Here is a 54,993-nt window from a genome sequence, read left to right as displayed (position 1 = left end):
CGGCGTCCAGACCGTCTTCAACGACATCATGGCGTTGCCGGCGATGGCCAATCGTGGCGGCGGCGGGGGTGACGACGCGGCGTCCATCAAGGCCGCCGCCCGCGCCAAGGGCCCGCGTGGGAAGTTCGCCTGGCTCGACTCGTTGTTCGAGTTTCTCTCCGACTCGTTCCGGCCGATCCTGGGTGCACTGCTGGGTGCGTCGCTGTTCATCACGTTCATGTCGCTGATGAGCACATTGGGCGTCATCCCGAACTGGGCCGACCCGCGCGTCGAACTGTCGCCGTCCTGGCAGTTCATCAACCTGTGCTGGCAGTCCGTGTTCGTATTCCTGCCGTTGATGGTCGCCTACAACGCCGCGAAGAAGCTGAACGCGGACCCCTGGGTCGGGTTCGCGATCATGGCCGTCGTCATGCTGCCAGGGTTCGCCGCGCTTGAGGACGTCTCGCACAAGGTCGTGGTCTTCAGCTCCGAAGTCGACATCGTGCAAATTTTCGGTCTGCCGCTCACGGTGTTCAACTACAGCTCACAGGTGTTTCCGCCGCTGCTGATGGCCGCGGTGCTTGGCCTGTTGTACAAGACCCTGAAGAAGATCATCCCGGAAAACATTCAGCTCATCTTCGTACCGTTCTTGTCGATGCTGATCATGATCCCGCTGACGGCCTTCCTGATCGGGCCGATTGGCGTCTACGCCGGTGCCGGCCTGGCCAACGTGCTGAAGTCGATCAACGACATATCCCCGTTCATCTTCGCCATCGTCATCCCGCTGGCCTACCCGTTCATGGTGCCGCTGGGCCTGCACTGGCCGATCAACGCGATCATGCTGCTGAACATCCAGACCCTTGGCTACGACTACATCCAGGGTCCGATGGGTGCGTGGAATTTCGCCTGCTTCGGCGCCACCGCCGGGGTGCTGTACCTGTCCTGGCGGGAACGTGACATACCAATGCGGCAGACAGCGATCGGGGCCCTTGCCGCGGGTTTGCTCGGCGGCATATCCGAACCGTCGCTGTACGGCATTCACTTGCGGTTCAAACGGATTTACCCCCGAATGCTGGTCGGCTGTCTGGTGGGCGGGATCATCATCGGCATCGGCGGTGGCGTCAAGACCCAAGCGTTCGTGTTCACGTCGCTGCTGACTATTCCGGCGTTCAGCAATATGGCGCTGTACGCGATCGCGGTCGCCGCGGCGTTCGTCACCGCGATGACCCTGGTGATCCTCTCCGGCTACCGCAACCCCGAACAAGAGGCGGAATTCGAGGCTGACCGGGTGGCCGTGGCAGGTCTGCAGACCACGTCTGCCTCGGCCAGTGCCGCGACTGTGGCCGCCGGTTCGGAAATCACGTCCGTCGGGGACAGCGGCGTTACCACCGAGATCGCGTCGCCGCTCGACGGCACGGTCGTACCGCTGGCCGAGGTGCCGGACCCGGTGTTCAGTAAAGGCACCATGGGTCCCGGCGTCGCCATAATGCCTTCCGGTCGCACCGCGTACTCCCCCGGGAACGGAATCGTCGTCGCAGCACAGCCGACAGGTCACGCGTTCGGCCTTGTGCTCGACGGCGGTATCGAAGTCCTCATCCACGTCGGCATCGACACCGTTCAACTCAAGGGCGAGGGTTTCGATGTGAAGGTCAACAAGGGTGACAGGGTCACCGTCGGCACTCCACTGGTCATGTTCGACCGCAAGGTGATTGAGGACGCCGGGTATTCGTTGGTCACCCCCGTGATCGTTTTGAACGGCAAGAAGTTCGCGTCCGTGGAACCGGTCGCCTCAGGTGTGGTGAGCGCAGGCGCGCCGATCCTGAAGGTGGCCAGGAAGCCGGCGACCGCCATGGACACCGCGAGTCCCTGATGTCGGCTGCGGCCACCATCGCCGCTACATGGACTGAGGCCGGCGGCTCACGACGGCGACCTGGGGGCTGAACAGGCCACCGCGCAGTTCGATGTCGATCGACGGATCGGCGTGTGCGGCGAGGGCGCGCAGGGCCGACGGGCTGTAGGTGCGCAGCGAGCTGATCACGCCGTCGTGCACGAACGGAAGCCATGGCGCAAACGGCAGCATCGTCGCCAACCGGATGAGGTGCAGCGGCCACGGGGGCCGCGGCAGGTCGATGATCAGCAGCTTGTCGGCCACCCGGGTGCCCTCGGCGATCACCTGCGACGCCAGCGACGGCGGCAGGTGGTGAAACGACAGCACGAACACCGCAAGATCGAAATGCCCGGCCGCAGCGTCGATGGCGGTGGCGTCCATCTCGCGCACCGTCGCGCGGGGGTGCTCGCCGAGCTCGCCCGCCGCCATCGCCTGCACCGATGACAGCTCGACGTCGGTGACCGTGAGCTCGGCGCTCGGATGCCATTCGAGCAGCGTGCGCGACAGGGCGCCGTGGCCCGCGCCGAGCTCGAGGATTTTGGGGTCGGGCACGTCAGCGACCTCGTCGAGCACGGTCCGCGCGAACCTCTCGGTGTTGCCGAACACCTCGCCGGTCCACTCCAGCGCCCTGATCACGCTGCGCTTCTTCTCCTCGTCGACGTCGTCGCGGTCGAGGTACTCCAGCCGGTCGGTTTCAAGTAACCGGTCGACGCACGAGGCATCGGGCCCGCCCCTCGGCATGCGGTCAATGTCGACGATCTCGGTTGCCATGTAGTCCATGATGGACCGTTGAGCGTCTCAGGAGGGAGCAGGAGTTGGCAGAGTTCGTCGCCGCGATCGACCAAGGCACGACAAGTACCCGCGCCATGATCTTCGACCACGACGGCGCCGAGGTCGGCCGCCATCAGCTCGAGCACGAACAGATCCTGCCGCAGGCAGGCTGGGTCGAGCACAACCCGGTCGAGATCACCGAACGCACCGCATCGGTGCTGACGTCGGCGTTGAACAAGACCAAGCTGTCCGCCAATGACCTTGTGGCGCTAGGTATTACCAACCAGCGCGAGACCTCGCTGGTGTGGAACAAGAACACCGGCCGCCCGTACTACAACGCGATCGTCTGGCAGGACACCCGCACCGACCGTATCGCGTCCGCGCTCGACCGGGACGGCCGCGGCGATGTGATCAGGCAAAAGGCCGGTCTGCCGCCTGCCACGTACTTCGCGGGCGGCAAGGTGGCTTGGATCCTGGAGAACGTCGAGGGGGTGCGGGCCGACGCCGAGAAGGGCGTCGCGATCTTCGGCACCGCCGACTCGTGGGTGTTGTGGAACCTGACCGGCGGACCCCGTGGGGGTGTGCATGTCACCGACGTCACCAACGCCAGCCGAACCATGCTGATGAGCCTCGAAACGCTCGACTGGGACGACGAGCTGCTGTCGTTCTTCGACATCCCCCGGCAGATGCTGCCCGAGATCAGGCCGTCGTCATACCCCGAGTCATACGGCGTCACCCGCGACGACGGACCGCTGGGCGGACAGGTCCCGGTGACCGGGATCGTTGGCGACCAGCAGGCGGCCATGGTCGGCCAGGTGTGCCTTGCCGCGGGCGAGGCCAAGAACACCTACGGCACCGGCAACTTCCTGCTGCTCAACACCGGCGAGAAGATCGTGCGCTCGAACAACGGGCTGCTGACGACGGTCTGCTACCAGTTCGGCGACGCCAAACCCGTTTACGCGCTTGAGGGTTCGATTGCGGTCACCGGATCGGCCGTGCAGTGGCTGCGCGACCAGTTGGGCATCATCAGCGGCGCTTCGCAGAGCGAATCGCTCGCCAGGCAGGTCGAGGACAACGGCGGGGTGTACTTCGTGCCCGCCTTCTCGGGGTTGTTCGCACCGTACTGGCGCAGCGACGCGCGCGGCGCCATCGTCGGGCTGTCGCGGTACAACACCAACGCCCATGTGGCGCGCGCGACGCTGGAGGCGATCTGCTACCAGAGCCGCGACGTCGTCGACGCGATGGAGGCCGACTCGGGGGTGCACATGGAGGTGCTCAAGGTCGACGGCGGCATCACCGCCAACGACCTGTGCATGCAGATTCAGGCGGACGTCCTCGGGGTCGATGTGGTCAAGCCCGTGGTCGCCGAAACGACGGCGTTGGGCGCGGCATACGCCGCGGGACTTGCGGTCGGGTTCTGGGAGAACCCCGACGACCTACGGTCCAACTGGCGGGAGGGCAAGCGCTGGACTCCCAATTGGAGTGAGGACCAGCGCGCCGCAGGCTACGCGGGCTGGAAGAAAGCCGTCGAACGGACGCTGGACTGGGTCGACGTCGAGTGATTTCGGCGCGCTGATCGACGCTGAGCGTACGTCAGCGCGCCGAAATCACAATCAGGCCGGGCTGCTGGCGTCGTCGAGCTGCGTGCGGGTTTCGTCGTCGAGCTCGATGTCGGCGACGGCGGTGTTCTCCTCGAGGTGCCGCACCGATGATGTGCCGGGGATGAGCAGCACATTGGGCGCGACCGAAAGGGTCCACGCGAGCGCGATCTGTGCCGGGGTACGACCCGTCTGCTCTGCCGTCCGCCGGATGACCGGGTTGCCGAGGACCGGGTTGTCCGCGGCGAACGCCGAGCCGAGCGGGAAGAACGGGACGAACGCGATGTCGTGTTCGATGCAGGCGTCGAGCACCGGCTGTGAGGTCCGGTCGGCGAGGTTGTACGCGTTCTGCACGCAGACGATCTCGGTGCGCTCCAGCGCGATCTGCAGATGCTCAACGACGATGCTGCTCAACCCGATTCCGCCGATGAGGCCCTCATCTCGGGCCGTGATCATCGTGTCGAGCTGACGGTCGAACAGTTCGCGGTCGACCTTGGCGGGCGAGTTCGGGTCGGTGGCTTCGTCGTGCACGCGAAGGTTCACCGCTGCCAGCCGGTCGGTGCCAAGGGTCTGCAGGTTCTCCTCGATGCTGGCCCGCAGTTCGTCGGGCTGCTGCGCAGGCAGCCATGCGCCGGTGTCGTCGCGGCGTGCACCGACCTTGCTGACCAAGGCCAGGTCGGCGGGGTAGGGGTGCAGGGCTTCGCGGATCAGCTCGTTGGACACGTTCGGCCCGTAGAACTGCGCGGTGTCGATGTGGTTGATGCCCAGTTCGATCACGCGGCGCAGCACGGCGATTGCTTCGTCGTGGTCACGAGGCGGACCGAACACACCCGGTCCGGGCAGCTGCATCGCGCCGTAGCCGACGCGGCCGACATGGAAGGAGCCCAGCGGGAAGGTTTGCATACTCAATGCGTACACCAATCCCGCTGGGCATATTCCGACCGGCCGCGGTTACTCGGTCTCGCCGAGAATGTTGTAGACCTCGCGGCGGGCGTTGTTGACGATGTCGGCGATGCGCGCCTGCTGCTCCTCGGTTGCGGTATGCGCGGACTGCGCCACCGCACCCATCAGCTGGCTCAACGCTTTATGGAGACTGACCTGGCCGGGTTCTTCGTTTTTCCAGCCTTCGGCGATCTCCTCCCACGGCGGTGTCTCGACCTTCTCGGCGGCCGTGCGGCCGTCGTCGGTGAGCTCGAAAAGCCGCTTGCTGCCTTCGCTTTCGGTGCCCACGATGAGGCCCTCGTCGACCAGCAGCTGCAGTGTTGGGTACACCGATCCCGGGCTGGGGCGCCACAGGCCGCCGCTGCGATCGGAGATCTCTTGGATCATCTCGTATCCGTGCATTGCGCGATCGGACAGCAGAGCCAGGATGGCTGCGCGGACGTCGCCACGCTTTCCGCGTCTGCCTCCGCCGCGACGGCCGCGCGGGCCGCCGAAACCGAAGCCTCCGCGAGGATCGAACCCGCCGCGGCCGGGTCCGAACCCGAAGCCGGCCTGAAAGCCGGGGCCGAACGGGCCGCGCCGGTCTGTGCCGTGCTCCCGGATGTGTTCCCGGAACTCACGACGAGCGTGCCGCCGCTGCTCGTGCAGCGCACGACGCTGCTCCGGGTCGAACCCGAAGCCGAATCCACCGGGTGGTGGTGTGAATGGGTCATTCATGTGAAAGGTCCTTTTTCTTAGGTCAGGAACCGCCTCATGCGATTCCGATGCGTCAACGATATATCGGAATCTATCGGGATGCAACGCCGAGCGGTCGCTCGACGCACTATCGGCAGGTCACACGCTTTTCTTCAGCGGCTACGACCGCCTGCCGCGACGGCGACGTCGACGGACAGGAACGCCCCGATCGCGTTGGCCGCGCGCCAGTTGTCGGTTCGAACCGCTCGCGCAAGGTCTTCGACCAACGGACTGCGCACGCCGAGCTCCGCCAACCAACCGGAGACGGTCGTCGCGATCTCGTGGGATTTCACGTCCGCGGATCGCCCCCGCCATAAGCGATGGGTTATTCGGTAGATCGGATCGGTGCGGATCATCTGTCGGTGCATGACCGGTATTCGGCGACCTCGGGCCGACGGATGGGACTACTTCGTGTTCTTGGCACGCTTGTCGAGCTCGCGGATGACCCAACGCGCCCAGTCGGCCTCCATGGCGCCGAGCCGAAGGCCGTATTCGAGTGCGGCACGGCCGAAGAACAGGCCGTCCCCGTCGGTCCAGTCGATGGAGTCGCTGAGAGCCTTGAGCCGCTTCACCTCCGAGTCGGCGTGCTCGGCGACCGCGGCCATGTGCCTGCGGGCCTGTTCGGGTTCGATCTCGCCCAGCAGGAACACGCGCAACAGCGAAGCATCCCGAAACGGCGGGTCGTCCTCGGGGTTCATCACCCAGCGCTGCAACTCGGCGCGCCCGGCTGACGTGATTCGGTACTCCTTGCGCCCGCGGGGCCCGATGTCCGCCACCTCGATGAGCCCGGCGTCGGCGAGCTTGTTGAGCTCGCCGTAGAGCTGGCTCTGGGTCGCGGGCCACACATTGGCCATCGACTTCTCGAACGTCTTCAGCAGGTCATACCCGCTGCCGGGCTGCTGTGCCAACAAGCCGAGCGCCGCCATCCGCAGACTCACCCGATGATCGTACTCCACTCTTGACAGGTCATTAATGACATGTCACATTAGAAATGTCAACAACAGGAGACTTCAATGACCGAGACCACTTCGAACGTTTCAGCCATCTTCGGCACCGACGACTTCTTCCAGCGCGACAACTACGCGCCCGTCGCCGATGAGCTCACCGAGTTCGACCTCACCGTCGAAGGCGCCATCCCTGCCGAGCTCGACGGCTGGTATCTGCGCAACGGACCCAACCCGCGAGTCCCGACGGGACACTGGTTCAGCGGTGACGGGATGATCCACGGCATCCGGGTCGAGCGTGGCCGCGCCGCCTGGTACCGCAACCGGTGGGTGCGCACCGAGAGCTTCGAGAAGAGCTTCCCGATCTACAACGCAGACGGCACCCGCAACCTGCACTCCAGCGTCGCCAACACGCACGTGGTCAATCACGCGGGCAAGACGCTGGCGCTCGTCGAATCATCGCTGCCATACGAGATCACCAACGAGCTGGAAACATTGGGCGCCTACGACTTCGGCGGCAAGCTCGCCGACTCGATGACGGCGCACCCCAAGATCTGCCCGACAACCGGCGAGCTGCACTTCTTCGGCTACGGCAGCATCTTCTCGCCGCACGTCACCTATCACCGTGCCGACGCCAACGGCGAGCTGACCATCAACCGCCCGCTCGACGTCCCGGCGCTGACGATGATGCACGACTTCGCACTGACGGCGCGACATGTCGTCTTCATGGATCTGCCCGTCGTGTTCGATCTTGACGTCGCGATGGCGGGCAACCGCGACATGCCCTACCGCTGGGATGACAACTACGGCGCCCGCCTCGGTGTGCTGCGACGAGACGATCCGTTCGGCGAGGTCCGTTGGTTCGACATCGACCCGTGCTACGTGTTCCATGTCGCCAACGCCTACGATGACGGCAATTCGATTGTGCTGCAAGCTATCCGATACCCCGAGCTGTGGCGTGGCACCAGTGGCTTCGAAACCGACGGCGTGCTGTGGAGCTGGATCATCGACCTGGGCACCGGCAAGGTCGCCGAGCGTCAGCTAGACGACCGGCCTATCGAGTTCCCGCGCATCGACGACCGGCTGGCCGGCCTGCCCGCCCGCTACGCGGTGTCGGTCGGTGAGACCGCGTTGGTTCGCTACGACCTCGACACCGGCAGTGCCGTCGAGCATCGGCTCGGTACCGAGAAGGCGCCGGGCCGGCCCGGCGAGGCGGTGTTCGTGCCGTCGACCACCGGGCCCGCCGATGAAGGCAACGGCTGGTACCTCGGCTACGTCTACGATTCGGCACGCGACGGCAGCGATCTGGTGATCATCGACGCGTCCGACTTCGCGGGCGATCCGGTGGCCAGAATCAAGCTGCCGCACCGGGTTCCGTTCGGCTTCCACGGGAACTGGATTGGCGCGTAGCTCACGCGGGACGGGCCGCGGCGGCCCGGTGCGTGTTCGGGCTGACGCCGTATGCGCGTTTGAACGCGCTGCTCAACGCGAACGGCGTGCCATAGCCGACCTGCTTGGCGACTGCCGCGATCGTCGCCTGGCTTGACCGCAGCAGGTCGGCGGCCAACGCGAGTCGCCAACCTGTCAAGAACGCGATGGGTGGCTCGCCGACCTGTTCGGTGAACCGGCGCGCGAACGCCGCACGCGAAGAGCCGACGGCGCCAGCGAGGTTGGCCACGGTCCACGGATGCGACGGGTTGTTGTAGATCAGTCGCAGCGCCGGCCCGACGACCGGATCCTGTTCGGCGTGCCACCACGCCGGGGCGTTCTCCTCGCGGTCGAACCAGGTGCGTAGCACCGCGATCAGCAGCAGATCGAGCAGCCGGTCGAGGTACGCCTCCTGACCAGAACCGTCGCGGCTGGCTTCGGCGGCCAACAGGTCGACCAGCGGGGTGTCCCACTCGTGCGCCCGAAGCACCAACACGGTCGGCAGCGCATCGAGCAGCCGGGCACTGACCTCGCTTTGCCCTTCATAGGCGCAGACGATCGATCGATCGGCCCCGCCGGCGCTGGTGCCCCAGGTGCGTACCCCGAGCGACATCTCGAAGTGGAGGTCGGCGCCGGACAGCGTGGTGCAGCGGTTGCCGGGATGGATGACGATCGTGGGCGCGGTGGTTGGGTCGTCGGCGAAACGGTAGTGCTCGGTGCCACGGGTGAGTGCGACGTCCCCGGCCTCGAGCCAAACGGTCCCGCAGCTGTCGCCGACGATGGCCGCCCTGCCCTGGGTCTGGCAGATCAGGGTCAGCGGCGCGTCGTCCTGAATGCGCATCGACCACGGCGGGTCCAGCACCATCCGCAGCACGAACGCACCGCGCGCGCGTACCCCATCGAGAAGTCCGACGACGGCGTCCACGCCCGCGAGCCTAGCGCTGCCCTAGCGCGGCCGGTATGCCGCAAGGAAGACGTCGACGGCGGCTCGGGCATAGGCCTCGACGTCGAAATCAACAAGTACTTTCGGGGCGCCCTGAAACAATGCCTGATCGATCGGCCTGCCCACCACCAGGAATGCGAAATGCTCTGCGGCAAGCGATGGTTCGGGTGTGTTCAAGACACCGCGCCTATCGAGTTCGCCGAACGTCTCGGTGAGTGCAGTGAGTGTGCGCAGTGGCGCGTGCTCGTAGTAGAGCCGAGCCAGTTCTGGCAACCGATTCGCCTCGCCGATCACCAGCCGTCGCAGTTGGACTACGCGTTCGTCCAACACCGTGCGCAGGTAGTCGCCTGCGAGGAGGACCAGGTCGGATTCCAGATCGCCGCTGACGGTCAGCGCGGCGATCCGGTCCCGGATGGTGGAGGCTGCAGTGTCGAGCGCGTCGCTGACGATTGCGAACAGCAGCTCCCGCTTCTCGCCGAAATGCTTGTAGACGGTCTGCTTCGAAACGGCGGCGGTTGCCGCGACCTGATCCATGCTGGTGCCCTGATAGCCGTTGCTCAGGAACAGCTGCTGGCCGGCTATGAGGATCGTCTGCCGCTTTCGTGCGGAGCGCGCTGGAAGCATCGCCTCGATCATGTCCCGATCCGTTCCATCCAGTGAGAGTACTAGACAGTCCAGTTCCCGCCCGATTACAGTACTGAACCGTCTAGTTCCACAGGGAGGCTCAATCATGACCGCTGCGACAACGTGCCCACCCTTGGCCGATCGCGTCACGAAGTCGCTGCTCGGTTACGGGGTGATCGCAGGACCCCTCTACGTCGCCTCGGTAGCCGCGCAGGTGGCGACCAGGGAGGGCTTCGACCCCACCCGGCACGCCGCAAGCCAACTCGCCAACGGCGACCTCGGCTGGGTGCAAATAGTCACCTTCCTCGTCACGGGCGCCATGACCATTGCCGCCGCAGTGGGCGTTCGACGGGCGCTCGGCGCCGGCCGTTCCTCTGCGTGGGCGGCGGGCCTGCTCGGCGCTTATGGCGCCGGCTTGGTCGCAGCAGGGATTTTTCGCGCCGATCCGTCCGACGGCTTCCCGCCCGGCACACCACCCGGAATGGCTGAACCGACATGGCACGCAATGGTTCATCTCACGGTCGCGGGCGTCGCGTTCATCGCTCTCGTGGCCTCGTGCTTCGTCTTCGCTGCATGTTTCTCGCGCGCCGGTGAAGGGGGCTGGGCGTGGTTCTCGCGGGTCACCGGACTCGTTTTCGCGGGCACTTTCGCCTTTATGGCATCAGGCGCGGGCGCCGTCGCGATCCTGTCGTTTACCGCAGCGGTCGTCTTGGCGTGGGCCTGGATGACCGCTATCTCCATCAAGCTCTACAAGGGCGTTGGGATGTAGACGACTACGTATGTGATCGCGACGATCAACGATGGATCGTCTCGGCCGCCATCGGTTGACTCCAACTCATGAACATGAGTCCGACCGTCGTCCTTGTCTCCATCGCCGCGATCGCCAGCGCGGCCGCCGCGGGAATGATGTACGTCTTCTCCACCTTCGTGATGCGCGGACTGGATCGCACCGGCCCGCTCAGCGCGATCACCGCGATGCGCGGTATCAACACCGAAGCGAACGCCAATGCACCCTTCCTGGTGGCCTACCTCGGGGCGGCCGTGCTCGCGGCGGCCGTCGGGGTGGTGGCCATCGTCCAGATTCGCCAACCGGGCAGCGGATGGCTTCTGGCCGGTGCGATCTTCGGCGTGCTCGGCGCCGTCATCACGGTGGCGTTCAACGTGCCGCTCAACAACCACCTCGACTCCGTCGACCCGGCGGGACTGTCGCTCGCCGACGCCGCCGGTGAATGGCAGGCGTACTTCTCGACGTGGACGGCGTGGAACCACGTCCGCACCTGCACCGCCATCGTGGCCCCTGCGCTGATGCTGATCGGCGCACGGTATCGCTGACCCGATCAGCCAGGCGGGGCGAAGCCGCCGCCGTCGGGTGGCGGGGCAACCGGCGGCGGCGGAGACCAGGACTGCGGCGCAGGCGCCCCCTGCGCCGGCGCTGGTGCCCACTGCGGGGGAGCACCCCACGACGGTGGCGGTGGTGGTGGCTCCGCCGGCGCGGGTCGTAGCCGCTCCAATTCTCGTCGGTGCCGTTCGGCAAGCACAGCCGCGAGCACGTACTGCGGGGGGACACTGGGCGGAGGCGGCGGGGAGACCCGCGCGACCACGTCACCGGCGATGCGATGGGCCATCTGCTCGCGGATTCGAGGATCCAACTGCGATGCGCGAGAGAGGAATTGGCGGGCCAACTCGGCCTGCTCGGGACCCAGTCCCGATAGCTGCAGCGACGATGCCCACCACGCCAACGACGGAGGCATCACCGGGGGAGGCGGAAGCTTCGGCCCGCGCTCGCTGATCACGACGGTGCCTGCGAACACATCGCCGATCCGTTTGCCCTTCGACGACAGCAGGCTGCAGATCACCGCGGGCCCGCCGAAGAACGTCCAGATCTCGATCACCGATGCCAGTGCCCGAAACAGTGCTTGCCGGAAGCGCTCCGGGCCGCCGTCGTCGGACACCACCCGCAGCCCGAGCGCCATCTTGCCCAGCGTCCTGCCTCGCGTCGCGCTCTCGAATATCAGCGGATAGCCGACCATGGTCAGCACGGTGAAGATGACCAGTACCGCGCCCGACAGCGCGGAATCGAACCGGTCCAGCGTCGTCGCCCACAGCATCACGCCGGCGATGTAGCCGACGAAGATCACCGCGATGTCGATCAGCGCGGACAGCGCCCGCACCGGCAGCTGCGCGATCTGAACATCGAGCACGACGGCGTCGCCGGTCACCACCTGTTCTGCATGCCCGACCATGAAAGCCCACGCTACTAGGATTTGGAGGGTGGATGTCGACGCGTTCGTGCTCGCCCATCGGCCGACGTGGCAGCGGCTCGAGGAGCTGGTCAAGCGGCGTCGGCGGCTGACCGGCGCCGAGGTCGACGAGCTGGTCGACCTTTATCAGCGGGTGTCGACGCATTTGTCGATGGTGCGGACGGCATCCGGCGACTCGGTGCTGGTGGGCCGGTTGTCGTCGCTGGTCGCCAGGGCCCGGTCGGCGGTCACCAGTGCCCACGCACCGCTGTGGAGTGAATTCGTCCGGTTCTGGACGGTGTCGTTCCCGGTCGTCGCCTACCGCAGCTGGCGGTGGTGGGCCGCGACCGCGCTGGCCTTCTTCGTCGTCACCGTCATCATCGCGGTGTGGGTGGCCGGCAACCCGGAAGTGCAGGCCACCGTCGGAACTCCCAGTGAGATAGACCAATTGGTGAACCACGAGTTCGCCGACTACTACAGCGAGCACCCTGCAGGCTCGTTCGCGTTGCAGGTGTGGACGAACAACGCCTGGGTGGCCGCCCGGTGCATCGCGTTCGCACTGCTGCTCGGCATTCCCATTCCGTATCTGCTGTTTCAGAACGCCGCCAACGTCGGAGTCATCGCGGGCCTGATGTTCGACGCGGGCAAGGGCGACATCATGCTCGGCCTGCTCGCCCCGCACGGGTTGATCGAGCTGACCGCGGTGTTCCTTGCGGGCGCGGTCGGCATGCAGCTCGGCTGGTCGGTGATCTCGCCGGGCAACCGCCCTCGGCTTCAGGTGCTCGCAGAACGGGGCAGGGCAGTGGTGTCCGTCGCGGTCGGATTGGTCGCGGTGCTGTTGGTCGCGGGCCTGATCGAAGCCCTTGTCACGCCGTCACCGCTGCCGACATTCGTGCGGATCGGAATCGGCATTCTCGCCGAGGCCGGGTTCCTGGCCTATGTCATTCACTTCGGTCGAAAAGCCGTTGCGGCGAACGAGACCGGTGATGTCGACGACGCGCCGGACGTCGTCCCGACGGGCTGACCCGTGCCTTCGGGGCCGGATTACCCTAAAGCCGGACTACAGCCGGCCGCTGGCCTTCATCGCCAGATAGTGGTCGGCCAGCGCGGGCGCCAACTCCTCCGGCGCCGCATCGACGACGTCGACCCCGTGGCGACGCAGCCTCGATGCGATCATCCGCCGGTCGTTGCGCGCCCGTTCCGCAGCGGCGGCGTCGTACACCTGCGCGGCGTCGTCCCGGCCTGCCGCAAGCCGGTCGACTCGAGGGTCGGCGACCGCGGCCAACAACACCTGGTGCTTGGCCGACAGCGCGGGCAACACCGTCATCAGGCCCTCGTCGAGCGACGAGGCGTTCAGGTCAGTCATCAGCACCACCAGCGCCCGTCGCCGCACCCGGCGCGCTACGGCCGACACCATCGCGGTGGCGTCCGATTCGACGAGCGCGGGCTCAAGGGGAGCCATCGCGTTGACCAACTGCGCGAGAAGTTCGGTCCGCGATGCGTTGAACACGCTGGCTCGGCTGACCCGGTCATGGGCCAGGAAGTCGACGTGATCGCCGGCCCGGGAAGCCAACGCCGCCAACAACAGCGCCGCATCCATCGACCAGTCCAGCCGGGGCCAGCCGCCGGGGTCGGCTCTGGTGGGGTCGACGCCGACCCGGCCCGCCGATGTGCGGCCGGTGTCCAAGACGATGACCACACGACGATCGCGCTCGGGCCGCCACGTGCGCACCACGACGTCGGCGCGGCGGGCGGTGGCGCGCCAGTCGATGGACCGGACGTCATCGCCGATGACATATTCACGCAGAGAGTCGAATTCGGTGCCCCGCCCGCGGATCAGCACCGGAACCATGCCCTCCAGTTCCCGCAGCTTGGCCAGTCGCGACGGCAGATGCTTACGGGACAGAAACGGCGGCAGGATCCGTATCTCCCACGGCACCCGGTGCGAACCCTGCCTGCCGGCAAGGCCGAGCGGACCGATCGAGCGGGCCGTGACCAACGCCGACTGCTGATCGCCGCGGCGCACCGGCCGCAGCCAGGTCTGCACCTGAATCTGTTGTCCCGCAGCCACGTCCAGTGGGTGCGTGCGCGGCTCGGCGCGTCCACTCGGCGGCCAGGCGTCGCGGACCTCGCCGTTGAACCGGCTGCGGCCGACGTTCTGGATCGTCAGCCCGGCGGCGACGGGCTGACCCAGTCGCGCGGCGGTCTCCCCCGACCTGACGAACCTGAGCCGGCGGGTACTGCCTGCCAAGGCGATGTCCACCGCGACCGCAATCACAAGAAGAGCCAGCAGGGCAATGAACGCCGTTGCGGGCCAGGGTGACAGCGCGATGGGCAATACGCAGATCAACGCCACCAGGCCGGTACGGCCGGTGAGCACCACTACCGGGGCACCGGAACGGCCGCCAGGATGCCGTCGAGCACACCGTCGGGATTCGCGCCCTCCAGTTCGGCCTCCGGTCGCAGCGCCACCCGGTGCCGCAGCGTCGGGCGCGCCATGGCTTTGACGTCATCGGGTGTCACGTAGTTGCGGCCCGACAGCCATGCCCAGGACCGCGCGGTGGCCAACAGTGCGGTCGCGCCACGCGGTGACACGCCGAGCTGGAGAGAAGGCGAATGCCTTGTGGCTCCGGCGATGTCGACGATGTAGCCGAGCACTTCGTCGGCCACCAGCACCTGCCGCACCGCCGCACGTCCCGCGGCGAGTTCGGCGGGCCCCGCGACGGCCTGCACCGCGGACAGGTCGCGCGGGTCGAAGCCGCGCGCGTGCCGGTCCAGGATCGCGATCTCGTGGTCGCGCGGTGGCAACGGCACATTGAGCTTCAGCAGGAAACGGTCCAGCTGCGCCTCGGGAAGTTGGTAGGTGCCCTCGTACTCGATGGGGTTCTGTGTCGCGGCGACGATGAAAGGATCGGGCAGCGGACGGGCCTCGCCTTCTACGCTGACCTGGCGTTCCTCCATCGCTTCCAGCAGTGCGGCCTGGGTCTTGGGTGGGGTGCGGTTGATCTCGTCGGCCAGCAGCAGGTTGGTGAAGACCGGGCCCGCGTGAAATTCGAACTCGGCGGTGCGCGCGTCATAGACCAGCGAGCCGGTCACGTCGCCGGGCATCAGGTCCGGGGTGAACTGAACTCGTTTGAACTCCAGTTGGAGGGCCGCGGCGAGGGTACGCACGAGAAGCGTCTTGGCCACGCCCGGCACACCCTCGAGCAGCACGTGGCCGCGGCACAGCAGGGCGATCACGAGGCCACTGACGACGGCGTCCTGGCCGACGACCACCTTGGCGATCTCGTTTCGCAAGGCCAACAACGCATTCCGTGCGCCGTCCGATGTCGCGGGGGTTGTGGCTGCTACTGGCTGAGTCACGACTGGGCGACCTGCCTTTCGATGTTGTCGAGAGCGTGGGAGAGGTTCAGCAGGTCGGTGTCGGTGGCAGGGGCGGGCCCGAACAGGGTGTGCCGGACGAACTCCGGGTCCTGCCCGATTCGTCCGACGACGGCAGCCGCGATGGCCGCGGGGTCGGCGTTGGGTCCGAGCCCGAGGCGGGGCAGCAGACGCTGCAGCGTCGCAGTGCGCAGCGCGTCGGCGGCGCGGTCACCCGCACGATGCGACCGATAGAGCCTGCCGCGGCCCTCCACGGTCTCCGACGCGCGCACCACGACCGGCAGTCGCTCGGCGACCAGCGGGCCGATTCGTCGGCCCTTCCACAGCGCGACCAACAGCACGACCAGGCACAGCTGCAGGAAGATCCACGTCACGCGGTCGGGGATGAGGTCAAAAACTGTCGCACCGCCTGATGATTCGCCCTCGGTGTGTTGCGGGGCGTACCAGATGACCCGTGGCGCCGCGCCGGCCAGGTTCATGGCCAGCGCCGCGTTGCCCCGCTTCAGCAGTCCCGAGTTGGCCATGAAGTCCGAGGTGCCGACGACCGTCACGGTGCGACCCTCGTCGGTGTAGCGGACGACCGCCCCCTCGTAGCACCGTGTCACCGGCACGTCGCCTTCCGCCTCGAATGCGTCGCTCGCACCGAACTGGACATCCCCGGCCCTGGTGGCCTCCCGCAGATCGCAGTCCGGAGAGCCGCCTTCACTGCCCAGCGCGTCGCGGCGAACCTCGGACGCGAGAACCTCTCTCGTCCGCGAGATCGGCTCGACGACGAGCCGGTCGCCGGGCACTGCAGCCAGCCGGCGCAGTACGTCATCGTCGACGAGGTGGTTCGTCTGCACGGTGATGACCAGTGTGTCTGGTCGTGCCGCCCGTTCGACGGCATCGATGTCGTCTGCGACGACCACATCGACACCGTGGTCGCGCAACAAGGTGACCAAGGCATGAGCGCCCTCGGGAGATGTTGCGGCAGGGTCCATCCGGCCGCCGGGCCGGGCCGACGTCAGAAGTGTCGTCAACGCGGCGACAGCGGTGATGAGGACCAGCGCAGAGATCACCCAACGGCCCGCCCGCCAGCGCTGCCTCGCCGTCGGTGCAATCGCGGTGTCGACGTCTGTCATCGAATCGCCGTCCAGGTGTCTGTCGCGGCGGGGATCGCCGACGTGCCAGACCTCGTCGCACCGCGGGACCGTAGATGGCGGTCGAGGTCGGTGATCATCCGGTAGGCAGGCTCGGTGCCGGGCCGCTCGCCGTAGGTGACATCGTTGAACGCGGTTGCGGCTTGCGTCAGTTCGCCGCCGAGGTCCGGAAGGGCCGCTCCGGCATCCACCGCGAGCTCGGTCGCCGTCCTGCCCGGCACGGGGTTGAGCACGCCGTCTTCCTCGAGCTGTCGCGCGACGGCTCTGAGGCGGTGGCGGATGGCGGCGGCCCAATTACCCTGCGCGGCAAATTGTTCGGCGGTCGCGCGGTGCGCAGCGGCGGTCAATTCATGCGAATCGAACAGTGCGTGCTCGCCGCCGCGGTTTGTACGCATGGTGCGCCGCGCGATTCGCACCGCCACCACAATCGCGATCGCGAGGATGATGAGCAGCACAGAAATGGTGAACCAGCCGCCTGGCAGCTTCGAGCCCTCCTGCACTATGCGGTAGAGCAGGTCGTCCAGCCACTCCGAGAAACGTTGGGTCAGAGATGGCTTGGGATAGATGGGCTTTGCGAGTTCACGCTGGGCCGCCTCATGGGCGGCGTCTCGGTCGATATCGATTGCGGGCACGTCAGGGCTGCCGGGTGAGCCACAGGTGGTCGGTCGAGTCCGGTGCCGCACCCGGCGCCGCGATCGCCGCGCCGGTCTGCAGCACCAGGTCGAACGCCTCGGCACGGATCCGCCGGTCGGTGTAGAGGAGCACCACCGCGCCCGCGCTGAACGGCGCCGTGACGATCTGGCCGACCGCGCTGCCGACGGCGACGAGCACCAGCGCGATCAGGGTCGTTGCGGTGGATTCCGAACCCATCAGCATGAGTTGGCCGGTGAGGCTGAACGGAATCGACACCGCCCCCGCGATCACCCCTGCGACAAGCGTCGCCAGCAGCCGGATCCCCAACACGCGCCAGAAGTCACCCTTCACCAGCCGCACGGACCGGCTGATCGACGGAAAGACACCGAGGCGTTCCAGCACGATCAGCGGCGGAGCGAAACTGAGCACCGTCCACAGATAGACGAGCAGCGCAATCAATCCGAGCCCGAGGGGGATGGCCAGGACGAAGGCCGCGGCGCCACTGAACTGAACGACGATGGCGACGACGAACACCACGATGAACACCGGGACTGCCACCGCGAGCAGCCACAACAGCATGTAGCCGAACAACGGGAGCAGTCGCCCGCGGACACGCTGCCATGCCTCGCCGATCGTGATTCCTGCGCCGAACACCGCCCTTCCCACGATGACCGTGAGCATGCCGCTGAGCACGATCGACGACAGCAGCGTGGTGACGGTGCTGGCGATGCTGGAGGCCGACGAGCCAAGCAGCGCAGCCGTCGACGCTTCCTCTCCGCGCAGCATGCCGAGTTCGCCCATCGCGGCCAGCGGGCCGATCTGCAGAACCAGCCCGATCAGCTGGGCGACCACCACCACGACCGTCGTCAGCCCGAGCGTCGCCTTGGGGTTGGTCCGGATATAGGAGAACGCGCCGTTGAGGATGTCGGTGAGGGTCAGCGGCCGAAGCGGGATGACGCCCGGCTTGATTGCGGGCGGCATCGGCGGAGGCGGGCCGTAGCCGGGTGGTGGATAGCCCGGCGGTGGGTAGCCGGGATAGCCGGGCGGTGGATAGCCCTGGTAGCCGGGCGGCGGGTACGGCTGATAGCCGGGGGGCGGGTAGCCCTGGTAGCCGGGCGGTGGGTAGCCGGGCGGCGGGTACCCAGGGTTGCTCATGGCCACCATCCTGTCGATCACCGGGAAAATTGACAACGTGGACCGCGGCGGGCCATCGGCCGGTCCTTCGCCGCCGCTACGGTGGCCGCATGCCGACCGAGATCACCGTCCGAGGAACGTTTAGCGCGTTCCAGTCTCCCGAACGCGGGACCGTCCACGCCACCATCGCGTACGAGGGGCCGGCGATGGAGCCGGTGTACGACCGGGTGGCCCGCGATCTGGAGGCCGTCAAGGCATCGGTCACCCCGCTGAAGACAGGCGACCACGGGCCCGTGACGTGGTGGTCGGCACAGCAATTGCGCACCTGGTCGAACAGGCCGTGGAACAAAGACGGGATACAGCTTCCGCTCGTGCACTACGCGAGGGTCGGAATCGAGGTGAAGTTCCGCGACTTCTCGTCGCTGTCGCGCTGGGTCGGCCAGCACGTCACGAACACCGAAGGCTTCAAGATCTCCCACGTCGAGTGGACCCTGACGTCGAAGAGGCGAACGGAGTTGCAGCGGCAGGCTCACACCAGGGCGGTCGAAGACGCCGTCGTCCGTGCTCAGCTGTATGCCGACGCGCTCGGGCTCGGCAAGATCGCGCCGGTCGCCATTGCAGACGCCGGAATGTTGGGCCCGAATCTGCATCCGGAAAGGGGCGGGGGAGCCGCCTACATGCGTGTGGGCGCCGCAGACGGCGGCGGGTCAGACGTCGAACTGATACCGGCGGACATCGAGGTTTCGGCGACCGTCGATGCGCGGTTCATCGGTGAGGACGGGCATCCGACGGCGTAGCGTCGGCGTCATGGCGGAACTCAAGGACCGGCTGCGTGCAGATCTGACAAGTGCGATGAAATCGCAGGACAAGCTGCGCACCGCAACGCTGCGAATGCTGTTGTCGGCGATCCAGGCCGAGGAGACGTCAGGCAAGCAGTCGCGCGAACTGTCCGACGACGACGTGCTCAAGGTGCTGGCACGGGAAGCGAAGAAGCGCGGCGAGTCGGCGGAGATCTATACCCAGAACGGCCGTGGCGAACTGGCGGCCAATGAGCACGCCGAGGCCCGAGTCATCGACGAGTATCTGCCAACGCCGTTGACCGAAGCAGAACTGGCCGACGTGGTGGACACGGCAATCGCTGCGGTCTCCGAGGAGAACGGCGAAGCGCCGGGCATGAAACAGATGGGCCAGGTGATGAAGGCCGCGACGGCGATCGCCGCAGGCAAGGCCGACGGGGCGCGCCTCTCGGCCGCGGTCAAAGCTCGCCTGTAGCCGTTTTCGCCGTCTGGCACCCGGGTAACCAGACGCCATGACGCGTTTTGGCTACACCCTGATGACCGAACAGAGCGGACCCAAACAGCTTGTCGACTACGCCGTTTCGGCGGAGCGTGTCGGGTTCGACTTCGAAGTCTCCAGCGACCACTACTTCCCGTGGCTCTCGTCGCAGGGCCATGCCCCCTACGCGTGGTCGGTGCTCGGCGCGGTTGCGCACGCCACCGAGCGTGTCGAGCTGTTCACCTACGTCACCTGCCCGACGATCCGCTACCACCCCGCCGTCGTGGCGCAGAAAGCGGCAACCCTTCAAATTCTGGCCGACGGCCGGTTCACCCTCGGCGTCGGCAGCGGTGAGAACCTCAACGAGCACGTCGTCGGGAAGGGCTGGCCCACGGTGGCTCGACGCCAGGAGATGCTCCAAGAAGCGATTCAGATCATGCGCGAGCTGTTCACCGGTGAGCTGGTCGACTGGAAAGGCGAGTACTTCGAGGTCGACTCGGCCCGCCTCTGGGATGTCCCTGACGCGGGCGTGCCGATCGCGGCGGCGGTGTCAGGAGACCGCTCGGTGGAGAAGTTCGCGCTGCTGGCCGACCACCTGATCGCCGTCGAACCGAACAAGGAATTGGTGGACTCCTGGCATGACGCGCGTCGCGCGACCGGCCTGCCCGGCGATGTCAGGGTGATCGGTCAGATACCGGTCTGCTGGGATCCCGACCGCGATGCGGCGATAGCTCGTGCTCATGATCAATTCCGTTGGTTCGCAGGCGGATGGGCGGTCAACTCCGACCTGCCGACCACTGCCGGATTCGACGGAGCGACGCAGTTCGTCAGGCCCGAGGACGTCACCGACTCCATCCCGTGCGGCCCGGATCTGGACGCGATCGTCGACGCCGTCCGCGAGTACTGGGAGGCCGGCTTCACCGACATCGCGTTGGTGCAGATCGGCGACGAGTCCCAGGATCTGTTTTTCAAAGAGGCGGCGGAACCGCTGCTGGACAAGCTGCGCACCGCATCGCAGTAGCAGGAGGTTGAGATGACGCGCGGACAAGGAATCTACGACGACGAAAGCGCCGACGAGCCGAAGGGCGGCAGGCCAGGCCCGAAGGACGAAGGGCGCGAGGGCGGCATGGCGACTCGCGAGAACACGCCCGATGTCGCCGAGGTCGGCGACGAGCCGACGGCCTGAGGCGGAGCAAACACGTAGGCCCGGTTTAACGGTGTCGAGATCGGGAATTTACATGCCCGATTTGTCCGCACACATCCGGAGGGTCGACCTTGACCACTGCCTACAACGACTGGGAAGCGCCGGTCGTCGCCGAGGGCGTCTACGCGCCGCAAGAAGACTCCCAGCTGCTGATCGACATGATGGACAAAACCGGTTTGGCGCGACGTCGCCGGGTCGCGGACCTGTGTACAGGCAGTGGCGTCGTCGCGATAGCGGCGGCCAATCAGGGTGCCACGGCGGTGGACGCGTTTGACATCAGTCCGCGCGCGGTACATTTTGCCCGCCAACAGGTTTCGGCAGCGTGCGTCGACGTCTCAGCGCATCTCGGCTCATGGGCACGCGCGGCGGAGTTCGGCCCATATGATCTTGTGGTCTGCAATCCGCCCTACATTCCGCACGACCCGGGCATTGAAGAACTCGATCTGCCGTCACATGTCGGACCGCCAAGAGCGTGGGATGCCGGCTGTGACGGCAGGCTCGTGCTCGACCCACTGTGCGCGTCGGTGCGCGACCTGCTCGCCGACGGCGGCACGATGCTGCTGGTGCATTCCGAGTTCTCGAACCCCCGAAAGACATTGGCTGCGCTCGCCGGCAGCGGCCTCGACGCCGAAATCCTGGCTTCTCAATGGATTCCGTTCGGCCCGGTGCTGTCAGCGCGGGCGCAATGGCTCGAAGACACCGGCAGGCTCGATTCCGGTCGGCGCGAAGAGGAGCTGGTTGTGATCAGAGCGGACAAGGCGGGAGGCGACCATGAGCGATGATGTCCGGATCGTGCGGGTGGTGCCATCCGGACCCGTGATGGTGCAGGGGCCGGTGCGCATCGAAATGCCCGACGGCAGCGTCGTCGATTCCGACCGCTTCATGGTGGCGATCTGCGCGTGCCGACGGTCGAAGAGCTACCCGTTGTGCGATACCAGCCACCGCAGGCGGCAGCGAAGCGACGACCCGTCAGCTCAGCGGCCTGCGTAACGACGACCGGCCATCGGCCCAGCACCCCATCATGTGGGCGGCAAGCCGGTCCTCGACCAAATCCCTTGCCCTGATCCCGAATACCACATCGCGATCCAGGTGCGGTTCGGCTGCCACCAGGTCGGCGACCACGTCGACGCGAACCACCTGCTCGTGCACGGCGTCGGCTTCGACGTGCTCGGCGTAGAAATGGACGCAGGCATCGGGGGCATCCATCCGCTGCAGTGCCTCGACCAGCCGGCGTGATCCGGGCGGCGAGGTGATCTCCGTCGCCGCGAAATGTCCGATGGCGGCAGCGCGCAGCTCCCGGTGCAACCCGAACATCGACATCAGGTTGACCACGGCCAGAGATTCGGCGGGGACGGCGTCGAGGTAACCCAGATACGACGCATCCAGCCCTGCGGCGTCCATCAGGTCGGCGAACAGCTGCTGGTGCACCCGGTCGCCGTGACCGCCGCCGTACTCGTCGAACTCGATGGCGACGAACGACGCCTTCGCCTGGCCGGTGAGCCGGGGAATGACCCAGGCGTGCGGATCGCCCTCCTTGAGGTGATAAAGCGAGCGGTGCGCGAAGTACTCCCGCATCTGCTCCCAGGTGCCTTCGTCGCGCAGGTAGTAGGACGGGCCGGTGCCGTCGACCGGCTCGACGCAGAGGGCGTCCATCTCGGCTTCGGCGTGCTCGTCGGCTGCGATCTCGCCGACGTCGAGCCTGACCGCTTCGAGGAAGACATCTTCGAGCTGGGACCGCAGCGCCAGCAGCTCCGGGTTCCACTCCCAGCGGGGGTCGACCCCCGCGAACCCGCGGTAGTGCATCTCGTAGCAGATATACAACGCCAGGTGCAGGTCGAGCCCGTAAGGGTCGACCTCCGCGACCGGCAGGGCGACAAGACTGAATGCCCGCTGTGGCGGACGGCAGGCCAGCAGGTCAAGGACGGTCGACGAAAGCGGCCCCGTCGCCGAGGGCAGTGCGGGTTCGAGCTTGGGTGATGCCAGTGTCACAGAGCCCTGATGCCCACCGCCGACGCCTGTCAAACCGGAGCTTCTTAACTCAGCAGCCGGATCACCTGTTGCAGCGGTTCCGAGGACGTCCCGATCTCGCCGATGAACGGGTGTGAGAGTTCAAGAACGAGGAATACGTTGGCGGCCACCAACACGCCCAGAATCGCAACCATCGTGTAGTGGGTGGCGGGTTTCTCGACGCCGTAGATGATGGCGCACCCCACGAGCAGCCCGCTGGTCAGCCAAATGACCGCCCACAGTGACCAGGGTGGCCCGACGTCTGTGCGCGCCTGGAGTACCCGTTGCGTGCGGGCCTGGCTGAGGGTGTCGAGGCTGCTGAAAGAGGCGGCAAGCAAAGTCTTTTGGGTGTCGGTGCGCGCTTGGACGCCGTCATAGGCGGAATAGAGACGCGACAATGCGTCATCGGCCTCGGGATAAGAACCGCCGTTGGCGGCCTCGCGCCACTCGACCAACGCGGCCTGCTCGTATTCGAGCAGAGCTTTGCGAATTCGGTCGTTGTCAGGCTGCTCGAACACCGACGCGTCCCTGACCAGCTGCACACCCGCCGCTCCTTCGGTCCGCGCCCTACCGTCGGCATCGCCGATCTGTCCCCACATTGCCGATACAACGAAACCGACGAAGAACGCGAACACGAACCCGATCACCCCGAACGCAAACCTGATGACATCGTTGTGCTCTTCACCCTTGAGGTTGGTGAACTTGCGGCGCACGAATATCTGTATGACGACCGCGCCGCCCGCCACGACGGCGATGACTCCCAGCAACAGCAACCAGGACGGGAGGTTGCTCACCAACCACTGACTCACGCTTGCTCTCCTACCTTCGGGCCCATTGGCGCGCTGCGTTTGGCACGAATCGCCACCAGTCCTCCTCCGATCACCAGGGCCATGCCGAGATACGAGGACAGCGTCGGTGCATGCTGCCAGACGATCCAGTCGATGAGTGCGGTGAACACGATGACGGAGTAGATGAACGGGCCGACCTTTTCCGCCGACGCGTACCGGTAGGCCACCACGATGAGGGCTTGGGAGAACAACTGCGCAAAACCGAGGGCGATCAACCAACCCCAGGCCTGCGAGGTGAATGGGTGCCAGTCGAAAACCGCGATGGGGACCGACATCACGGTCGAGAGCAAGAAGTAGTAGAAGAGGACTCTGGTCGTTGGTTCGGTGGCCCCGAGCCAGCGGACCGACATCATGGCGACGGCAAGGAAGAGGGCGCCTGAGAGCGCGGACAGCTCGCCGAGGCTGAAGCTGTGTCCTTGCGGTTGAAGCACGAGGATCACCCCGGCGAAGCCGATGCCCGCGCCGATCCAGGTCAGTCTGGATACCCGTTGGCGGGTGACGAGCCAGGCGATGAGAGGCATCCACAGCGGTGCGCTGTAGGTCAGAAGTGTCGCGTTGGACAGCGGAATCTGCGTGATCGCGAAGAACAGGGCATACCAGCACGCGGTGCCCATTGTCGCGCGTAGGATGTGCAGGCCGATCTTGTCGGTCCGTAGCGATGACCAGCCGCCCCGTAGCGCCACCGGAAGTATGAACAACAAGCAGATCAAGTTCTGGGACAGCAGCAGCACTCCGGTCGAGGTGTACTGGCCCGACACCTTCGCAAGGGTGCCGACCAACGCGACGCAGAAGAATGCTGCGGTGGTGAGAGCCGCTGCCAGGCCGAGGTTTTCGGGTCGGTGACCCACGCCGGTGTTGGTGGTCACCACGCCACTCACTTGGCCGCCTGTTCGAGTGCGGCCTTGACGTCCGCCTGGGTTTCCGCCAGGAAGGCCGCGAATTCCTCACCGGTCATGAACGTGGTGGTGAACTGGCTTCGCTCCGCGATCTGCTTCCAGGTGGTCGTGTTCACCATCTGGCCGAGTGCGTTCTGCCAGTACGCGACGGCGAACTGCGGCATGTCCGGGGGCCCGTAGAGGCCCCGCCAGTTCGCGAGGGTGACGTCGAATCCCTGTTCTCTCGCGGTCGGAGCGTCGAGGCCGGGGAGCCGCTTCTCGGAGAGCACACCGAGCGCCCTGAGGTCTCCTGACTTCAGTGCATCGATGAACTCGCTGACACCGCCGAGCGCGACGCTGATATCGCCGCTGCGAAGCGCCGCGCGCTGGTCACCGCCACCCTCGACGGGGCTGTAGCTGACGGACGACGGATCGCCACCCGCCGCCGAAACAAGCAGGTCAAACGGGGCCTCGTCGTCATGAGCGGCACCGACTTTGACGCGGGCAGGGTCGGACTTGACCGCGGTCAACACGTCCCCGAGGTTCTCGAACGGGGCGCCGGGCGCGGTGACGACGACGAAGTACTCCGTCATCAGACGGGCGATCATGGTGACGTCGTCGTAGCCGTAATTCGACTTGCCGCGCAGTTCGTTCATCATCATCGACAGGGACGTGACCGAGACTTGATCGTCGGCGCCCTTGTACTGCTCCACCATGGTCGCCAGAAAATCCGCTCCGCTGCCGCCCGGCCGATTCTGCACCGGCAGTGGCACTTTGACGATCTCCTCTTTCTGCAACGCTTCGACGACCGAGCGGATCGTGATGTCGAATCCACTGCCCGGGTTGGCTCCCGCCGTCATCGTCACCGGCCCAGAGGGATAGCCTTCTCCGTCTGGCGCCTGGTCGGTGCTCTGGCAGCCGGTCAGGATGAGCGAGGCAGCCAGCACGGCGCCGAGTACGGTTTTGATCATCGTGAGATGCTGGTTGTCGGTGCGGGTTTGGCGACTTCGGCTGTGCGTGCATTCATTCGATTGGTCTCGCGTTCCAGGATGCCGTTGAGCTTGCGGGGTGCGACAACGTCGAGTGCGCGTAGCGCGAGTGCCTTGCGGGGCGCGATGCGGATCGGTCTGGTCTTGGCCGCGGTCACCATCCAGTCGGCGGCCTCATCCGCGGTGAGTGCCGCCACACCGGTGTATGCGCGGGTGGGCGCGATCATCGGCGTGGCAACCAACGGGTAATACACGGTCGTCGAGTGCACGCCCTGGTTGCCCCACTCGGTGTCGATGACACGGCTGACGGCGCTCAACGCCGCCTTGGATGCGTTGTAGGCGGCGAACATTGGGGATGATTCCGGTAGCACACGCCAGGTGGCGACGTTGATGATGTGTCCGTCGCCGCGCTCGATCATGCCTGGGGCCACGCCGCGAATGAGTCGCAGCGGAGCGTAGTAGTTCAGCTGCATGACTCGTTCGATGTCATGCCAGCGTGCCAAAGAGTCAGCAAGCGGCCTGCGTATCGACCTCGCCGCGTTGTTGATCAACACGTCGACCGGGCCGACTGCCTGTACCAAATCGTCGACCTGCTCGAGGTCGGAAAGGTCGGCTCCGCGGAAGGTAGCGTGCCCGCCGGCCGCGATGATGCGGTCAACGACGTCTGACAGCAGGGCCTCGCGACGCGCAACGCAGATGACGGTTGCGCCTTCGGCGGCGAGCTTCTGCGCGGCGACCGCTCCGATTCCCGAAGACGCACCGGTAAGCAGGATCCGTCTGCCGCGTAGATCGACGGTTGCGCGCGCAGACCATCGCGGCATTGGCCGCATTCCGGCCAGCCGCATAGCTCTCTTGATGTTCGGTAACACTGCCATCCACCCCTAATCGTTCGGGCGATTGCTGTAGCAGCGGCCCGGCCGAGCAGCCAGCTCGAAATTCGGCTTGCTAAGCCTAGATGACTGTCGGTGCTTCACGCAGATAATCAGCTATTTTGCAGTGCCTGACAGAATTTGCGTGAATGCACCTGGCGCCATCGCAGCGGACCGGCGATCGGTTCGCCACGGAGACGTCAATTTGACTTCCGCAGCGGTGGTCACTGATGGCTCTGTGAGGGGTCTGGACCCAAACTGTTTCCTCGGGCGGCGCGACGAGCACTCTCGCGGTCGGGGTGGCGGGATTCGAACCCACGACCTCTTCGTCCCGAACAACATCACCAGCGGGTTTGGCAATGAGGGACTGGCTGCGGATTGCGATCACCCCCTTGACAGTCGCATCGCTGGCGCTATGCGGGCGAAACGACTTCCACTCGCAGGCTTCGAAGTTCACTTGCAACGAACTTCGCGAGCAGTCCGTCTCGTCCGGGAGCGTTGCTGCGCATAGTCGTCAGAAGTGCGTAAGGCCAAGCAGGAAGAACACCGCGCTATGGAAAGCGTCGACATCAGAGAACACGTCGCCACGGTTGCGGGCACGCACGATTTCACCGGCGAGTAAAACGATGGTGGGGTGGTCGGTCCACTCGTCGTCTTCTGGCCGCGTCGGCGAGAAGTACAGGCCGATTTCATCGCGGAAAAGTGCACTGCCCCAGCGATCTTCGAGATCGACGACGAGTGTGACGATCTCGTGCTGCCGACGCGCGACGCGCACTGACCGAGGCCCGCAACCGTGGAACCGGCGGGCTGTGCCTGACGTTCGGAGCGAACGCCGACGAAGACTCGCTGGAACGACTGTTCGGAACAGCAGCGCACGCAACAGTTTTCAATCACACGCAACTGGTGCATGCAGTCGGTGCACTAGTCCATTCGGCTCTGCGATCAGCCGACGTTCGCCGACGAGCGGCGTGACCACGTCACAGACCACACCAGCACCCGTCAACCAAGTAGAAGGAAACAGATGACCGCCGTCGACACCGACCACTCCGTGACCGATCCGACGACGCCACCAACCCAGCGGCCCTTCTACGCGCCGACCGGCAACGAAGAGCAGTTCTTCAAAGCCGTCTATCGGCAAGGTTTGTCCGTCGTCCTCAAAGGACCAACCGGTTGCGGGAAGACGCGTTTCGTCGAAGCGATGGCCCATGACCTGAATCGACCGTTGATCACCGTGTCGTGCCACGACGATCTCACTACCGCCGACCTCGTGGGCCGCTTCCACCTACGTGGCGGTGAAACCGAGTGGGTCGACGGCCCGCTCACCCGCGCTGTCCGCGAAGGAGCGATCTGCTACCTCGACGAGGTGGTGGAAGCCCGGCAGGACACCATCGTCGTGCTGCACCCCCTCGCCGATCACCGGCGACAACTGCCCATCGAACGACTGGGGGTCACGCTCAATGCAGCGGAAGGCTTCGGGCTCGTCGTGTCGTACAACCCCGGCTATCAAAGCGTTCTGAAAGACCTCAAAGACTCGACCCGCCAACGGATGGTCGCCATCGAGTTCGGCTTCCCCACACCCGAAATAGAAGAGCAGATCCTTAACGGGGAAGCCGGCATCTCCCCCGATGTCGCCGCGACCCTCGTCCGGTTCAGCCAGGCGATACGACGACTGGAAACCCCAGGGCTACGTGAGGTCGCGTCGACCCGCGTGCTGATCGCCGCAGGGCGACTCATCGCCGAAGGGCTCACTCCGCGCGACGCTGCGAAGATCGCCATTGCCGCACCCCTCAGCGACGACCCGAGCGTGCAGGCCGGCCTGATGAAGATGATCGAGGTCTACGTCGCAGGTGAGGCCGGAGCCTCCACGCAGCCCTGGACGCCATCGGGCACACCGCCGCGTCTCTTGCGACAAGCGGAGGAGCGAATCCGAAGGCAGTGCAGACGATGCTTGGGCATCAGTCGGCAGTGCTGATGATGGACACCTAGGCGACAGAAAAAGACCCCGACCAGAATTCCTGGTCAGGGCCCCTCGGCTGCACTTTCGCGGTCGGGGTGGCGGGATTCGAACCCACGACCTCTTCGTCCCGAACGAAGCGCGCTACCAAGCTGCGCCACACCCCGCGTGAAGCCTCGACAGCGTATCGCACCGGTCAGGTGTGCCGCCAAATCGATAATCCGCGGACGAATGTGGGCGAAGTCACGATTTAGCGACTCAGGTCACGCCACGCCGCGGGATGGATCTTGATTGTCGGTGTCGTTATGCACAATGACGGCAAGTAGCCGCATATCGGTCGAAACGAGGCGTGAAATGACTGGGTTGGGAGCCTCCATCTATGTGGGTTTCTTCGCCCTGGCTGCGCTGTGGCTGTTCCTCACCTCCGACGGTCCCCTCACCAGGGACTCCGACGGTCAGGGCCAGCGGCCGGATCGCTCGAACTCCGCAAGCACGCCGGCGGCAGTCGAGGGGTCAAGCCCAGCGTTGTCCAGCCACTCGTCACTGAAATAGGTGTCGGCGTAGCGATCGCCGCTGTCGGCGATCAGCGTGACCACCGACCCGCTGCGCCCCTCGGCGACCATTTCGGCCAGCAAGTAGAACGCTCCCCACAGATTCGTTCCTGTCGACGGGCCCACCCGGCGACCCAGCACCTCGCTGACGTGACGCGAGGCGGCGATCGACGCCGCGTCAGCAACCGTCAGCATGCGGTCGACCACATCGGGCAGGAACGACGGTTCGACGCGCGGCCGCCCGATTCCCTCGATCCGCGACGACCTACCGGTGACAACGTCGTCGCGGCATTGTGCATACGACGGGAAAAACGCCGAGTTCTCCGGGTCGACGACACACAGCCGGGTGGGGTAGCGGCGGTACCGGATGTAGCGGCCGATTGTCGCGCTCGTTCCGCCGGTGCCCGCGCCGACGACGACCCATTCCGGAATCGGATGTGCCTCCAGGCCCATCTGCACGAAGATCGACTCGGCGATGTTGTTGTTGCCGCGCCAGTCGGTGGCCCGCTCGGCGTTGGTGAACTGATCCAGGTAGTGTCCGCCGGTCTCTTCAGCCAACCGTTCGGCTTCGGCGTACATCTGAGAAGATTCCGCCACGAAATGGCAACGGCCGCCCTGTGATTCGATGAGTGCGATCTTCGATGCACTTGTCGTCGACGGCATCACCGCAATGAACGGGACGCCAAGCAGCGCCGCGAAATAGGCTTCGGAAACCGCCGTCGAGCCCGACGACGCCTCGATGACCGTCGTGTGTTCGCCGATCCATCCGTTGCACAACGCGTAGAGGAACAGCGAGCGCGCCAGTCGATGCTTGAGGCTGCCGGTGATGTGGGTGGACTCGTCCTTCAGGTAAAGGGCGACGTCGACGCCGTCACACCAGGCCGACGGAAGCGGATACCGCAGCAGGTGGGTGTCCGCGCTGCGCCGGGAGTCAGCCTCGATCAGCCGAACCGCATTGTCCACCCACTCGCGTGGTTGGCTGCGAGTCGCGCTCGATGGCGCGTCGGTCACCGTACCGAGGCTGTCGGATGGGATTGCCCCACCCGAGCGTCGGCGTCACGACCGCCGGTTGGCGTCGCCACCAGGGTCAGCAGCGTCGCCTCGGGCCTGCAGCAGAACCGCAGCGGAGCGAACGGCGAGGTGCCGATGCCCGCCGAGACATGCAGCGCGGTACCGGCGCCCCAGCGCGACGCCCCCTTGGCCCGCGACCGGTCAAGGTCGCAGTTGGTGACGATGGCGCCGTAGAACGGAAGGCAGAGCTGGCCGCCGTGAGTGTGGCCGGCCATCACCAGCTGGTAGCCGTCGGCGGCGAACCGGTCCAGCACGCGCGGCTCAGGCGAATGCGTCAGGCCGAGCCGAAGGTTCGCGGTCGGGTCGGCGAGACCCGCGATGGTCTCGTAACGGTCGCGCTTGAGGTGCGGGTCGTCGACGCCCGCCGCGGCGATCCGCAGCCCGGCCACCTCGATGTCGCGGCGGGTGTGCGTCATGTCGAGCCAGCCGCGTTCGGTGAATGCCGCCCGCAGGTCCTGCCACGGCAGCGGCTGGCCGTAGGACCGGTGCGACGGTTTGGTCAGGTAGTTGGCCGGGTTCTTCAGCCGTGGCCCGAAGTAGTCGTTGCTGCCGAACACGAAAACGCCGGGCACCGAGAGCAGGTCGCCCAGTGTCTGCACAACGGCGGGCACCGCCCTGGGGTGAGCCAGGTTGTCGCCGGTGTTGACCACCAGATCCGGCTGCAGGCCGGCCAGCTCACGCAGCCAAGCCTGCTTGCGCTTCTGGTCGGGCCGCATGTGGATGTCGCTGATGTGCAGCACCCGCAACGGCGTCGACCCCGGGGTCAGCACGGGCATGGTGATCTCGCGGGTCACGAACGCATTCCGCTCGATGAGCGACGCGTAGCCGATGCCGGCAACGAGCGAGCCGGCGGCCACAGCAGCGGTTTTCTTCAGGGTCGAAGCGGCAGGCATGCTTGGCAGCCTACTGCCAAGCGCGTGCCCGCACCGCTCCTCACCCGCGGTCAGCGACCCAGGCCACACCGTTTACGGAGGTGGTGGCGGCGCAGGCGGTGGCGGGCCGAGCACAGGAACGGTGATCGGCGGCAGGCCGGGGATCTCGACGACCGTCGAGCCCGCGATCGGCGGCAGACCAGGGATGGCGCCCTCCGGCGGTGGTGGCGGTGGCGGCGGGATGCCATTGCTGATCTGGATGGTGATGATCGAGCCAGGCACGGTCTGCCCCGACGGCGATGTCCCGACCACAGTGCCCTGCGAGGAGGTGCTGTTGACCGGGTTGGCCTGGTCGGCGACCTGGAAGCCGGCCTCCTTCAGCCGCATCCGCGCCAGGTCCTGAGACATCCCTGACACGCTTGGCACCTTCGAGCCAGGCGCGCCGTCCACATAGCGGGGGTCGGTGGGTGGCAAGCTGACGTCGCCGAAGTTGTTGGCGATCGGCTTCATCGCCCCAAACCAGGTGCGGGCCGGCTCGTTTCCGCCGAACAGGTTGCCGTTGCCGCCGCACTGGCGCAGCGGGTACGAGCACAACGCGCCGGGCGCGGTGGAGTCGTCGTAAATGTAGTTGGCGGCCGCGTACTGATTGGTGAACCCGAGGAAGCCCGCCGAGCGGCTGGCTTCGGTGGTCCCCGTCTTGCCGGACATCGGGAGATCCCAGCCGACGGAGCCTGCGGCGCCCGCCGCTGTGCCCGATCCGGTGTCGTCCTTGCTCATCGCGTTGGCCAGCGTGTTGGCCAGACCTTCCGGGACGGCCTGCTCACACGCCTCGGTGGTGACAGACACTTCGGTGCCGTTGCGGTCGAATACCTTGTCGATCGGGTTCGGCGGGCACCAGACGCCGCCGGATGCCAGCGTCGCGGCCACGTTCGACAGTTCGAGCGCGTTCACCTCGATCGGCCCGAGCGTGAACGAGCCGAGGTTTTGCCGCTTGACGAAGTCGGCCAGGCTTTCGTTGCTTTCCGGGTCGTAGTCGCGGGCGGTGCCGGGCAGCGCGTATGACCGCAGGCCCAGCTTGACCGCCATGTCCACCGTGCGCTGCACCCCAACCTGCGAGATGAGCTTGGCGAACGCGGTGTTCGGTGAGGTGGCCAGGGCGTCGGTGACGCTCATCGATCCGCGGTAGTTTCCGGCGTTCTGCACACACCAGGTCGCGGGTGGGCAACCCTTCGCTCCGCCGCTGCCAAGACCCTTGGCCTCGAAGCGGCTCGGCGCGTCCAGTTGGGCGTTGATGCCCATGCCCATATCCATCGCAGCGGCAACTGTGAACACCTTGAAGATCGAACCAGCGCCGTCACCGACGAGTGAAAACGGTTGGGGCTGCATGGTTTCGCCGGCGTCGATGTTCAACCCGTAGGTGCGGTTGCTTGCCATCGCGAGCACCTGATGGGATTCCTTGCCCGGCTTGATCACGCTCATCACGCTGGCGATGCCGTCGATGTCCGGGCTTGCTATGTCGTTGACCGCCGACTTGATCGGGCCCTGAACGTCGGGGTCCAGCGTCGTCTTGATCAGGTATCCGCCCCGCGAGACCTGCTCCTTGCTGATGCCAGCGCGCGCCAGGTAGTCGAGCACGTAGTCACAGAAGAAGGCCCGATCACCCGCTGCGATGCAGCCGCGGGGCAGTTCCTGAGGCTGGGGCAAGATGCCGAGCGGCTGCTCCTTGGCGGCGCGCAGCGCATCGGCCTCCTGAGGGATGTTCTCGATCATGGTGTCGAGGACGACGTTGCGGCGTTCCAGAGCGCCGTCGGGGTTCGTATACGGGTTCAACGTGCTTGTCGACTGCACCATGCCGGCCAGCAGCGCGGACTGCTGCCAGTTCAGCTCCGACGCATTGACACCGAAGTACGTCTGGGCCGCGTCTTGGATGCCGAACGCGTTGTTGCCGAACGACACCAGGTTCAGGTAGCGGGTGAGGATCTCCGGCTTGGTGAACGTCTTGTCCAGCGTCAGCGCCATCCGGATCTCCCGCAGCTTGCGGGCAGGTGTGGTCTCGATGGCGGCGCGCTTCTCCGCATCGGTCTGCGCGATCACCAGCAGCTGGTAGTTCTTCACGTACTGCTGCTCGAGGGTGGAGCCGCCGCGGGTGTCGATGTTGCCCGACATATAGCCCGAGAGGCCCGTCAGGGTGCCCTTCCAGTCGACGCCGTTGTGCTCGGCAAACCGTTTGTCCTCGATGGAGACGATGGCGAGCTTCATCGTGTTGGCGATCTGGTCGCTTGGCACTTCGAACCGGCGCTGTGAATACAGCCACGCGATGACGTTGCCTTTGGCGTCCACCATCGTCGAAACTCCGGGCACCTCGCCCTCGACGAGTTGAGCCGAGCCGTTAGCAACCACATCGGAGGCCCGGTTCGACATCAATCCGAACCCGCCGACGACCGGAAACATCAAACCCGCGGCTACCACGCTGGCCAACAGGCAACACCATGCCAGCTTGATGACCGTGACCGTCGCCGGCGGTCGATTCGGCTGGCGCTCCGGCATGCCCTACAGAGTAACTAGATCGCCGCGTTGCCTAACGCCGCGCGGCCAGATTGCCAGCATAAATGGCGATACGCCCAGGATCGTGTTTGCGCTGCGCGGCATGTCTGGACGGTTGTCCCAAAAAAGGGGCAAACAAACTGTTGCGTAAATACCCTGTGACCACCTAGCTTGTACCTACAGTGCGATTCAGGTAACAACGACCTGCGCAATGTGGCGTAGATCGCATCAGCGTTCTACACCGAGGGACTGAGCCGTCAAGTAACGGCGGCTGGACTTAAGGGGAAACGCTGGTGTCGAGCACACGGCCCGTTGCGCGCAGGACTAGTACCACCACCTCTCTTCCCAACTGTTCGGTCCAAGGCGCAGAGGCCGAGGCCCGAATCGCGTGGGTTTCCCAGGCCCGTTGCCGGCAAGCCGACCCCGACGAACTGTTCGTCCGTGGCGCAGCCCAGCGCAAAGCCGCAGTGATCTGCAGGCACTGCCCGGTGATCCTCGAATGCGGCGCCGACGCGCTCGACAACCGTGTCGAGTTCGGTGTCTGGGGTGGCATGACCGAGCGCCAGCGCCGGGCACTGCTCAAGCAGCACCCCGAGGTGGTCTCCTGGGCCGACTTCTTCGCCGCCCAGCGCAAACACCGCAGCGCCGTCTAGGCGGAAGGCCCCTAAGCAGCTTCCGCTTCGCCGGTGATCTGATCGGCGATCGCGCGTAACGCCTCTAGATCCGACACGTCGAACGGCAACGACGGCACTCCGACGATCGATACGTGCGGATTGGCGCCGGTGAACCGCGACAACAGCCGAACCTCGCGCTTGGCCGTCCCCGCCCTGGCGGCGTGAATCCGCAGCACCGCGGCGGTCAGTGACTCGGGGTCCTCGGCGGCCAGCGTGTCGGCGGCCTCTGCGGCCTTGTCGGCGTGCAGCGACGTCAACGTCGGATGGGTCCGGTTGAGGATCAGCCCGGCCAGCGGCATGTGCTCTTCGGAGAGCCGCTCGACGAAGAACGACGCCTCCCGCAATGCGTCGGGTTCGGCCGCGGACACGACGACGAACTGGGTGCCGCGTCGCTTCAGCAGCTCATAGGTGCGGTCGGCCTTCTCGCGGAACCCGCCGAATGTGGCGTCCAGCGACTGCACGAAGGCCGCGGCGTCGGACAGCATCTGTGAGCCGAGCACCGTCGACAGCGCGCGCATGGCGAGGCCCATCGCCCCCGACACCAGTTTTCCGATGCCGCGGCCCGGCCCCAGCAGCAGCTTCCACAGCCTGCTGTCCATGAAGCCGCCCAGACGTTTTGGCGCGTCAAGGAAGTCCAAGGCGTTGCGCGACGGCGGCGTGTCGACGACCACCAGGTCCCATCGGTCCTCAGCCAGCAGCTGGCCCAGCTTCTCCATCGCCATGTACTCCTGCGTGCCCGCAAGCGAGGTGGCGACGGTCTGATAGAACTGGTTATCCAGAATCGCTTGTGCGCGATCGGCTCCCGAGTACTGAATCACCATCTCGTCGAACGTGCGACGCATGTCGAGCATCATCGCGTGCAGTTCGCCGGACACCTCGGGAGCCAGTGGCACCCGCTGAGGGGTGTTGCCGAGGTCCTTGATGCCCAACGCCTGGGCCAGACGCTTCGCCGGGTCGATGGTCAACACGACGACCGTTCGGCCGTACTCGGCGGCGCGCAGCGCCATCGCCGCAGCGGTGGTGGTCTTGCCGACACCACCTGCGCCGCAACAAACCACGACGCGGTTCGACGTGTCGTGCAGGATCTCGGCCATGTCCAGCGCGGGCGGGGTGGTGCTCATCAGCGGACTCCCTGGTGGGCCAGCGCTTCGGCCAATTCGTAGAGGCTGCCGAGGTCGACACCGTCGGGCAGTGCGGGCAGTTCCAGCCTGGGCACCTTGATCTCGTCGAGCTCTTCTGCGCTCTCGGCGCGCGCCGCGATCCGAGTGGCATGCTGGATGGATTCGGTGAGCAGACCGGCGAAGTCGCTGTCGGACAACGTGATTCCGGTCTTGGTCAAATCGGCACGGATCTTGTCGGCATCGATGTCACCGTCGCCAGCCTTGGCCAGCGCATCGGGGCTGAGGTACGCGGGGATGTTGCGGTTGACGATGACGCTCCCGATGGGCAGTTCCAGGTCCTGCAGCTCGTCGATCGCCTCCAGCGTCTCCTGCATGGGCAGCGCCTCGAGCAGCGTCACCAGATGGATCGCGGTCAGATCGGAGTGCAGCAGCTTGACGACGCCCTCGGCCTGAGAGTGCACCGGCCCGCCCTTGGCCAGATCGGAGACCGCCTTGGTGACGTCGAGGAAGCGGGCGATGCGCCCGGTCGGCGGCGAGTCGACCACGATGGCGTCGTACGCGGAGCGCTTCTTGTCGGGCTTCTCGTTGCGCACCACGATTTCCTTGATCTTGCCGGTGAGCAGCACGTCGCGGAGGCCAGGCGCGATGGTCGTTGCGAACTCGACGGCGCCGATGCGCCGCATCGCCCGGCCCGCCAACCCGAGGTTGTAGAACATCTCCAGGTATTCGAGGAACGCCGCCTCGATGTCGATGGCCAGCGCGTTGACCATTCCGCCGCCGTCGGCGGTGGCGATCTTCACTTCCTCGTAGGGCAGCGGCGGCACGTCGAAAAGCTGCGCAATGCCCTGGCGCCCTTCGACTTCGACCAGAAGCACCTTCCGGCCGCCTGCAGCCAACGCCAGCGCCAGTGAGGCGGCGATGGTCGACTTGCCCGTGCCGCCTTTGCCGGTGACGAAGTGCAACCGCGCCTTGGTCAGCCGGGACGGCCAGCCGACCGGTTTACGGTCGTTCGCTTCGTTAGCCACCACTGCAGCCTAGCCAAGGCGGTCTGCCATCCGGATAAGCTCAGCCGCATGAGCGAATCCACCCGGTGGGAGTACGCCACTGTCCCACTTCTGACGCATGCCACCAAGCAGATACTCGACCAATGGGGAGAGGACGGCTGGGAGCTCGTCGCGGTGCTGCCGGGGCCAACCGGTGAGCAGCACGTCGCTTACCTGAAACGGCCGAAATGAGCGGCGGCGGCTGGTCAGCCCGGCTCTCCGAACTGGGCATCGAGCTGCCGCCGGTGGTCAAACCCGTGGCGGCCTATGTCCCCGCGGTGCAGACCGGCAATCTGGTCTACACAGCGGGACAGCTGCCGATGGTGGCGGGCGAGCTGCCCGCGGCAGGCGCTGTCGGCGGTGTCGTCAGCCCCGAGCAGGCCAAGGCTCTCGCCCGGATTTGTGCGCTCAACGCGCTGGCCGCCGTCGATTCGCTGGTCGGCGTCGACGCCGTCGCCCGGGTGGTCAAGGTCGTCGGCTTCGTCGCATCCGCGCCCGGTTTCCACGGCCAGCCCGGCGTCGTCAACGGCGCATCCGAACTGTTCGGCGAGGTGTTCGGGGAGGCGGGCGCGCACGCGCGGTCGGCGGTCGGGGTGGCCGAGCTGCCGCTGAACGCGCCTGTGGAGGTCGAGCTGATCGTCGAGGTGCGGTGAGCCGTGCGGCATCCCGCCTACGGGTTGTTGCGCCCGGTGACCGAGACGGCATCGGTGCTGCTGTGCAACAACCCCGGGCTGATGACGCTGGACGGCACCAACACCTGGGTGTTGCGCGGTAAGGGCAGCGACGAGATGGTGCTCGTCGACCCGGGGCCCGAGGACGACGAACACGTCGCCAAGATCGCCGAGCTCGGCGCAATCCCGCTTGTGCTGATCAGCCACCGCCACGATGACCACACCGGCGCCATCGACAAGATCGTGGAGCGCACCGGCGCGGTGGTCCGTGCGGTCGGCAGCGGCTTTCTGCGCGGCCTCGGTGGGCCGTTGACCGATGGTGAGGTCATTGACGCCGCGGGGCTGAAGATCTTGGTGATGGCGACGCCGGGGCATACCGCCGACTCGCTGTCGTTCGTGCTCGATGACGCCGTGCTGACCGCCGACACCGTGCTCGGCCGTGGCACGACCGTGATCGACTCCGAAGACGGCGCCCTCGGCGAATATCTGGAGTCGCTCAAGCGGCTTCAGGGCCTGGGACACCGGACGGTGCTGCCAGGGCACGGCCCCGATCTCGACGATCTCGAGGCCGTCACCGCGATGTACCTGGCCCACCGCGAGCAGCGCCTCGACCAGGTGCGCGGCGCGCTGCGGGCACTCGGCGACGACGCCACCACCCGGCAGATCGTCGAACACGTCTACACCGACGTCGACGAGAACCTATGGGACTACGCCGAATGGAGCGTGCAGGCCCAGCTCGACTACCTGCGCTCCTGAATCCCTAACGGGCGCGGCGGGCCAGCCGCTCGCTATCGGAGATCAGCACGCTCTTGCCCTCCAAGCGGATCCACCCGCGATGGGCGAAATCGGCGAGCGCCTTGTTGACCGTCTCCCGTGACGCGCCGACAAGTTGGGCGATCTCTTCCTGCGTGAGGTCATGGGTCACCCGCAGCGCGCCGCCCTCCTGCGTGCCGAAGCGCTGAGCCAGCTGCAGAAGCTGCTTGGCGACGCGGCCAGGAACGTCGGTGAAGATCAGGTCGGCGAGGTTGTTGTTGGTGCGGCGCAGCCGGCGGGCAAGCACCCGCAGCAGCTGCTCGGCGATCTCGGGTCGATCGGCGATCCAGGCACGCAGCGCGTCGCGGTCCATCGAGACCGCACGCACTTCGGTGATCGTGGTCGCGCTCGAAGTCCGTGGACCGGGGTCGAAGATCGACAGCTCGCCGAACATGTCCGACGGACCCATGATGGTGAGCAGATTCTCGCGTCCGTCCGGCGACCGGCGACCGATCTTGACCTTGCCGGAAATGATGATGAACAGCCGATCGCCAGGCTCTCCCTCGGCGAACACGGTGTGCCCGCGTGGGAAGTCGACGGGCTGCAGCTGCTTTGTCAGCGCGGATACGGCGCTCGGCTCGACTCCCTGGAAGATTCCGGCCCTGGCCAGGATCTCGTCCACGTTGCCCCTCTTAAGCTGTTGAGTGATATGACATGCGCACGCCAACCTCTAACGCTTTGCGACATCAGTCTAGAGGCTGGCCATTTCGTGCGTAGTCACGCTACACACGATTGGCGTGCGGAGACGGCTGAAATTCAGTATTCGCGACGTTGTCTGCATACAGCGGCGTCGGCAAATTCGACCAGTCGTCGTCGATGATGTAGCTCTTGACGACCTCCGGATCGCGAACACGTTCCTGTTGTCGGCGATGCATGCCGTCGATTGCCTCCGGCATGCCGTCCCGCGCCAGCGTACGGACGTCATCGGCGCGCGCCTGTTCGAGAAACTCGGCCACGTCGGCAGCCGAAACGGTGTCGCGATCGAGGCCGGATTCGATGCGCTGGAGCCCGAACGTGGCCAGCATCAGCAACCCTGGGATGAAGGCAACGAGCAACCACGACACAAGCAGGTAGTTAACACGGCGAAGGTCTCGGTGGGATCACGAATTGTCACCGGTCGCAGTATCCGTTGTCGGCCGGCTCAGTACGCTTGCATCCGTGACTGTTGGTGAGTCCTCGACGGGGAAGACGGCGAAGCCCAAGCCGACAAGGCGGGCCTCGTCGCGCAAGTGGGACTCCGAGACCCACATCGGGCTGGTGCGCAGGGCTAGACGGATGAATCGCACACTGGCGCAGGCATTTCCGCATGTGTACTGCGAGCTCGACTTCACCAATCCCCTCGAGCTCACGGTGGCGACCATCCTTTCGGCGCAGAGCACCGACAAGGGCGTCAACCTGACCACCCCCGCGTTGTTCGCGAAGTACCGGACTGCGAAGGACTACGCGCAGGCCGACCGCACCGAGCTCGAAGAGATGGTTCGGCCGACGGGCTTCTATCGCAACAAGGCCAACTCGCTCATCCGGCTGGGTTCCGAACTCGTCGAGCGGTTCGACGGTGAGGTGCCCTCCACCATGGAGGAGCTCGTCACGCTGCCCGGTGTCGGCCGCAAAACCGCCAACGTGATCCTCGGCAACGCGTTCGGCGTTCCCGGCATCACCGTCGACACCCATTTCGGCAGGCTGGTCCGGCGGTGGGGGTGGACGGAGCTCGAGGATCCGGTCAAGGTCGAACACGCCGTCGGTGAGCTGATCGAACGCCGCGAGTGGACCGATCTGAGCCACCGGGTGATCTTCCACGGTCGCCGCGTGTGTCACGCCCGCAAGCCGGCCTGCGGTGTGTGCGTGCTGGCCAAGGACTGTCCGTCGTTCGGGATCGGGCCGACGGACCCGCTCGTCGCCGCGCCTTTGGTCAAGGGTCCGGAGACCGAACACCTGCTGGCGATGGCCGGGCTGTAGCCGCGGCCCTCCTGCGCCATGAGCACGTCGACCCGGTGGACCGTGGTGGCGCTCGCCGTCGTGGTCGCGCTCGGGGTCGGGCTGTGGATTCAGCTGGACCGCACCGGGTCGACGGGCGGGCCGGGTCAAGTGCAGGCCAGGGAGCACCGCGACGCAGACACTCCCGAGGCGCTGGCCGAACCGCGGCAGAGGGCCGATCTCGCGCCATGTCCAGCCGACGGACCCGGCGCCGGTCCAGCCAAGCTGGCCGGTATCACGGTCGAATGCGCGGGTAACGGCGCACAGGTCGACGTGGCCAAGGCGTTGGCCGGCCGGACCGTGGTGCTCAACCTGTGGGCGTACTGGTGTGCGCCGTGCGCCGAGGAACTGCCCGCGATGGCCGAGTATCAACGTCGCGTCGGCGCAGCTGTCACCGTGGTTACCGTGCACCAGGACGAGAACGAGACGGCGGCGCTGATGCGGCTGGCCGAGCTGGATGTGCGGCTGCCGACACTGCAGGACGGCAGGCGGTTGATCGCCGCTGCACTGCAGGTGCCCAATGTGATGCCCGCGACGGTGGTGCTGCGGCCGGACGGTAGCGTTGCCGAAATCCTGCCGCGTTCGTTCGCCACCGCCGACGACATCGCCGCTGCCGTCGATCCAGAGATAGGAGTGCCGGGGTGAGTCCGGAGAGCGAACGGAGTCCGGTGACTCCCGACGCCGCTCCGCCCTGGCTGAAGCCTCTGGTCCACAATGCCCGCGCGGTGAAGCAGGCCTACCGGCGACGGGTGCCTGCCCAGCTGCTGGCGATGGTGACCGCCGCCAACGCGAAGGCGGCGCTGACAGGAGCCGGTCGGGACGCGGCGGTGCTGGTGCTCTTTTCGGGCCCGCAGGACTCTGAGAGCGGCGGGTTGCCCGACGACGCCGACCTGTTGGTGACCGTTCGGGCGTCGACGCTTCGCCATCACGCCGGTCAGGCCGCGTTCCCGGGCGGAGCCGCCGACCCCGGCGACGAGGGGCCGATACACACGGCGCTGCGTGAGGCAGGTGAAGAAACCGGCATCGACACCAGCAGGCTCACGCCCCTGGCCACTCTGGAGAAGATGTTCATCCCGCCGTCGGGCTTCCATGTCGTGCCGGTACTGGCCTACTCGCCGGACCCCGGCCCGGTAGCCGTCGTCGACGAATCCGAGACCGCGGTCGTGGCGCGGGTACCGGTGCGTGCCTTCATCAATCCGCAGAATCGGCTGATGGTGTACCGCAAAGAGAACACCCGACGCCTCGCAGGGCCGGCGTTTCTGCTGAACGAGATGTTGGTCTGGGGCTTCACGGGGCAGGTGATCTCGGCGATGCTCGACGTGGCCGGGTGGGCGAAACCCTGGAACACCGACGACGTGCGCGAGTTGGACGAAGTGATGGCCCTTGTCGGTCATGATGACACCGGCGGGGAGGCACAACTATGACGTCGTCTCAGTGGCTGGACATGGCCGTGCTGGCGGTCGCGTTCGTTGCGGCGATCTCGGGATGGCGATCCGGTGCGCTTGGCTCGCTGCTGTCCTTCATCGGCGTCGTGCTGGGTGCCGTGGCAGGCGTGCTGCTTGCACCGCACATCGTCACCCACGTCACCGGCACGCGCACGCAGCTGTTCATCACCCTGTTCCTGATCCTCGGGCTTGTCGTCGTCGGCGAGATCGCCGGCGTGGTGCTTGGCCGTGCGGTGCGAGGTGCGATCCGCAACGGCACGCTGCGGCTGTTCGACTCAGTGATCGGTGTTGTCGTGATGGTGGCCGCCGTTGCAGTGGTGGCTTATCTGCTGGCGACCCCGCTGACATCGACCAACCAACCGAATCTGGCTGCAGCCGTGCGTGGTTCGAAGGTGCTCAGCCAGGTCGACCAGGTCGCGCCGCCATGGCTGAAGGCGGTGCCGAACCGGCTCAAGGCCCTTTTGGACACCTCCGGTCTGCCCGACGTGCTTGGCAACTTCGGCCGCACCCCGATCGCCAACGTCGACGCGCCGGACGCCGCGCTGATCAACGATCCGGTGGTCGCCACCGTCCGGCCGAGCATCACGAAGATCCGCGGTGTCGCGCCGGGCTGCCAAAAGGTCTTGGAGGGAACAGGTTTCGTTGTCGCGCCTAATCGGGTGATGTCCAACGCGCACGTGGTCGCGGGGGCGGAGACCGTCACCGTCGAAGCCGACGGTCAGACGTATGACGCCACGGTGGTCTCCTACGATCCGGATGCCGACATCTCGATCCTCGATGTGCCGGGCCTGCCATCGGCGCCACTCCCGTTCGCCCAGGAACCCGCGAAGAGCGGGACAGATGCATTGGTGCTCGGCTATCCCGGCGGCGGCGAGTTTCAGGCCACCCCGGCACGTGTGCGCGAGACCATCGAGCTCAAGGGACCAGACATCTACAAGTCGAAGACCGTCGACCGTGAGGTCTATACGATCAGAGGTACTGTGCGCCAAGGTAATTCGGGTGGGCCCATGATCGACCGGCAGGGCCAGGTACTCGGTGTGGTGTTCGGCGCCGCAGTGGACGATGCGGAGACCGGCTTCGTGTTGACCACCAGGGAGGTCGGCCACCAGCTCGGCAGAATCGGCAATACGGTGCCGGTCGCCACCGGGGTGTGCGTCAACGCCTGACGAATGCCCTCAACGGTGGGCCAGGAAGCGCGATAGCTGCTCGTTGACCGCGTCTGGCGCCTCTTCATGGGCGTAATGCCCTGCCTCGGCGATGGATACGTAACGGCCGTGGGGCGCGTAACGCCGGGTTCGGTTCACGGAGTCGGGCAGGACGTACGGATCGGCTTCGCCGCGGATGTGCAACATCGGTACGGTGAGAGGCCGTTTCATCAAGCGCATGAAGCGCCGGCCCTCGCTCTTCAGCTGGCTGCGCACCGCCCAGCGCTGGTACTCCAGAGCGGAATGAGCGGCCGACGGAATCTGGATGGCTTGGCGCATGTGCGCGATGGTCTCGGAGAAGTCCTCTGACGCAACCCATTTCGCGCTGGCACGACTACGCATCAGCCGCTCCAGCTCTGCGGCGTCGTGCCGAGTCAGCGCCCGTTCAGGCCACATCGGCACCTGATAGCGCAGCATCGACGGCAGCAGGGCCCGCCCTTGGTCGCGCCTGGTGAGGGCCGATGAGCGCAGCGCGGCGGGATGAGGTGAGCTGATCACCGCGATCGCGCTGACCATTCGTGGATGCAGCACCGACGTCGCCCAGCAGACCAATCCACCGTCGGCGTGACCGACCAGCGTGGCCGACGGATGGCCAAGCGCACGGATCAGGCCAGCGGTGTCCCCGGCCAGTGTCCAGCCGTCGTAGCCGCGTGGCGGCTTATCGCTGCCACCGTATCCGCGCAGGTCAACTGCGACAACGCGGGCGTTGCGCAGACCGCGCAGCTGATGGCGCCACGACCACCAGAACGAGCCGAAACCGTGCAGCAGGATCACCAGCGGCCGCTCGGTTATCGGCTCGGCGGTTTCGTTGTTTGATGTCGCCGCCGGTGCGGCTCCGTCGGCTTTGGCGTCGGCCTCCGCGACATGGAACCGAACGCCGTTGGCGTGCACCTCCAGATGACGCCACGGGCCGTCGATGCGGACGACCGACGGATCGGGTGGGGCCATTACCAGCCAGACGGATCCGAGGTCGGGTTGGCCGCGGCCTTTCCATCGGAAGCGCGCAACGCCTTGGTCTTCTCGTGTCCCGGGGTCAGCGCGTCGGGGATCTCCTTGACCGTCTCGATGGTCTTCTGCGGACCCCGAATGCGACGCACCTTCAGATAGCCGAACAACGCGAGCGCGGCCGTGACGAGGACCATCACGCCAAACACGATCAGGAATGCCACCCAGCGCCACAGCCACGTGTCGAGAAGCTCGGCGACGAAGAAGAAGAAAAAGAACGTCGAGTAGAACAGCACCACGAGCGCCAGGATGAAGAAGACGCTGCCGGTGAGGCCCTTCTTGACGTCACGGGTGATCTCGGCGCGGGCCAGTTCGACCTCTGCCCGTACCAGCGTCGATACCTGCGCTGTCGCATCCTTGACCAGCTCGCCGATCGACGGGTCGGGCTTGGCGGCGTGGGGATCCACCAGCGGAATCGAGGTAACGGTGGTCGGTACGCCATTCTTGCGGTCGGCACTGGTCACGAACGGTCCTCCCGATGTCGATGTCGCTGAAGGTCATGTTGCCATGTGGCGTCGAGGTAGACGATCCCGGCCGAGCGATAGACTGACCGTCACAGTCGGGCAAGCGGGTCGGGGACGTCGAATGGGGATGGGTTCTTGAAGACCGGGCACCGCTGGCTCGCACGCTTTTCGGTGGTCGTGGCGGCGCTGGCCACCATGCTGGCACCGACCTCCCCCCTTGCGCACGCCGACGAGCCCGTTCCGATCGGCGGGGGCTCGGGGCTCGTCGTCAACGGGGACACGTTGTGCACGTTGACCGCTATCGGCAACGACAACCGCGGCAACCTGATCGGCTTCACCTCCGCGCACTGCGGCGGCCCTGGCGCGCAGGTGGGCGCCGAAGGGGCCGAAGCCAGTGGCGTGCTTGGCACCATGGTGGCGGGTAACGACGCCCTCGACTACGCGGTGATCCAGTTCGACCCGCAGAAGGTCGCCCCGCTCAACAACGTCAACGACTTTCAGATCGACGGCCTTGGGCCCGACCCCGCCACCGGCGATGTCGCCTGCAAGCTGGGCAGGACGACCGGCTACTCCTGCGGCGTCGTCTGGGGACCCGGTGACGAGCCCGGCACGATCGTCAGCCAGGTGTGTGGCCAGCCCGGCGACTCGGGGGCGCCCGTCACCGTCAACAACCGGCTGGTGGGCATGATTCACGGCGCGTTCGCAGAAGACTTGCCGACCTGCGTGGTCAAGTTCATCCCGCTGCACACCCCGGCGGTCGCGATGTCGATCAACACCCAGCTGGCCGACATCGCCGCCAAGAACCGGCCCGGATCGGGGTTTGTGCCCGTCGGAAGCGCGCCGCCTGCCGCGTAGCGCTACTTGCCCGCGCGGATCGCCTCGAAAACGGTCGGGTCGACCAACGTAGAGGTGTCACCGAGTTCGCGTCCCTCGGCGACGTCGCGCAGCAGCCGTCGCATGATCTTGCCGCTGCGCGTCTTCGGCAGCTCGGGCACCACGTGAATCTCGCGGGGCCGCGCGATCTTCCCGATTTCCTTGGCGACCTGCTCGCGCAGCTCTTCGACCATGTTGTCGTTGTCCTTGGCGTGCGATTCCAGGATGACGAAGGCGCAGATGCCCTGTCCGGTGGCTTCGTCCGCAGCGCCGACGACGGCTGCTTCTGCGACACCGGAATGACCGACTAGCGCCGACTCCACCTCCGTCGTCGAAATCCGGTGTCCCGACACGTTCATCACGTCGTCGATGCGCCCGAGCAGCCAGATGCTGCCATCGGAGTCGACGCGGGCGCCGTCGCCCGCGAAGTACCAGCCCTGCTTGCCGTAGCGCGACCAGTACGTCTCCTTGTAGCGCTCGGGATCGCCCCAGATGCCGCGCAGCATCGACGGCCACGGCTGGTCAAGCACCAGATAGCCGGTGACATGTTCGGCCTCGTCGGCACCGGGCACCAGTTCCTTGCCGTCCTCGTCGACGATCTTCGCCGAGATTCCGGGCAGCGGTGTCATCGCCGAACCGGGCTTGGTCGCCGTCACGCCGGGCAGGGGAGAGATCATGATCGCGCCGGTCTCGGTCTGCCACCATGTGTCAACGATCGGAGTTCGGTTGCCGCCGAAGGCATCCCGATACCATCTCCACGCTTCGGGGTTGATCGGCTCGCCGACCGAACCCAGTAGCCGCAGGCTGGAAAGATCGTGGGCGTCGGGAATATCGCGTCCCCACTTCATGAACATCCGAATCAGTGTGGGCGCCGTGTAATAGATTGTGACGCCGTATTTTTCGATGACTTCGAAGTGGCGGTGCTCGTCGGGCGAGTTCGGCGTGCCCTCATAGACCACCTGGGTGACGCCGTTGGACAGTGGCCCGTAGACGATGTACGTGTGGCCGGTGACCCAGCCGATATCCGCTGTGCACCAATAGATGTCGGTCTCGGGCTTGACGTCGAACACGTAGTAGTGCGTATAGGACGCCTGGGTCAGATAGCCGCCCGATGTGTGCATGATGCCCTTGGGCTTGCCGGTGGTGCCCGATGTGTAGAGCAAAAACAGCGGATGTTCGGAGTCGAACGCCTCCGGAGTGTGCTCCGGCGACGCCTTGTCGACGACGTCGTGCCACCACAGGTCGCGGCCCTCGGTCCACGGCGTATCAATCCCGGTGCGGCGCACCACGAGTACATGCTCGACTGTGTCTTGCCCGTCGACGGCCTCATCGACCGGCTCCTTGAGCGACGCCGCCTTGCCGCGCCGGTATTGGCCGTCGGATGTGATCACCAGCTTGGCCTCGGCGTCCTCGATGCGGGCCGCAAGCGCCGCCGACGAGAACCCGGCGAAGACCACCGAGTGCAGCACGCCGAGCCGTGCGCAGGCCAGCATCGCCACGATCGCCTCGGGCAGCATCGGCATGTAGATCGCCACTCGATCACCGGCGACGAGGCCGAGGTCGGTCAACGCGTTGGCCGCCTTGCTCACCTCGGCGAGCAGCTCGGAATAGGTGATCTCCCTGCTGTCGTCCTTGGGCTCGCCTTCCCAGCGGATCGCCACCCGATCCCCGTTGCCCGCCTCGACATGGCGGTCGACGCAGTTGTAGGCGACGTTGAGTTTGCCGCCGACAAACCACTTGGCCACGGGTGCGTCCGACCAGTCAAGGACGTCGTCGAACGGGGTGTCCCAGGACAACCTGTTGGCCTGCTTCGCCCAGAACGCCAAGCGGTCCGTCTCGGCCTCGCTTGACAGCTCGGCGGTCGCGTTTGCCTGCGCGGCGAAGTCGTCGGCTGGCGGGTACGTGGGGGGGCCTTCGGCATGGTTCTGCGACATGTCTGTGAGCCTAGTCACCCGATGGTTGCGTCGACGTTGCGTTGTTCACCATCCCAACCGGGTACCCATTTCGGCGCCGCTAGCCTTGCCGAAATGACGTCGCATCCGCTGACACCGCTGGCCGAACTGCCCGGCGTGGCGGCCGCAAGCGACGAGGCGCGCGAGGCGCTGGGCAAGGTGCACCGTCACCGCACCAATCTGCGGGGCTGGCCCGCGACCGCCGCGGAGGCCGCGTTGCGTGCCGCACGGGCATCGGCTGTGCTCGAGGGCGGGTCGTTGCAACTGTCAGAAATCGGAGAGCCCGATCCGCTACTCGCGGGCGCTCTTCGAGTCTCCGAGGCGTTGGAGGGCGGCACGACGGCTCTCGTCGGGGTCTGGCAGAAGGCGCCGATGCAGGCATTGGCGCGGCTGCATGCCCTTGCCGCCAGCGACCTTGTCGACGACGAGCGGCTCGGGCGCCCGCGCGCCGACCCGGACGTCGGGCCTCGGCTGGAGTTATTGGTCGAGATGGTCACCGGCAAATCTGACGTGCCCGCGACGGTGCTGGCCGCGGTCGCGCACGGTGAGCTGCTGACGCTGGCACCGTTCGGCACCGCCGACGGGCTGGTCGCCCGCGGGGTGTCTCGGTTGGTGACGATCGCCAGTGGGTTGGATCCGCACGGTCTCGGCGTCCCAGAGGTGTTCTGGATGCGCCGCTCCGGTGATTACCTGGCCGCCGCGCGCGGATTCGCGTCGGGCACTCCCGACGGATTGGCCGCGTGGTTGGTGCTGAGTTGCCAAGCACTTCGGGCCGGCGCGAGGGAGGGGCTTTCGATCGCGGAGGGCGCGACGCAATAGCGTCCAGCAAAGTGAAAGCGGGCGACGCTCCGAAACAAGTTCGGCTCGTCGCCCGCTAGCACGGACTCCGGTTACCAAGCGTGCTGGTCAGGTGTGCGTGGGTGGCCTCGGCGTCTTCGACGATGCGCTACGGCTGCAACCCCACCCAAGGAGTCGTCGTGGTCGTCCGCTTTTCGCAATTACGCAGGCCCGCAACACTGTTGCCTATTCCGCGGCTTTAGCTCCGCGTGGGTGCCGGGATCCGTGCTGGGTAGCCTGCCTTCGGGAGTTCGAGCCTTCTCTTCCGGCTCGACCTTGGCCTCGCCAGGCTTCCGTGCTTCCTTTGTACTCCGTGACCACGGTCACAGCAAGGGTGAATCGCCCGCGAGATTTGATCGTTACCGCTCGGCCGTCAGCTACTACCGTCGGTCGGATGCTAAAAGGCGAACCGACGCAGCAGCGAGTAGGTCAGCGCGCCGGCCAGCACGGCGGTCAAACCAACCGCAACGGTGGTGGCGACGGCCGCGCTTGACGGCGCCGCGGGAAGACGGTCGCGCAGCGGGACCGGTCGCGAGAAGGCCAGCACCTGCCAGCCCCGAGCCACAGCCTCTTTGCGCAGCGCGCGGTCGGGGTTCACCACGGTCGGATGGCCGACGGCTTCGAGCATCGGCAGATCGGTGATCGAATCGGAGTAGGCATAGCAGTGCTCGAGCGCGTAGCCCTCGCGGGCGGCGAGCTCGTGAATCGCCTGCACCTTGCCTTCGCCGAAGCAGTAGTAGGCGACCTCGCCGGTGTACTTTCCGTCTTCGACGACCATCCGGGTGGCCATCGCATGGGTGGCGCCGAGGCCCTTGGCGATCGGCCCGACGATCTCCTCGCCCGACGCCGACACGACGACGACGTCGCGCCCGCACAGCTTGTGATCGGCGATCAGATTGGCGGCCTCGGCGAAGACCAAGGGGTCGACGATTTCGTGCAGGGTTTCGCCGACGATCGACTTGATCTGTTCGACGTCCCAGCCGGCGCACATATTGGTGATGTAATTCCGCATCCGGTCCATCTGATCATGGTCGGCACCCGACATCAGGAACAGGAACTGGGCGTAAGCGGACTTGAGTACGGTGCGTCTATTAATTAGCCCTTGGTCGTAGAAGGGTTTGCTGAAAGCGAGCGTGCTGGACTTCGCAATGACCGTCTTATCGAGGTCGAAGAACGCTGCCGTGCGAACGGGCTGTCCGGATTTCGGCTTCGTTTGCGGTACAACACCCACCGCGGCCGCTGGATCGGTGGCGGTCACAACGCCCAGCATAGGGCTCACATGTCGGCGCCAGCCCGCCAAGCGGCCAAAATGGCAGTTCACGACAGGTGCCCTTGCCTGCACTTCTGCGAGGCTAGCGGGTGCTTTCGGTGGTGAGCACTACTTGCGCTCCTTGGGCTTTCCGTGTGTATAGTGAGGATTACTCGGCTTATGCCGGGTGTGCATCAGCCCGACCCCCCGGGGCTGATACACGACGACCTCCGCCTCCTCCCCCCCTGGCGGGGGTCGTCCCTTTTCTGGACCCTTTTCGTTGGCCGGATAGGTGGGGAAACTCTGCCTTAGTTGCGGAACTTGTTTTCGTTGCCGTGTTGGCGGGGAAGCACCCTATAGGGACCCAAACTCCGATGCTAGGGAAACACCCGATGCGGCGAAGGCTCGAGCTTCGTTAGCGTCCCTGACGATCAGCTGGAAATCAGCTGTGCCGCACGGGAGGGTTAACCATGTATCGGATGTTCATGCGTAAAATCATCGGCTGCCTCGGGGCTGTATTCGGAGTCTTCGTTCTAGGGCTGTCCAGCGTTGGCATCGCGACGGCTGATGATGATCAACCGCCGCCGGTCAACGTTCAAAACAACACGACCTCTCCCGGGTGCCTTTCCGTTATCTGGCAGCACTACGCCTCAAATGTGAACAGTTTTTCGGTGGGGATAGATGGCGGAGACCAGATCGACGTAGGGATGGCCGGAAAGTACGACCCGCCTCGATGCTGGGAGCCGGAATCAACGCACTCAGTCACGGTGTGTGCTCACTACGCCACGCCGGAAGGTGACGTGGTCTGCACGGAGCCGCCCGTGCAGCTGACGACGGCAAGGGGCGGGCCCGGGGTCGGAGAAATGGCGCCCAGTGGGCCTCTGCCGACACCGAAGATCGATCCCCTACCGACGAGTCCCGACAACTTCGGTGTGGGATGGAAAGGGTTTCACGACTACGACTTTTACTTTGTCGACGTCTTACGCGAGGGCGGCACATGGAATTCGATCAAGCACAAATCCGAAGGAGATTGGGGTTGGCAGCGCGTCGAGGTAAGCCCGGGCACCACCTACACATTCCGGGTACAGGGCTGTGTCTCGGGTTTGTTCGGCGACCCTTGTTCCAATTGGTCCCCCGAAGTGAGTGTCACCATCGATCCCTCCCTCCCGTACGGGCCGGACACCTGCAAGCAGGGCTACGTCTGGCGGGACGCTGTTCCAGGTGACCACATCTGTGTCACGCCGGAAAGGCGCGACAAGGTAGCCACCGACAATGCGCTGGCGGCCAGTCGTGCTCCGGCCCAAGCACCTGCCGGCCGAGGGCCGGAGGTCGGCACCGAGTGCAATCCATTGTTCAAGAAGGTGGGTGATCCGTTGCCAGAAGGCTGTAACGAGTTGACTGGCCAGAAGTTCTGCAATGACGGGTTCGTCGGACGAGACGCGAACATGCACGACACCGTGTGCGTCGAGCCGGCGGAACGGAACACCATTGCGGCGGAGAACGCGAATCCTAGGGCGAACATGGTCAAGCCGTAGCGGTCGCTTTATCCACACTTAGGCCCTCGTCCACAGAACACCTTGAGGCGCTAGCGCCACGTCGGTGCCTGCCCGCACTGTGGACTGATGAACGCCGGAAACGCTGTCCTTGCGATGCTCTCCGAAACGGGGATGCGCGACGAGGTCGACCGCGTCGCCGCGGCCGCAGGCGTGACCGTCGTCCATGTCGCGCAACCGCCGAGCCGGCAAGCCTGGACCGGGGCACTCGCGGTCGTTTTCGACGCGGCCGCGGCAGGCAGCTGTCACGCGCCGTCGTTGCCTCGGCGCGCCCACGTCATCCTGGTCAGCCGCGGTGAACCACACACCTCCGACTGGCACATCGCGATCTCCGTCGGCGCGCAACACGTCATGAGCCTGCCCGCCGATGAGGCCGACCTCGTCGCGGCATTGTCTGCGGCCGCGGAATCGGGTGGCGACGGCGAGGCAAGGGGTCCGGTGGTCGCCGTGATGGGCGGCCGCGGCGGCGCCGGGGCCTCGGTGTTTGCGACGGCACTCGCGCAGTCGGCGCGCAATGCTCTGCTCATCGATGCCGACCCGTGGAGCGGTGGCATCGATCTGGTGGTCGGGACCGAGGAACAGCAGGGATTGCGATGGCCGGACCTTGCCTTGGAGCACGGCAGGCTCGACTTCGCGGCGTTGCGGCAGGCATTGCCCCGTCTCGACAGGCTAAGCGTGCTCTCCAGCGTCCGCTCAGGTAACGACGTCGAGCCCGGGCCGCTGGCCGCGGTGATCGATGCGGGACGACGTGGCGGCACAACCGTGGTCTGCGATCTGCCCCGCGGCCTGACACGTTCGGTCGAATTAGCCGTGGGCGCAGCCGACTTGGTCGTGCTGGTCACCACGGCCGATGTCGGCGGCTGCGCGGCGACGGCAGCCGTTGCGACGGCGCTTGGCGCTATCAACCCGAATGTCGGCCTGGTGGTTCGCGGCCCATCGCCCGCCGGATTGCGATCGGTCGACGTCGCGCGGGCCGTCGACCTGCCGCTCTTGGCTTCCGTGCGACCGCAGCCCGGCATCGCGGGGATGCTGGAGCGCGGCGGGCTGCGGGTGAGTCATCGCTCACCGCTTGCCACCGCCGCGCGACGGGTGCTGACGGTGCTGGCGCAACATCCATCGGCGGCCGCCGCATGAGCATGAGCGTGTCGTTGATCGATCGGGTTCGTGAGCGGCTGGCGGCCGAATCGGCGCCCCTACGTCCCGATGTCGTCGCGGCGGCCATCCGCGCTGAATCGGGGGGAGTGCTCGGCGACACCGAGGTGCTGAGCAATCTGCGGATGCTGCAGACGGAGCTGACCGGTGTCGGCATCCTTGAGCCGCTGCTGCGCGCGGAAGGCACTACAGATGTCTTGGTTACCGCGCCCGACGCCGTATGGGTCGACGATGGAAACGGGTTGCGGCGCAGCTCTATCCGGTTTGCCGACGAGGATGCGGTGCGCCGGCTGGCGCAGCGTCTCGCGCTGAGCGTGGGGCGTCGACTCGATGAAGCGCAGCCATGGGTGGACGGTCAGCTGGTCGGTGTCACCGCAGACCAGTTCACCGTCCGTCTGCATGCGGTGCTCGCGCCAATCGCCTGCGGCGGCACCTGTCTGTCGTTGCGGGTGCTGCGGCCGGCGACCCAGGACCTCCCGATGCTCGTGCGGGCCGGGGCGATCGCCCCCGAGGCCGCCGCACTCCTCGACAAGATCATCGCCGCCCGGCTGGCGTTCCTGGTCTCCGGGGGCACCGGTGCCGGGAAGACGACACTTCTGTCGGCCGTGCTTGGTGCGGTGTCGCCGGGCGAACGCATCGTCTGCGTGGAGGACGCCGCCGAGTTGCGGCCGAGGCATCCGCACCTGGTGAATCTGGTCGCGCGATGCGCGAATATCGAAGGGGTAGGCGAGATTACCGTCCGTGACCTGGTCCGGCAGGCACTTCGGATGCGACCGGACCGCATCGTCGTCGGCGAGGTGCGGGGTGCGGAGGTCGTCGACCTGCTCGCGGCCCTCAACACGGGACACGACGGCGGCGCGGGCACAGTACATGCGAACAATCCCGCCGAGGTGCCCGCACGGCTGGAGGCGTTGGCAGCTCTCGGTGGCCTGGATCGCTTCGCGTTGCACAGTCAGCTGGCTGCGGCTGTGCAGGTGCTGTTGCACGTCGGTCGCGACAACGCAGGCAAGCGCAGGCTCGGCGAGATCGCGGTGCTGCGCCGGGATGGCGGCGGCTTGGTGGAGGTCGTGTCGGCGTGGCATGCAGATAGCGGCTTCGGCGGCGGCGCAGACGATCTGGTGGCCCTGCTGGCGCAGCGGGGTGTGCGGTGACCGCAGCGGCGCTCGCGTTGGCGCTGGCGGTCTTCGTCGCACCACGCCCGCCTCGGCATCGGTTGGTCCCGGTGCCGCGCACTCGTCGGCGGCTGCCGAGGTTGGCGGTCGCGGTCGTATTCGCTGCAGCGATCGCGATGGCGCTGCCCGTCGCTGTCACCCTCGCCGCTGGCATCCTCGGCGCGACGTTGATGCTGCGTCGTCGGCAGTCCGACGCGCGTCGCGCACACGCGAAGGAGGCCGCCGCGTTGCAGAGCGCGCTCGATGTGCTGATCGGTGAACTACGCGTCGGCGCGCACCCGGTGGCCGCATTCGATGTCGCCGCACGCGAGGTCGAGGGGCGCGTTGCGGAAAGCCTGCGTGGTGTCGCCGCACGGGCACGGTTGGGCGCCGACGTGGCAGCGGGCCTGCGCAGTTTCGCCGCGTCATCGAATCTGCCCGCGCACTGGCAGCGGCTTGCTCTGTACTGGGGGCTGGCGCAGACCCACGGCCTGCCGATCGCCACGTTGATGCGTGCGGCGCATCGCGACGTCGTTGAGCGCGAACGCTTCTCGGCCCGGGTAGATGCCGGAATGGCTGGGGCGCGCACCACCGCGGCGGTGTTGGCCGGTCTTCCGGTACTCGGTATCGGCCTCGGTCAACTCATTGGTGCTGACCCGGTGAGCCTCCTACTGTCCGGCGGTGCCGGTGGCTGGCTGCTGGTTGCCGGTGTGACGCTCGCATGCTGCGGGCTCGTGTGGTCGGATCGCATCACGGGGCGGGCGGTGGCATGAGTATCCCTGCCCTGTTGTTGGCGGCTGCGCTGTTGATCACCGGTGGTTCGTCGAGGGTTCGGGTACGCACGGTTGTCGAGACCTCGGCGACGGTGATGTCTCCGTCGGGCGCCGCGGATTCTCTCGCCGTCGCCTCCACCTTCGATGTGTTCGCGACCTGCCTCAGTTCAGGTATGGCGGTGTCGTCGGCTGCCGCTGCAGCGGCACCTTCGGCGCCGCGTCGGCTCGCCGCAGTGCTGGATCGCGCCGCGGACATGCTGGCGCTCGGCGCGGATCCCGCTGCGGCGTGGTCGAATTCCGGCCTGCCGCTGGACAACCACGGCGATGCTCTGCTCCGGCTGGCACGCCGATCGGCGATGTCGGGTGCCGCCCTCGCCCAAGGGGTTTCCGACCTGGCCGATCAGTTGCGCCACGACGCGGCGTCGGCGGCCGACGCCAGAGCTCAGCGCGCTTCGGTGCTGATCGCGGGCCCACTGGGGTTGTGCTATCTGCCTGCCTTCGTATGCCTTGGAATCGTCCCGATCGTCGCGGGGCTGGCCGGCGACGTGCTGCGATCGGGGCTGGCGTGAACTGCCCGGATTGTCCGATGAACAAATCCGATGAACAAATAGGAGGGAAAACAAATGGTGGCGAGCATGATTCGCGAAGCGAAGGCAAGGGTGGTGTTGCTTCTGGTCGACGACACAGGCATGTCGACCGTCGAGTACGCCATCGGCACCATCGCCGCCGCGGCGTTCGGGGCGATTCTCTACACGGTCGTCACCGGCGACTCGATCGTCACCGCCCTGACGAACATCATCAATCGGGCGCTGAACACCAACGTCTGACCGGTGATCGCGGCGCGACCACCATCGAGGCGGCATTCGCCATCGCCGCGCTGGCCGTGGTTCTGGTGTTGTGCATGGCCGGGCTCACCGCGATGTCGACGCAGGTGCGGTGTATCGATGCGGCCAGGGAGGCGGCCCGCCTCGCGGCGCGCGGTGATAATGGTGCTGCGGTGCAGGCGGCGCACGATATCGCTCCGTTCGGGGCGCATCTCGATATGCGTAGGGAGGGCGGGCTGGTGGTTGCGACGGTCACCGCTCACTCGATCCTGTTGCCGGGCATCGCTATACGGGCGGAGACGGTGTCTGCGATCGAACCGTCGGTGGGATGATCGGGGCTCGGCGACACTGATCGCCGCCGCGATGATCGCGGTGCTGCTGACGGTCACCGTCGGCGGGTTCTATGTCGGCTCGGCGGTGATCGCCCGGCACCGCGCACAGGCGGCCGCCGACATGGCCGCGTTGGCGGCCGCGGCCCGACTGGCCGAAGGCGCCGGATCGGCGTGCAACCAGGCCTCAGCGATCGCGACGGCGATGAGGGTCGACATCGCCGCCTGCGAAGTCGACGAACTCGACGTGGTGGTCACGGTGCAGGCAGGGCGCGCCCGGGCCGCCGCCCGGGCCGGCCCCGTCGACAGCCCGGGCTAGTTGTACTGACCACGGACGTTAGGTACGGCGTGGCGTGGTGACATGACGAAGACCTCCGAGTGAAGTGCGAGCTGTCTAGGAACGCACCAACTCACCCCGGAGGTCTTCGTGGTCCACCGTAATGCCCC

The 54,993-nt window shown here is 66.3% G+C and carries 61 protein-coding genes, 1 tRNA gene and 1 pseudogene (1 of these 63 only partly in view); 32 read left to right on the top strand and 31 right to left on the bottom strand.

From position 1 onward, the window contains the following. A protein-coding gene (locus tag D6M19_RS23780; RefSeq protein ID WP_206428619.1) for a glucose PTS transporter subunit IIA crosses the window boundary here: on the top strand, positions 1-1,849 show its 3' portion. 200 nt of this gene lie to the left of the window's left edge; 1,849 of the gene's 2,049 nt are visible here — the last part of the coding sequence; its start codon lies beyond the left edge, outside the window; it ends in the stop codon at positions 1,847-1,849. Between the two features lie 24 nt (positions 1,850-1,873). On the opposite strand, the gene D6M19_RS23775 is transcribed toward D6M19_RS23780, so the two are convergent. Further along, positions 1,874-2,647, bottom strand: a complete 774-nt coding sequence (locus tag D6M19_RS23775; protein ID WP_206428618.1) for a class I SAM-dependent methyltransferase — start codon at positions 2,645-2,647, stop codon at positions 1,874-1,876. Positions 2,648-2,682: 35 nt separating this feature from the next. On the opposite strand from D6M19_RS23775, the gene glpK reads away from it, so the two are divergent. Then, complete coding sequence (gene glpK / locus D6M19_RS23770) at positions 2,683-4,200, top strand: glycerol kinase GlpK (RefSeq protein ID WP_123027729.1); 1,518 nt, start codon at positions 2,683-2,685, stop codon at positions 4,198-4,200. 51 nt (positions 4,201-4,251) lie between these two features. Here the strand turns inward: glpK and D6M19_RS23765 are convergent, their stop codons facing one another. From D6M19_RS23765 to D6M19_RS23750, 4 genes are all read right to left on the bottom strand, one after another. Next, the gene (locus D6M19_RS23765; protein WP_123027728.1) at positions 4,252-5,139 is read right to left on the bottom strand and encodes an oxidoreductase; all 888 of its coding nucleotides are present in this window, start codon (positions 5,137-5,139) and stop codon (positions 4,252-4,254) included. Between the two features lie 48 nt (positions 5,140-5,187). Continuing rightward, on the bottom strand, positions 5,188-5,895 hold the full coding sequence (locus D6M19_RS23760; RefSeq protein ID WP_123027727.1) for a PadR family transcriptional regulator: 708 nt from the start codon (positions 5,893-5,895) through the stop codon (positions 5,188-5,190). A 131-nt stretch (positions 5,896-6,026) separates the two neighbouring features. Further along, the gene (locus D6M19_RS23755; protein ID WP_407665401.1) at positions 6,027-6,206 is read right to left on the bottom strand and encodes an Rv2628 protein family; all 180 of its coding nucleotides are present in this window, start codon (positions 6,204-6,206) and stop codon (positions 6,027-6,029) included. Between the two features lie 111 nt (positions 6,207-6,317). Next, positions 6,318-6,851, bottom strand: coding sequence for a PadR family transcriptional regulator (locus tag D6M19_RS23750; RefSeq protein WP_123027774.1), 534 nt, complete (start codon positions 6,849-6,851; stop codon positions 6,318-6,320). 75 nt (positions 6,852-6,926) lie between these two features. Between D6M19_RS23750 and D6M19_RS23745 the strand changes: the two genes are divergently transcribed. After that, positions 6,927-8,267: a carotenoid oxygenase family protein gene (locus D6M19_RS23745; RefSeq protein WP_123027725.1), complete on the top strand. Its 1,341-nt coding sequence runs from the start codon at positions 6,927-6,929 to the stop codon at positions 8,265-8,267. A gap of 1 nt (position 8,268) precedes the next feature. Here the strand turns inward: D6M19_RS23745 and D6M19_RS23740 are convergent, their stop codons facing one another. Beyond that, the gene (locus D6M19_RS23740; RefSeq protein WP_123027724.1) at positions 8,269-9,210 is read right to left on the bottom strand and encodes an AraC family transcriptional regulator; all 942 of its coding nucleotides are present in this window, start codon (positions 9,208-9,210) and stop codon (positions 8,269-8,271) included. 21 nt (positions 9,211-9,231) lie between these two features. Further along, positions 9,232-9,864, bottom strand: coding sequence for a TetR/AcrR family transcriptional regulator (locus D6M19_RS23735; protein ID WP_123027723.1), 633 nt, complete (start codon positions 9,862-9,864; stop codon positions 9,232-9,234). Positions 9,865-9,958: 94 nt separating this feature from the next. On the opposite strand from D6M19_RS23735, the gene D6M19_RS23730 reads away from it, so the two are divergent. Then, entirely contained in the window at positions 9,959-10,621 is a 663-nt protein-coding gene (locus D6M19_RS23730; RefSeq protein WP_123027722.1) for a DUF998 domain-containing protein, read from the top strand. 68 nt (positions 10,622-10,689) lie between these two features. Then, positions 10,690-11,184 carry an anthrone oxygenase family protein gene (locus tag D6M19_RS23725; protein WP_123027721.1) on the top strand — a complete coding sequence of 165 codons (495 nt, stop codon included), beginning with the start codon at positions 10,690-10,692 and terminating at the stop codon, positions 11,182-11,184. Positions 11,185-11,189: 5 nt separating this feature from the next. Here the strand turns inward: D6M19_RS23725 and D6M19_RS23720 are convergent, their stop codons facing one another. Continuing rightward, a complete protein-coding gene (locus D6M19_RS23720; RefSeq protein ID WP_123027720.1) occupies positions 11,190-12,095 on the bottom strand; it encodes an RDD family protein in 906 nt (301 codons plus the stop codon). Positions 12,096-12,123: 28 nt separating this feature from the next. Here D6M19_RS23720 and D6M19_RS23715 point away from each other — a divergent pair, with 28 nt between their 5' ends. After that, entirely contained in the window at positions 12,124-13,116 is a 993-nt protein-coding gene (locus D6M19_RS23715; RefSeq protein WP_123027719.1) for a stage II sporulation protein M, read from the top strand. Positions 13,117-13,152: 36 nt separating this feature from the next. On the opposite strand, the gene D6M19_RS23710 is transcribed toward D6M19_RS23715, so the two are convergent. Genes D6M19_RS23710 through D6M19_RS23690 form a run of 5 tightly spaced genes read right to left on the bottom strand, consistent with a single transcriptional unit; the run spans position 13,153 to position 18,409 of the window. Beyond that, positions 13,153-14,475 carry a DUF58 domain-containing protein gene (locus D6M19_RS23710; RefSeq protein ID WP_123027718.1) on the bottom strand — a complete coding sequence of 441 codons (1,323 nt, stop codon included), beginning with the start codon at positions 14,473-14,475 and terminating at the stop codon, positions 13,153-13,155. Next, entirely contained in the window at positions 14,475-15,455 is a 981-nt protein-coding gene (locus D6M19_RS23705) for an AAA family ATPase (protein WP_123027717.1), read from the bottom strand. Before D6M19_RS23705 ends, D6M19_RS23710 begins: the two co-directional genes overlap by 1 nt. Further along, positions 15,452-16,594: a DUF4350 domain-containing protein gene (locus D6M19_RS23700; protein WP_123027716.1), complete on the bottom strand. Its 1,143-nt coding sequence runs from the start codon at positions 16,592-16,594 to the stop codon at positions 15,452-15,454. Before D6M19_RS23700 ends, D6M19_RS23705 begins: the two co-directional genes overlap by 4 nt. Continuing rightward, a complete protein-coding gene (locus D6M19_RS23695) occupies positions 16,591-17,244 on the bottom strand; it encodes a DUF4129 domain-containing protein (RefSeq protein WP_123027715.1) in 654 nt (217 codons plus the stop codon). Before D6M19_RS23695 ends, D6M19_RS23700 begins: the two co-directional genes overlap by 4 nt. Before the next feature lies 1 nt (position 17,245). Then, positions 17,246-18,409 carry a DUF7847 domain-containing protein gene (locus tag D6M19_RS23690; protein WP_123027714.1) on the bottom strand — a complete coding sequence of 388 codons (1,164 nt, stop codon included), beginning with the start codon at positions 18,407-18,409 and terminating at the stop codon, positions 17,246-17,248. 80 nt (positions 18,410-18,489) lie between these two features. On the opposite strand from D6M19_RS23690, the gene D6M19_RS23685 reads away from it, so the two are divergent. The 6 genes from D6M19_RS23685 (at position 18,490) to D6M19_RS23665 (ending at position 21,848) form a co-directional block, all read left to right on the top strand. Next, positions 18,490-19,176 (top strand): SIMPL domain-containing protein, encoded by a 687-nt coding sequence (locus D6M19_RS23685; protein WP_123027713.1) that lies wholly within the window; start codon positions 18,490-18,492, stop codon positions 19,174-19,176. Positions 19,177-19,186: 10 nt separating this feature from the next. Then, positions 19,187-19,651, top strand: coding sequence for a GatB/YqeY domain-containing protein (locus tag D6M19_RS23680; protein WP_123027712.1), 465 nt, complete (start codon positions 19,187-19,189; stop codon positions 19,649-19,651). A 37-nt stretch (positions 19,652-19,688) separates the two neighbouring features. After that, positions 19,689-20,675 carry an LLM class F420-dependent oxidoreductase gene (locus D6M19_RS23675; protein WP_123027711.1) on the top strand — a complete coding sequence of 329 codons (987 nt, stop codon included), beginning with the start codon at positions 19,689-19,691 and terminating at the stop codon, positions 20,673-20,675. A 12-nt stretch (positions 20,676-20,687) separates the two neighbouring features. After that, a complete protein-coding gene (locus D6M19_RS34360) occupies positions 20,688-20,840 on the top strand; it encodes a hypothetical protein (RefSeq protein ID WP_164478656.1) in 153 nt (50 codons plus the stop codon). 89 nt (positions 20,841-20,929) lie between these two features. Further along, the gene (locus D6M19_RS23670) at positions 20,930-21,640 is read left to right on the top strand and encodes a class I SAM-dependent methyltransferase (RefSeq protein WP_123027710.1); all 711 of its coding nucleotides are present in this window, start codon (positions 20,930-20,932) and stop codon (positions 21,638-21,640) included. Continuing rightward, positions 21,630-21,848, top strand: a complete 219-nt coding sequence (locus D6M19_RS23665) for a CDGSH iron-sulfur domain-containing protein (protein ID WP_123027709.1) — start codon at positions 21,630-21,632, stop codon at positions 21,846-21,848. Before D6M19_RS23670 ends, D6M19_RS23665 begins: the two co-directional genes overlap by 11 nt. Here D6M19_RS23665 and D6M19_RS23660 read toward each other — a convergent pair. The 6 genes from D6M19_RS23660 to D6M19_RS23635 all read right to left on the bottom strand — a co-directional run bounded on the left by D6M19_RS23660 (position 21,828) and on the right by D6M19_RS23635 (position 27,221). Continuing rightward, positions 21,828-22,847 carry an iron-containing redox enzyme family protein gene (locus D6M19_RS23660; RefSeq protein ID WP_123027708.1) on the bottom strand — a complete coding sequence of 340 codons (1,020 nt, stop codon included), beginning with the start codon at positions 22,845-22,847 and terminating at the stop codon, positions 21,828-21,830. The two genes, D6M19_RS23665 and D6M19_RS23660, sit on opposite strands and share 21 nt — an antisense overlap. A 44-nt stretch (positions 22,848-22,891) precedes the next feature. Further along, a complete protein-coding gene (locus D6M19_RS23655; protein ID WP_206428617.1) occupies positions 22,892-23,674 on the bottom strand; it encodes a bestrophin-like domain in 783 nt (260 codons plus the stop codon). Then, positions 23,671-24,579, bottom strand: coding sequence for a DMT family transporter (locus D6M19_RS23650; protein WP_206428616.1), 909 nt, complete (start codon positions 24,577-24,579; stop codon positions 23,671-23,673). Before D6M19_RS23650 ends, D6M19_RS23655 begins: the two co-directional genes overlap by 4 nt. 8 nt (positions 24,580-24,587) lie before the next feature. Next, a complete protein-coding gene (locus D6M19_RS23645; RefSeq protein ID WP_123027707.1) occupies positions 24,588-25,559 on the bottom strand; it encodes a tripartite tricarboxylate transporter substrate binding protein in 972 nt (323 codons plus the stop codon). Further along, positions 25,556-26,452, bottom strand: a complete 897-nt coding sequence (locus tag D6M19_RS23640) for an SDR family oxidoreductase (protein ID WP_206428615.1) — start codon at positions 26,450-26,452, stop codon at positions 25,556-25,558. Before D6M19_RS23640 ends, D6M19_RS23645 begins: the two co-directional genes overlap by 4 nt. A gap of 508 nt (positions 26,453-26,960) precedes the next feature. Then, the gene (locus D6M19_RS23635; RefSeq protein ID WP_123027706.1) at positions 26,961-27,221 is read right to left on the bottom strand and encodes a hypothetical protein; all 261 of its coding nucleotides are present in this window, start codon (positions 27,219-27,221) and stop codon (positions 26,961-26,963) included. Between D6M19_RS23635 and D6M19_RS34925 the strand changes: the two are divergent. Both D6M19_RS34925 and D6M19_RS23630 read left to right on the top strand, forming a co-directional pair. After that, a pseudogene (locus tag D6M19_RS34925) lies at positions 27,200-27,418 on the top strand (nitric oxide reductase activation protein); the annotation flags it as partial. The gene D6M19_RS23635 and the pseudogene D6M19_RS34925 sit on opposite strands and share 22 nt — an antisense overlap. A gap of 49 nt (positions 27,419-27,467) precedes the next feature. Beyond that, positions 27,468-28,418 (top strand): CbbQ/NirQ/NorQ/GpvN family protein, encoded by a 951-nt coding sequence (locus D6M19_RS23630; protein ID WP_123027705.1) that lies wholly within the window; start codon positions 27,468-27,470, stop codon positions 28,416-28,418. A 75-nt stretch (positions 28,419-28,493) separates the two neighbouring features. Here D6M19_RS23630 and D6M19_RS23625 read toward each other — a convergent pair. The 4 genes from D6M19_RS23625 to ponA2 form a co-directional block, all read right to left on the bottom strand. Beyond that, positions 28,494-28,567: transfer RNA gene (locus tag D6M19_RS23625), tRNA-Pro, on the bottom strand. A 288-nt stretch (positions 28,568-28,855) separates the two neighbouring features. Then, positions 28,856-29,962, bottom strand: a complete 1,107-nt coding sequence (gene cds1, locus D6M19_RS23615; protein WP_206428614.1) for an L-cysteine desulfhydrase Cds1 — start codon at positions 29,960-29,962, stop codon at positions 28,856-28,858. Continuing rightward, positions 29,959-30,915, bottom strand: coding sequence for a metallophosphoesterase (locus tag D6M19_RS23610; RefSeq protein ID WP_123027702.1), 957 nt, complete (start codon positions 30,913-30,915; stop codon positions 29,959-29,961). Before D6M19_RS23610 ends, cds1 begins: the two co-directional genes overlap by 4 nt. A 72-nt stretch (positions 30,916-30,987) precedes the next feature. Continuing rightward, positions 30,988-33,441, bottom strand: a complete 2,454-nt coding sequence (gene ponA2, locus D6M19_RS23605) for a transglycosylase/D,D-transpeptidase PonA2 (protein ID WP_123027701.1) — start codon at positions 33,439-33,441, stop codon at positions 30,988-30,990. Positions 33,442-33,731: 290 nt separating this feature from the next. On the opposite strand from ponA2, the gene D6M19_RS23600 reads away from it, so the two are divergent. Next, a complete protein-coding gene (locus D6M19_RS23600) occupies positions 33,732-34,091 on the top strand; it encodes a WhiB family transcriptional regulator (protein WP_123027700.1) in 360 nt (119 codons plus the stop codon). 11 nt (positions 34,092-34,102) lie between these two features. On the opposite strand, the gene D6M19_RS23595 is transcribed toward D6M19_RS23600, so the two are convergent. Next, complete coding sequence (locus tag D6M19_RS23595; protein ID WP_123027699.1) at positions 34,103-35,233, bottom strand: ATPase BagB; 1,131 nt, start codon at positions 35,231-35,233, stop codon at positions 34,103-34,105. After that, positions 35,233-36,258, bottom strand: coding sequence for an ATPase BagA (locus tag D6M19_RS23590; protein WP_123027770.1), 1,026 nt, complete (start codon positions 36,256-36,258; stop codon positions 35,233-35,235). The genes D6M19_RS23595 and D6M19_RS23590 overlap by 1 nt, the downstream gene beginning before the upstream one ends. A 48-nt stretch (positions 36,259-36,306) precedes the next feature. On the opposite strand from D6M19_RS23590, the gene D6M19_RS23585 reads away from it, so the two are divergent. From D6M19_RS23585 to D6M19_RS23575, 3 genes are read left to right on the top strand one after another with little or no spacing between them, the layout of a single operon-like run. Next, the gene (locus D6M19_RS23585; RefSeq protein ID WP_123027698.1) at positions 36,307-36,468 is read left to right on the top strand and encodes a Sp36 family protein; all 162 of its coding nucleotides are present in this window, start codon (positions 36,307-36,309) and stop codon (positions 36,466-36,468) included. Next, entirely contained in the window at positions 36,465-36,929 is a 465-nt protein-coding gene (locus D6M19_RS23580) for a RidA family protein (RefSeq protein ID WP_123027697.1), read from the top strand. Before D6M19_RS23585 ends, D6M19_RS23580 begins: the two co-directional genes overlap by 4 nt. A 3-nt stretch (positions 36,930-36,932) precedes the next feature. Further along, positions 36,933-37,703, top strand: a complete 771-nt coding sequence (locus D6M19_RS23575; RefSeq protein WP_123027696.1) for an MBL fold metallo-hydrolase — start codon at positions 36,933-36,935, stop codon at positions 37,701-37,703. A 4-nt stretch (positions 37,704-37,707) separates the two neighbouring features. On the opposite strand, the gene crp is transcribed toward D6M19_RS23575, so the two are convergent. Together crp and D6M19_RS23565 are read right to left on the bottom strand one after the other, a co-directional pair. Beyond that, the gene (gene crp, locus D6M19_RS23570; RefSeq protein ID WP_041312815.1) at positions 37,708-38,382 is read right to left on the bottom strand and encodes a cAMP-activated global transcriptional regulator CRP; all 675 of its coding nucleotides are present in this window, start codon (positions 38,380-38,382) and stop codon (positions 37,708-37,710) included. Positions 38,383-38,482: 100 nt separating this feature from the next. Continuing rightward, complete coding sequence (locus tag D6M19_RS23565; RefSeq protein ID WP_234835017.1) at positions 38,483-38,785, bottom strand: hypothetical protein; 303 nt, start codon at positions 38,783-38,785, stop codon at positions 38,483-38,485. A 133-nt stretch (positions 38,786-38,918) separates the two neighbouring features. Between D6M19_RS23565 and nth the strand changes: the two genes are divergently transcribed. Genes nth through marP form a run of 4 tightly spaced genes read left to right on the top strand, consistent with a single transcriptional unit; the run spans position 38,919 to position 42,345 of the window. Further along, positions 38,919-39,716, top strand: coding sequence for an endonuclease III (gene nth / locus D6M19_RS23560; protein WP_123027694.1), 798 nt, complete (start codon positions 38,919-38,921; stop codon positions 39,714-39,716). A gap of 18 nt (positions 39,717-39,734) precedes the next feature. Continuing rightward, the gene (locus tag D6M19_RS23555; RefSeq protein ID WP_123027693.1) at positions 39,735-40,379 is read left to right on the top strand and encodes a TlpA family protein disulfide reductase; all 645 of its coding nucleotides are present in this window, start codon (positions 39,735-39,737) and stop codon (positions 40,377-40,379) included. Continuing rightward, a complete protein-coding gene (locus D6M19_RS23550; RefSeq protein ID WP_123027692.1) occupies positions 40,376-41,158 on the top strand; it encodes an NUDIX hydrolase in 783 nt (260 codons plus the stop codon). Before D6M19_RS23555 ends, D6M19_RS23550 begins: the two co-directional genes overlap by 4 nt. Next, a complete protein-coding gene (marP, locus tag D6M19_RS23545; RefSeq protein ID WP_123027691.1) occupies positions 41,155-42,345 on the top strand; it encodes an acid resistance serine protease MarP in 1,191 nt (396 codons plus the stop codon). The genes D6M19_RS23550 and marP overlap by 4 nt, the downstream gene beginning before the upstream one ends. Before the next feature lie 9 nt (positions 42,346-42,354). Here marP and D6M19_RS23540 read toward each other — a convergent pair whose 3' ends face one another. Then, the gene (locus D6M19_RS23540) at positions 42,355-43,332 is read right to left on the bottom strand and encodes an alpha/beta fold hydrolase (RefSeq protein WP_123027690.1); all 978 of its coding nucleotides are present in this window, start codon (positions 43,330-43,332) and stop codon (positions 42,355-42,357) included. Then, on the bottom strand, positions 43,332-43,853 hold the full coding sequence (locus tag D6M19_RS23535; protein ID WP_123027689.1) for a phage holin family protein: 522 nt from the start codon (positions 43,851-43,853) through the stop codon (positions 43,332-43,334). Before D6M19_RS23535 ends, D6M19_RS23540 begins: the two co-directional genes overlap by 1 nt. Before the next feature lie 195 nt (positions 43,854-44,048). Between D6M19_RS23535 and D6M19_RS23530 the strand changes: the two genes are divergently transcribed. Further along, entirely contained in the window at positions 44,049-44,708 is a 660-nt protein-coding gene (locus D6M19_RS23530; protein ID WP_123027769.1) for a S1 family peptidase, read from the top strand. Positions 44,709-44,710: 2 nt separating this feature from the next. Here D6M19_RS23530 and acs read toward each other — a convergent pair whose 3' ends face one another. Further along, a complete protein-coding gene (gene acs, locus D6M19_RS23525; RefSeq protein ID WP_123027688.1) occupies positions 44,711-46,660 on the bottom strand; it encodes an acetate--CoA ligase in 1,950 nt (649 codons plus the stop codon). A 93-nt stretch (positions 46,661-46,753) separates the two neighbouring features. On the opposite strand from acs, the gene D6M19_RS23520 reads away from it, so the two are divergent. Then, entirely contained in the window at positions 46,754-47,497 is a 744-nt protein-coding gene (locus D6M19_RS23520; RefSeq protein ID WP_123027687.1) for a Fic family protein, read from the top strand. 415 nt (positions 47,498-47,912) lie between these two features. Here D6M19_RS23520 and D6M19_RS23510 read toward each other — a convergent pair whose 3' ends face one another. Next, complete coding sequence (locus D6M19_RS23510) at positions 47,913-48,785, bottom strand: HAD-IB family hydrolase (RefSeq protein WP_123027686.1); 873 nt, start codon at positions 48,783-48,785, stop codon at positions 47,913-47,915. Between the two features lie 464 nt (positions 48,786-49,249). Here D6M19_RS23510 and D6M19_RS34355 point away from each other — a divergent pair, with 464 nt between their 5' ends. From D6M19_RS34355 to D6M19_RS34915, 8 genes are all read left to right on the top strand, one after another. Further along, positions 49,250-50,299, top strand: coding sequence for a hypothetical protein (locus D6M19_RS34355; RefSeq protein ID WP_164478655.1), 1,050 nt, complete (start codon positions 49,250-49,252; stop codon positions 50,297-50,299). A gap of 87 nt (positions 50,300-50,386) precedes the next feature. Continuing rightward, complete coding sequence (gene ssd, locus D6M19_RS23500) at positions 50,387-51,451, top strand: septum site-determining protein Ssd (protein ID WP_123027684.1); 1,065 nt, start codon at positions 50,387-50,389, stop codon at positions 51,449-51,451. Positions 51,452-51,453: 2 nt separating this feature from the next. Further along, positions 51,454-52,620, top strand: a complete 1,167-nt coding sequence (locus tag D6M19_RS23495) for a TadA family conjugal transfer-associated ATPase (protein ID WP_123027683.1) — start codon at positions 51,454-51,456, stop codon at positions 52,618-52,620. Further along, positions 52,617-53,393 carry a type II secretion system F family protein gene (locus D6M19_RS23490; protein WP_123027682.1) on the top strand — a complete coding sequence of 259 codons (777 nt, stop codon included), beginning with the start codon at positions 52,617-52,619 and terminating at the stop codon, positions 53,391-53,393. The genes D6M19_RS23495 and D6M19_RS23490 overlap by 4 nt, the downstream gene beginning before the upstream one ends. Continuing rightward, positions 53,390-53,962, top strand: a complete 573-nt coding sequence (locus D6M19_RS23485; protein ID WP_123027681.1) for a type II secretion system F family protein — start codon at positions 53,390-53,392, stop codon at positions 53,960-53,962. Before D6M19_RS23490 ends, D6M19_RS23485 begins: the two co-directional genes overlap by 4 nt. A 66-nt stretch (positions 53,963-54,028) precedes the next feature. After that, positions 54,029-54,220 carry a DUF4244 domain-containing protein gene (locus D6M19_RS23480; RefSeq protein WP_407665398.1) on the top strand — a complete coding sequence of 64 codons (192 nt, stop codon included), beginning with the start codon at positions 54,029-54,031 and terminating at the stop codon, positions 54,218-54,220. A gap of 74 nt (positions 54,221-54,294) precedes the next feature. Beyond that, a complete protein-coding gene (locus D6M19_RS34920) occupies positions 54,295-54,549 on the top strand; it encodes a TadE family type IV pilus minor pilin (protein WP_327389823.1) in 255 nt (84 codons plus the stop codon). Next, the gene (locus D6M19_RS34915; protein ID WP_268812332.1) at positions 54,524-54,865 is read left to right on the top strand and encodes an Rv3654c family TadE-like protein; all 342 of its coding nucleotides are present in this window, start codon (positions 54,524-54,526) and stop codon (positions 54,863-54,865) included. Before D6M19_RS34920 ends, D6M19_RS34915 begins: the two co-directional genes overlap by 26 nt. Positions 54,866-54,993: the final 128 nt, after the last annotated feature.

The organism is Mycolicibacterium stellerae (genome assembly GCF_003719305.1).
GTDB lineage: Bacteria > Actinomycetota > Actinomycetes > Mycobacteriales > Mycobacteriaceae > Mycobacterium > Mycobacterium stellerae.
This window is presented reverse-complemented; position numbering and strand designations above follow the sequence as displayed.

What these genes read in the sequence shown, in the direction of transcription:
- D6M19_RS23775 (WP_206428618.1), bottom strand. Translation starts at nt 2,647, where the DNA reads ATGGACTACATGGCAACCGAGATCGTCGACATTGACCGCATGCCGAGG.
- D6M19_RS23765 (WP_123027728.1), bottom strand. Translation starts at nt 5,139, where the DNA reads ATGCAAACCTTCCCGCTGGGCTCCTTCCATGTCGGCCGCGTCGGCTAC.
- D6M19_RS23760 (WP_123027727.1), bottom strand. Translation starts at nt 5,895, where the DNA reads ATGAATGACCCATTCACACCACCACCCGGTGGATTCGGCTTCGGGTTC.
- D6M19_RS23745 (WP_123027725.1), top strand. Translation starts at nt 6,927, where the DNA reads ATGACCGAGACCACTTCGAACGTTTCAGCCATCTTCGGCACCGACGAC.
- D6M19_RS23735 (WP_123027723.1), bottom strand. Translation starts at nt 9,864, where the DNA reads ATGATCGAGGCGATGCTTCCAGCGCGCTCCGCACGAAAGCGGCAGACG.
- D6M19_RS23730 (WP_123027722.1), top strand. Translation starts at nt 9,959, where the DNA reads ATGACCGCTGCGACAACGTGCCCACCCTTGGCCGATCGCGTCACGAAG.
- D6M19_RS23725 (WP_123027721.1), top strand. Translation starts at nt 10,690, where the DNA reads ATGAACATGAGTCCGACCGTCGTCCTTGTCTCCATCGCCGCGATCGCC.
- D6M19_RS23720 (WP_123027720.1), bottom strand. Translation starts at nt 12,095, where the DNA reads ATGGTCGGGCATGCAGAACAGGTGGTGACCGGCGACGCCGTCGTGCTC.
- D6M19_RS23700 (WP_123027716.1), bottom strand. Translation starts at nt 16,594, where the DNA reads ATGACAGACGTCGACACCGCGATTGCACCGACGGCGAGGCAGCGCTGG.
- D6M19_RS23690 (WP_123027714.1), bottom strand. Translation starts at nt 18,409, where the DNA reads ATGGTGGCCATGAGCAACCCTGGGTACCCGCCGCCCGGCTACCCACCG.
- D6M19_RS23685 (WP_123027713.1), top strand. Translation starts at nt 18,490, where the DNA reads ATGCCGACCGAGATCACCGTCCGAGGAACGTTTAGCGCGTTCCAGTCT.
- D6M19_RS23680 (WP_123027712.1), top strand. Translation starts at nt 19,187, where the DNA reads ATGGCGGAACTCAAGGACCGGCTGCGTGCAGATCTGACAAGTGCGATG.
- D6M19_RS23675 (WP_123027711.1), top strand. Translation starts at nt 19,689, where the DNA reads ATGACGCGTTTTGGCTACACCCTGATGACCGAACAGAGCGGACCCAAA.
- D6M19_RS34360 (WP_164478656.1), top strand. Translation starts at nt 20,688, where the DNA reads ATGACGCGCGGACAAGGAATCTACGACGACGAAAGCGCCGACGAGCCG.
- D6M19_RS23665 (WP_123027709.1), top strand. Translation starts at nt 21,630, where the DNA reads ATGAGCGATGATGTCCGGATCGTGCGGGTGGTGCCATCCGGACCCGTG.
- D6M19_RS23645 (WP_123027707.1), bottom strand. Translation starts at nt 25,559, where the DNA reads ATGATCAAAACCGTACTCGGCGCCGTGCTGGCTGCCTCGCTCATCCTG.
- D6M19_RS23640 (WP_206428615.1), bottom strand. Translation starts at nt 26,452, where the DNA reads ATGGCAGTGTTACCGAACATCAAGAGAGCTATGCGGCTGGCCGGAATG.
- D6M19_RS23630 (WP_123027705.1), top strand. Translation starts at nt 27,468, where the DNA reads ATGACCGCCGTCGACACCGACCACTCCGTGACCGATCCGACGACGCCA.
- D6M19_RS23610 (WP_123027702.1), bottom strand. Translation starts at nt 30,915, where the DNA reads ATGCCTGCCGCTTCGACCCTGAAGAAAACCGCTGCTGTGGCCGCCGGC.
- ponA2 (WP_123027701.1), bottom strand. Translation starts at nt 33,441, where the DNA reads ATGCCGGAGCGCCAGCCGAATCGACCGCCGGCGACGGTCACGGTCATC.
- D6M19_RS23595 (WP_123027699.1), bottom strand. Translation starts at nt 35,233, where the DNA reads ATGAGCACCACCCCGCCCGCGCTGGACATGGCCGAGATCCTGCACGAC.
- D6M19_RS23585 (WP_123027698.1), top strand. Translation starts at nt 36,307, where the DNA reads ATGAGCGAATCCACCCGGTGGGAGTACGCCACTGTCCCACTTCTGACG.
- D6M19_RS23580 (WP_123027697.1), top strand. Translation starts at nt 36,465, where the DNA reads ATGAGCGGCGGCGGCTGGTCAGCCCGGCTCTCCGAACTGGGCATCGAG.
- D6M19_RS23565 (WP_234835017.1), bottom strand. Translation starts at nt 38,785, where the DNA reads ATGCTGGCCACGTTCGGGCTCCAGCGCATCGAATCCGGCCTCGATCGC.
- D6M19_RS23555 (WP_123027693.1), top strand. Translation starts at nt 39,735, where the DNA reads ATGAGCACGTCGACCCGGTGGACCGTGGTGGCGCTCGCCGTCGTGGTC.
- marP (WP_123027691.1), top strand. Translation starts at nt 41,155, where the DNA reads ATGACGTCGTCTCAGTGGCTGGACATGGCCGTGCTGGCGGTCGCGTTC.
- D6M19_RS23540 (WP_123027690.1), bottom strand. Translation starts at nt 43,332, where the DNA reads ATGGCCCCACCCGATCCGTCGGTCGTCCGCATCGACGGCCCGTGGCGT.
- D6M19_RS23530 (WP_123027769.1), top strand. Translation starts at nt 44,049, where the DNA reads ATGCTGGCACCGACCTCCCCCCTTGCGCACGCCGACGAGCCCGTTCCG.
- acs (WP_123027688.1), bottom strand. Translation starts at nt 46,660, where the DNA reads ATGTCGCAGAACCATGCCGAAGGCCCCCCCACGTACCCGCCAGCCGAC.
- D6M19_RS23520 (WP_123027687.1), top strand. Translation starts at nt 46,754, where the DNA reads ATGACGTCGCATCCGCTGACACCGCTGGCCGAACTGCCCGGCGTGGCG.
- D6M19_RS23510 (WP_123027686.1), bottom strand. Translation starts at nt 48,785, where the DNA reads ATGCTGGGCGTTGTGACCGCCACCGATCCAGCGGCCGCGGTGGGTGTT.
- D6M19_RS34355 (WP_164478655.1), top strand. Translation starts at nt 49,250, where the DNA reads ATGCGTAAAATCATCGGCTGCCTCGGGGCTGTATTCGGAGTCTTCGTT.
- ssd (WP_123027684.1), top strand. Translation starts at nt 50,387, where the DNA reads ATGAACGCCGGAAACGCTGTCCTTGCGATGCTCTCCGAAACGGGGATG.
- D6M19_RS23495 (WP_123027683.1), top strand. Translation starts at nt 51,454, where the DNA reads ATGAGCGTGTCGTTGATCGATCGGGTTCGTGAGCGGCTGGCGGCCGAA.
- D6M19_RS23485 (WP_123027681.1), top strand. Translation starts at nt 53,390, where the DNA reads ATGAGTATCCCTGCCCTGTTGTTGGCGGCTGCGCTGTTGATCACCGGT.
- D6M19_RS23480 (WP_407665398.1), top strand. Translation starts at nt 54,029, where the DNA reads ATGATTCGCGAAGCGAAGGCAAGGGTGGTGTTGCTTCTGGTCGACGAC.
- D6M19_RS34920 (WP_327389823.1), top strand. Translation starts at nt 54,295, where the DNA reads ATGGCCGGGCTCACCGCGATGTCGACGCAGGTGCGGTGTATCGATGCG.